Origin of the sequence: Ralstonia psammae, from assembly GCF_958405935.1 — a bacterium.
Lineage (GTDB): Bacteria > Pseudomonadota > Gammaproteobacteria > Burkholderiales > Burkholderiaceae > Ralstonia > Ralstonia psammae.
This window is the reverse complement of record NZ_CATZBU010000007.1, coordinates 170,988-222,274: the sequence shown is the minus strand read 5'-3', so window position 1 is coordinate 222,274 and position 51,287 is coordinate 170,988. Positions and strand designations below refer to the sequence as shown.

Here is a 51,287-nt window from a genome sequence, read left to right as displayed (position 1 = left end):
CAGCCAGCAGCACGATGGTGTAGACCGCCATGATCACGGCGGTGACGCGCTGCGCGAGGAAATCCTTCAGGCCGTAGTGCGCGCCGACAACCAGGCGCTTGGGACCGATATTGTTATTTGCCATCAGGGGCTCCTCAGAACAGGCCGAACAGCTTTGCGCCGAACACGACGGTCAGCAGCAGGCTGACGATCAGCACGCTCACAGCCGACTTGGAGGCCGAGGCCTTGTCGATGCCGATATGCAGATCGAGGATCAGGTAACGGACGCCGGCGCAGAAATGGTGCAGATACGCCCAGATGAGGGCGAGGACGACGACCTTGGCGAAGCCGTTGGACAGAAGCGCCGAGAACTTGGCGAAACTGATTTCCGATGTGAGACTTTGCTCAAACAAGTACAGCACGAACGGAAGAAGAAGGAACATCAGCGCACCGCTGGCACGGTGCAAGATGGACACCTTACCGGCCCAGGGCAAGCGGTAACGGGCGATATCGCCCAAACCGATGTTCCTGTATACCGGCCTGGCTTTCTTGATGGCTTCTGCCATGGTCAGACCCCAATTGGCTAATCAACAAACAAAACAGCTTTGCACAAATCCGCAAGATTCTAGCGCGCTTTTGTTGCGCAGCGCACCAATAATTCCATGCGACGCGCTCCACTTTTGTGCTTCCTGCCCTCGCCTGCCAGTGGCGTGATACGGGGGCCGATTGTCCTCTTTACACTGCATTCATGACGCGCAATACGCTGTTGCGCAACGCACAAACTAAGGCTCCGCCGAGGCCGGAGCCGCCCGCACGGATCAGCCCCGGCGATGCGTCATCAATTCAGTTCGTTCTGGTAGTAGTGCCGCGTCGTGACGTACAGGCCACGGCGTATCTCCACCGGTTTGTCGCCGAACGTGTGCGACACACGCTCCACCGAGAGCAAGGGCGATTCAGCCGCCACCGACAGTAACTCAGCCGTGGCCGCATCGGCCGCCACAGCACGGATGCGCTCGGTGGCACGCAGCATGCGCACGCCGAACTCCGTCTCGAAGAACGCGTACATCGGGCCTTTCCACTCGGTCAGCTTTTCAGCCGTCAGCCCTTTGAAGCTCGCGCCCGGTAGCCAGATCTCTTCCAGCACGGTTGGCTCACCCGAAAAGAACAGGATGCGGCGGATCTGCACAACGCTGTCGCCGGCCTTGAGTTCGAGCAGGCGGGCAATCTCGGCCGGGGCACGCATGCGCTTGCACTCCAACACTCGGCTGCTCGGGTAGTGCTGCTCGCCCTGCTCCGGCATCAGACGCAAGAAACGGAACTGCACACCCTCTTCATAGTGGGTGGTAACGAAGGTGCCCTTGCCCTGGCGTCGCGCGACCAGGTTTTCGGCCGCCAATTCGTCGATCGCCTTGCGCACGGTCCCCTGGCTGACCTTGTAGCGAGCCGCCAATTCCATCTCACTGGGGATCATCTCGCCGGGCTTCCATTCGCCGGCTTGCAGGCTTTGCAGGATCAGCGTCTTGATCTGCTGATACAGCGGGCTGAAGGTGGGAGAGCCGCCCGCGCCCCCCGCAGTTGCGGGCGATGCGCCGCCTTCGCCGCCCGGGGGCGGCATCGCAGCGGATTGAGGGCTTGGTGTGCTCGACATAACTGCCGATTTCACCACAAAAGCGACAAAGGCGTCCAGCCCGTTTATAGAATGTCTTATGTCTTATATAAGACAGAAGATTAATTGACTTTCCGGCAAGGCCCGACCTACACTCGCGCCTGTTCCGGGCGACGGCCCACACACACGCCACGACGGCCCCAAGGTCAATCGCACGTGTGTTTCCACATCGTCATGCGGACGCAGTAAACTGCGAGGCTCTTGCCGATTCTGAGCCGACCGCCCACGAGGCGCCGACCGTTGCCGGCAATGCCTGCGAGGCTGCACCGACATCCCGCCGGGATGCCCGCCGCGCGCAGTGCGATCCGCTTTCACTACCGTTTGGAGAGTTCTCATGGCAAAAGCACCCATGCGCGTCGCAGTGACCGGCGCTGCTGGACAGATCGGTTACGCCCTGCTGTTCCGCATCGCCGCCGGCGAAATGCTGGGCAAGGATCAGCCCGTCATCCTGCAACTGCTGGAAATCCCCGATGAGAAGGCCCAGAAGGCGCTCAAGGGCGTGATGATGGAGATCGAAGACTGCGCATTCCCGCTGCTGGCTGGCATGGAAGCGCATTCCGACCCGATGACCGCGTTCAAGGACGTCGACGTGGCCCTGCTGGTGGGCGCCCGCCCCCGCGGCCCGGGCATGGAACGTGCGGATCTGCTGTCGGCCAACGCTCAGATCTTCACGGCACAGGGCAAGGCACTGAACGCCGTTGCCTCGCGCAACGTCAAGGTGCTGGTGGTCGGCAACCCGGCCAACACGAACGCCTACATCGCCATGAAGTCGGCGCCGGACCTGCCGCGCGAAAACTTCACCGCCATGCTTCGCCTGGACCACAACCGCGCCCTGTCGCAGATCGCCGCCAAGACTGGCAAGCCGGTGTCGAGCATCGAAAAGCTGTTCGTGTGGGGCAACCACAGCCCGACGATGTACGCCGACTACCGCTACGCCACGATCGACGGCAAGAGCGTCAAGGACATGATCAACGACCCGGTCTGGAACAACGACGTGTTCCTGCCGACCGTTGGCAAGCGCGGCGCCGCCATCATCGAAGCGCGCGGCCTGTCGTCGGCTGCTTCGGCTGCCAACGCCGCAATCGACCACGTGCGTGACTGGGTGCTTGGCACCAACGGCAAGATCGTCACGATGGGCATCCCGTCCAATGGCGAATACGGCATTCCGAAGGACGTGATGTTCGGCTTCCCGGTCACCACGGAAAACGGCAAGTACAAGATCGTCGAAGGCCTGGAAATCGACGAGTACAGCCAAGGCAAGATCAAGATCACGCTCGACGAGCTGGAAGGCGAGCGTGCGGGCGTGCAGCATCTGCTGTAATCCGCATGATCTGACAAAGAACCGGAGCGGATCGGCAGCGACCCCTCCGGTTTTTTTTGCACCTGCATTCACGCGAAACCACAGGCGCTTGACCCACAGCAGTACCTGCGCCACCAAACCGGTACTACCCTGTGCACCCCACCGAGGTCTTGTTCCAGGACGATGCCCTGCCGGCCCAACTGCCGGTCTGCGACCACTATGCGGGCGCAGAGAAACTGATGCGCAAGTCGCTCGCCCTGCAACAAGCCCTTGGCCCCGTTTTCGACATCACGTTTGACTGCGAAGACGGCGCCGCCGTCGGCCAGGAACGCGCACATGCCGAACTGGCCGCCGCGCTCATCAACAGCGACGACAACCGCTTCAACCGCGTTGGCGTGCGCATCCACGACCCGAACCACAATGCGTGGACGCAAGACGTCGACATCCTGGTAGGCCTTGCCGGCAGCCGCCTCGCCTATGTGACCGTGCCCAAGGTACGTGACGTGGTGGAAGTCGCCCGCGTGACCGATTACATCAACCAGGCCGCCAAGGTGGCCGGCATTGCGCGGCACCTGCCGATCCACGTGCTGATCGAAACGCATGGCGCACTGGCGCAGGTGTTCGATATCGCCTCGCTGGTGCAGGTGGAATGCCTGAGCTTCGGCCTGATGGATTTTGTTTCGGCGCACAACGGTGCGATTCCGGGGGCCGCGATGGGCTCGCCCGAGCAATTCGAGCATCCGCTGATCCGCCGCGCGCTGACCGATATTTCTGCCGCGTGTCATGCGCACGGCAAGGTGCCGTCGCACAACGTCAGCACCGACATCAAGCACCCCGACCGCGCCGGCGCCGATGCCGCGCATGCCCGCAATGCGTTCGGCTACCTGCGCAAGTGGAGCATTCATCCGGACCAGATCGCGCCGATCGTTTCCGCGTTTCGCCCATCGCACGAAGAAGTGACACACGCGAGCGCCATTCTTGCGGCTGCGCAGGATGCCTCATGGGGACCGATCCAGCATGAAGGCCGGCTGCATGACCGTGCGAGCTATCGCTATTGGTGGGCCGTGCTGCAACGTGCGCATACCACCGGCGTGGAGATGCCGGCCGACGCGGTCGCGCGCTTCTTTGCGTGACACGCATAGAGAGGAGATTCGCCATGACGGCAAACACACAAGCCAGCGCAGGCGCCCGCTTCCGCCAGGCGCTCGTCGATGAGTCGCCGCTGCAGGTGGTCGGCACCATCAACGCCAACCACGCGCTGCTGGCCAAGCGCGCCGGCTATCGCGCGATCTACCTGTCGGGTGGCGGCGTGGCCGCTGGCTCGCTGGGCTTGCCGGACCTCGGCATATCGGGCCTGGACGACGTTTTGACCGACGTCCGCCGCATCACCGATGTGTGCGACGTACCGCTGCTGGTAGACGTCGACACGGGCTTCGGCGCTTCCGCGTTCAACGTGGCGCGTACGACCAAGTCGCTCATCAAGTTTGGCGCTGCGGCCATGCATATCGAAGATCAGGTCGGCGCGAAGCGCTGCGGCCATCGCCCGAACAAGGAGATCGTCTCGAAGGACGAGATGGTCGATCGCATCAAGGCTGCCGTCGATGCACGCACCGACGCCAACTTTGTCGTCATGGCCCGCACCGATGCGCTTGCCGTCGAAGGGTTCGACCGTGCCCTTGAACGCGCCGTCGCCTGCGTGGAAGCCGGCGCGGACGCGATCTTTCCCGAGGCGATGACGGACCTGTCGATGTACCGCAAGTTTGTCGACGCGGTGAAGGTACCGGTGCTGGCCAACATTACCGAATTTGGCCAGACGCCGCTTTTCACGCGCGATGAGCTGGCATCCGCAGGCGTGTCGATGATCCTGTATCCGCTGTCGGCATTCCGCGCGATGAACAAGGCCGCGGAGAACGTCTACGCCGCCATTCGTCGGGACGGCACGCAACAGAACGTCGTCGACACCATGCAGACGCGCATGGAACTGTACAACAGCATCGGTTATCACGATTACGAAGCCAAGCTGGACGCGCTGTTCGCACAGAATCGCGGTTGAGCCGGGCTACGATCCCCATCAACGCAAACAAGGAGAACGGAAGGCAAAACTGCGGGGTAAGTTGCCCGGAAACGACCCGAAAGACGGCGCTGGTGCTGGCACGACACCCCCATTTGGCGGAGCGGTCGGGCGAGCATGTAACAGAACGTTGGGCATGGCGTCCAAATCGGTCAAAATACCGGCCGGTGTGCGAAATGCCGTGGCATTCCGTGGCCTGGCAATCGCCTCCCCCACTCTGTCTTACCGAAGGAAACCCTATGAACAAATTCATCGTGGGCGCCTGTGCTGGCGTTCTTTCGCTGGCTGCATCGCAATATGCAACCGCCCAGGCACCTGCCAAGCCGGCTGCCAAGAAGGCTCCGGCCAAGAAGCACGCCGCCAAGAAGGCCGCCCCTGTTGCCGCCGTCAAGCCGGAAGGCGTCGAATGGAAGTGCGAGCTTGGCAACGAGCTGTACCTCAAGGGCGACATGGCGCGCGACCAGATCATCACGATGCACTGGAAAGGCAAGAACTACCAGCTGCCCCGCCAGATGACCCGCACCGGCGCCGACCGCTACTTCGACCAGAAGACCGGTATGGACCTGGTGGTGATCCCGAGCAAGGCCATGCTGTTCGACCGCAACGAAGGCCACCGCCTGGCCGATGAATGCCAGACTGCCGAAATGGCCGCCGGCGCACCGGCCCCGACGCAAGCCGGCGCCCTGCGCGCTCCGGCCGGCCTGCCGCTGATGACGCCGGACAGCCCGGCCCCGGCCCCGGCTCCGGCCCCCGCTCCGGGTGCAGCCCAACCGGCCCAGCAGTAACGCGATATCGCGCAAAAAGCCCACAGGAACCACCCATGTCCGCACCGGTTGCGAACATCTGCACGAATCCGGACAAGGTCATCGTCGACGATGTGACCTTGCGTGGATGCGCCGGGCTCCTTGGGCTCTTTGTGCCTGGGACCGTCCTGCCAGATGGCACGACGGGCACGACGGCCCCAGGCACACCCCTCTTCGGCCATCTGGCAATCGAAGATCACCAAGATGCCGTCGCCCGCGGTCCGCGCACGGATGTGCTGCGCATGAACATTGTCCGCGTGGCAGACAAGCCTTTCACCACGAATGACCACGACGCCAAGAAGCGTTCGATCGCCCATGGCATCACCGCCCGCATCAACGGCGGGAGGAAGACGCTCGGCGGTGTCGTGATGATGTACCCGACCGGTCAGAAGCCATGCCGGTCAACGCGTTTGTCGGTTTGCACGTGATTTGATTTTGTCGATTTGATGTATCCGCAAGGGGCGCTCCGGCACCCCGCGCAATCCTTAAGCCTTGGAGTCATGCCATGCCCCACAATCTGAAAAAAACACTCAAGGAATTTAAGATCAACGGCGGCCAGACCGGCAAGTTCCACTCCCTGCCGCAACTGGGCAAGGAACTGGGCGTGGCGATCGAGCGCCTGCCGGTGTCGATCCGCATCGTGCTGGAGTCCGTGCTGCGCAACTGCGACGGCAAGAAGGTGACCGAAGAGCACGTCGCGCAACTGGCCCACTGGAAGCCGAACGCCGAACGCGTTGACGAAATCCCGTTCGTGGTTGCTCGCGTGGTGCTGCAAGACTTTACCGGCGTGCCGCTGCTGGCCGACCTGGCCGCCATGCGCAACGTGGCCGAGCGCATGGGCAAGAACCCCAAGAAGATCGAACCGCTGGTGCCGGTCGACCTGGTAGTGGATCACTCGGTCCAGATCGACCACTTCCGCGAGAAGAAGGCGCTGGACCTCAATATGCAACTGGAATTCTCGCGCAACAACGAGCGCTACCAGTTCATGAAGTGGGGCATGCAGGCATTCGACACGTTTGGCGTGGTGCAGCCGGGCTTCGGCATCGTCCACCAGGTCAACCTGGAGTACCTGGCACGCGGCGTCCATAAGAAGGACGGCGTGTACTACCCGGATACGCTGGTCGGCACCGACAGCCACACCACCATGATCAACGGTATCGGCGTGGTGGGCTGGGGCGTGGGCGGCATCGAGGCGGAAGCCGGCATGCTGGGCCAGCCGGTGTACTTCCTGACGCCGGACGTGGTGGGCGTGGAACTCAAGGGCCGTCTGCGCGAAGGCGTGACCGCCACCGACCTGGTGCTCACCATCACCGAAATGCTGCGCAAGGAGAAGGTGGTCGGGAAGTTCGTCGAGTTCTTCGGCGAAGGCACGGCCAGCCTGTCGCTGCCGGACCGCGCGACCATCGGCAACATGGCGCCGGAATACGGCGCGACCATGGGCTTCTTCCCGGTGGACGACAAGACCATCGACTACTTCAAGGGTACTGGCCGCACGAAGGACGAAATTAACGCGTTCGAAGCTTACTTCCGCGCACAGAAGCTGTTTGGCGTGCCCAAGGCCGGCGAGATCGACTACACCAAGACGCTGACGCTGGACCTGGGCACGGTTGCCCCGTCGCTGGCAGGCCCGAAGCGCCCGCAGGACCGTATCGAAATCGGCCACGTGAAGTCGACGTTCTCGTCGCTGTTCTCGAAGCCGGTCGGGGAAAACGGTTTCAACAAGAAAGCGGAAGACCTCGACACGACCTTCACGACCACCAACGGCGTGGATGTGAAGAGCGGCGACGTGCTGATCGCGGCCATCACCTCGTGCACGAACACCTCGAACCCGAGCGTGCTGCTGGCTGCGGGCCTGCTGGCCAAAAAGGCTGTCGAAGCCGGCCTGACGGTGGCGCCGCACATCAAGACCTCGCTCGCCCCGGGAAGCCGCGTGGTGACGAAGTACCTGGAAGCCGCTGGCCTGCTGCCGTACCTGGAAAAGCTGGGCTTTGGCGTCACCGCGTACGGCTGCACGACCTGTATCGGCAACGCCGGCGATCTGACGCCGGAACTGAACGAAGCCATCGTGAAGAACGACATTGTTGCTGCCGCCGTGCTGTCGGGCAACCGCAACTTTGAAGCGCGTATCCACCCGAACATCCGCGCCAACTTCCTGGCCTCGCCGCCGCTGGTCGTCGCTTACGCCATCGCCGGCAACGTGACGCGCGACCTGATGACCGAGCCGGTCGGCAAGGGCAAGAAGGGCAAGGACATCTACCTGGGCGACATCTGGCCGAACTCGGACGAAATCGCCAAGCTGATGAAGTTCGCGATGAACGCCGACACGTTCCGCACGAACTACGAGCAGGTCAAGAAGCCGTCCAAGCTGTGGGCCAATGTCAAGGGCACGAAGGGTCAGGTCTACGACTGGCCGAAGTCGACGTACATTGCCGAGCCGCCGTTCTTCGAAGGCTTTGGCATGACGCCGGCTGCTGCCTCGGCATCGGTCAAGGGCGCGCGCGCCCTGGGCGTGTTCGGCGATTCCGTGACGACCGACCACATCTCTCCGGCCGGTTCGATCAAGGAAACGTCGCCGGCCGGCAAGTACCTGCTGGCCAACGGCGTGCTCAAGGCCGACTTCAACAGCTACGGTTCGCGCCGCGGCAACCACGAGGTGATGATGCGCGGCACGTTCGCCAACGTCCGCATCAAAAACCTGATGATCCCGGCCAAGGCCGACGGCTCGCGCGTGGAGGGCGGTGAAACGCTATTCCAGCCGAGCGGCGAGCAAATGTCGATCTATGACGCCGCCATGAAGTACATCGCCGACGGTACGCCGACGGTCGTGTTCGGTGGCGAAGAGTACGGCACGGGCAGCTCGCGCGACTGGGCCGCCAAGGGCACGCAACTGCTGGGCGTGAAGGCCGTGATCGCACGCAGCTTCGAGCGTATCCACCGCTCGAACCTGGTCGGCATGGGCGTTCTGCCGCTGCAGTTCAAGGGCAGCGACTCGGCCCAATCGCTGGGCATCGTGGGCGACGAGACCTTCGACATCGAGGGCCTGGACGGCGAAATCAAGCCGCAGCAGGACGTCACCCTGGTCATTCATCGTGCCAACGGCGAGACCACGCGTGCGCAAGTGCTGCTGCGCATCGACACCCCGATCGAAGTGGACTACTACAAGCACGGCGGCATCCTGCCGTTCGTGCTGCGTCAGCTCCTGGCGGCTTAAGCCTCAAGCCACCACGCTGCGCTGTGCAGGTCGGAAACCGGCTCTTCGGAGCCGGTTTTTTATTGCCTGCCGAATCAAACAAGGTGACGATGCTCCAATCGGCGAGCAGGCTTTGGTACAGTGTGCCGAATAGGCCGCGTGATGCGCTCGCCCTGTTGGCGGCGAGATTGCCGTCCACCATCGCCTGATCGTTTCATTGCTGGAGTCCCGCACCCATGGCTCAAGTGGTACTTGCCTTCATCGTCGTGGCGGCTGCCGTGTTCTACATCCTGGTCAAGGCACCGCAGACCGATGCCCCGACCCCAGCCTCCGCAACGCCCGCTGTCGCAGCTGCGCCTGTGCCCCCGCCTCCACCGTTGGCGGCTTCCGAGCCAGTTGCCGCGACGCAGGCGGCACCAGCCAGCACGCCGGCCGCATCAGCACCCGCAGCGGCTTCCGTACCTGCGGCCGCAAGCAGCGTGGCAGCGGGAGCATCAGTGCCCGCCGCCAAGCCTTAACGATTTCGCCCTATGGATTTCGTAATGGGCGTCGTGCAGCAGCGTACAAGGGTAAAATAATGCCCCTTCATCTTTCCAACGAACGGTACGGCACAGCATGGCAGGATTCCGCTCCAAGGCTCCCCAACGTCTTTCCCCCGATGCAGAACGGCTGGTGGCCGATGCGCTGGCGCTCGACGCGTCAGGCAGCCGCATCGAAGACGTCTATTGGGAACAAAGGCTGTCCGAACGTCTTTCCCGGTTGCTCAAGAACGGCAGCCAGACCGCGCTCGACGCCGCGCTCGACCATCTTTTCAAACACAACGAGGAAGCCTCCGACGTACTGGCCGAACAAGCCGAGACACTGGCCGAATCGGCCATCCTCAACTCAGGCGGTATCGAATATGACGCGCTGCTGATTGCGGCGCCCATCCTGGCACACACGCGCTATATGATCCCCTCGGGCACGATCAAGCCCGAGATGGCGCAAACGCTGCAGGTCCACCTGCAGGCGCATGTGATGGCTTCCAACGCCCGCGTGGCATTGGCCCCCTACCTGTACAGCATCGATCAACTGCCGCGCACGCATTCCGACACTTTCGCGCTTACACACAAGCTGGCGGCCTATGCGCTGTCCGGCCAGCCGGCCAAGGTTGAATTGCGCGACATGCCCGAAACGGCGCCTATCCTGGCCGATCCGCGCTACCTGGTCGCGATCGTCGTGGCGCAGCACGGCCAGGCGCTGTTCCGCTGGCAGGAAGACGCCAAGGAACACCACGCGGAGCGCTCCGCCTGCCTGGAGCAATGGCGCGAGCAGGTCTCGCCGACCATCTCAACGCTGATGCCCGGTTGCGAGTTCGACCTGCTCCTGCCGGACGCCTTCTTCCTGTCCTGCCGCGAGTCCGACAAGCAGATCCGCCCGCTGACCGTGCGTGCTGCGGTCAATTATCTGCAGGGTGCGCTCGATATGCCGGCCAACCGCTTCGGGGCCATCATCGGCGCCTTCGGTGAAGAACAGATCGAGGAATACCGCGTGGCCTTCACGGTGCGCGGCGAGAAAGACCTCATCTACGGCATCGTCTGGCCTGTCTACGGCCGCGACGGTGGGGCCACGGATGTCGCCGCAGAAGGCGAGCCGGGGAGCCCGCTGGAGCAGATCTGCGATGAGTTGCGCGCCTGCGGCATCGAAGACATCTTCCGCCACGGCCAGCTCTTCGAGCCGGAGTACTGCGAAGACTGCGGCGCCCCGCTCTATGCAGACCGCTCGGCCGAGATCGTCCACGCAGAAATGCCGGAGGACGCGCCGACACAGCAGCCGCTGTTCCACTGATCGGCAACGCACGTTATGAAAGCCACCTTCGGGTGGCTTTTTTATTGCTCCGCCATCGTTCATATTGATTGTCGGTTTGCGTCGCACGCGCCTAACCGGGCTGCGGCACAATGACGATCTTCCGCCACATGGCATCACCGCCCGAACCCCAGGAGCCTCCCGATGACAACCCGTCCCCTCTTGTGTGTTCCCATCCGCGCCCTGATCCGCAACCTCGCCATATGCGCGCTGGCTGCGGCTTGCGCGGTGCCGTTTGCCGCGAAAGCCGATGACCTGCGCATCGGCCTATCCGCCGACGTCACGTCGATGGACCCGCAATGGAACAACGCCGGCCCCAACAACGCCATGGCGCTGCACATCTTCGAGTCACTGGTCTTCCTCGACAAGAACGGCCGCTACACGCCCGGCCTGGCTACCTCCTGGAAGCCCGTCGACGCCAACACCTGGGAGATCAAGCTCCGCCCCAACGTGAAGTGGAGTGACGGCACGCCGTTTACCGGCGAAGACGTGAAGGCATCGATCGAGCGCCCGGCGCGCCTGACCAACAGCCCGGGCCCGTTCACGAGCTATACCAAGTCGATCACCGAAGTCCAGATCGTCGATCCGCTGACGGTGCGGCTGAAGTTGTCGACGCCGAATTACGCGAGCATCCCCAACGATCTGAACAGCCTGCCCATCATCCCGAAGAAGGTGGCTAACGCGGCGCAGGCGGACTTTGATGCGGGCCGCGCAATGATCGGTACGGGCCCATTCCTGTTCGACCACTTCACGCGTGGGCAGGAAATCGTCCTGAAGAAAAACCCGCATTACTGGGGCCGCGTGCCGCAGTGGGACAAGGTGACCTTCAAGATCATCACCGACAATGCCGCGCGCACAGCCGCACTGCTCTCGGGCGATGTGGATGTTGTCGAGGCCGTGCCTGCCGCGGATGTGCCCCGCATCAAGCAGAACCCGAAGTTCCACCTCGAACAGCAGGTATCGTGGCGCACGATTTTCTGGCAGATGGACCAGAGCCGCGATGTATCGCCGTTCGTGACCGACAAGGCTGGCAAGCCGCTCGCCAAGAACCCGCTCAAGGACCATCGCGTGCGTGAGGCCATCGCGCTGGCCATCAACCGCGAAGCCATCGTCAGCCGCGTGCTTGAGGGCCAGGGCGTGGTGGCATCGAGCATCGTGTCGCCGCAGATCTTCGGGCATCCGGGCGGCAAGCCGATTGCATATGACCCGGCCCGCGCGAAGAAACTGCTTGCCGAGGCTGGCTATCCGGACGGCTTTGAGCTCACGCTGCACGCCACCAACAACCGCTACCTCAATGACGCGCAGGTCGCGCAAACCACCGCACAGCTGCTCACGCGCATCGGCATTCAGACCAAGGTGGAAACGCTGCCGGTGGCGGCGTACTTCTCGCGTGCGCGCCAGGGCGAGTTCTCGTTCATGATGCTCGGCTGGGGCTCGGTGGCAGCGGATGTGGCGCTGCGCAGCATTCTCGGCACGCCCAACGCGCAAACTGGCTACGGCTCGTGGAACTGGGGCCGCTACAGCAACCCGGAACTGGACAAACTGGTGCAGGCATCGCTCTCGACGGTGTCGAGCGAACAGGCACACGAGCAGGCCGCCAAGACTGCGGCACGCTTTGCGCAGACCGACTACGCGATCATCCCGTCGCATCACCAACTCGCCACGTGGGCAATGCGCAAGGGCATCCGCTACGAGGCGCGCACCGACGAATGGTCGCTCGCGTGGTTGTTCACCAAGCAATGATGCTCCGTTGGTAACGAACACCACGCCGTAACGCCCTGTTACAGCAAATTCGCCCGATGTGCCGCATTGGGGAAAGCCGCAGGAACTTTCGTCCTCGGCTTTCCTCTATCATGGCGATTTCCACGCCGACACCCTGTAACACTCGTGATGTTGCGACCCAAACTACTCTGTCTCGGCGTCGTCGCTTTGCTGGCCGCCTGCTCCAACTTGCAGACTGAACCGACCGATGCGTCGGCCCAGGCCACCAACGCCACGCCGAGCACCCCCGCCGTGCAAGCCAAGCCGGCCCTCCAGCCCGCCCCGACCACGCCGCCCATCGTCTTCGGCTCGACCGATAGCAGCGGTACCACGACGGTCAACCTGCCGTCCAAGGACAAGATGAGCTTGTCCGAATACCGTGCGCAAACCCGTGACCGCCTGATTCAATCGGAAGGTGCCCGCCCCGACGTGGCCGACTGCGCCGCGCATGCGAGCTGGATCATCCCGCGTTCAACCAATTTTGATCAGTTCCGCCTGCCGACCGGTGCGCTTTCCAACGACCAGGCCAAGGTCGAGCCGTGGGACTCGCGCTTCTCGTCCAGCAAGCAAGGCGCGATCAAGGTGTCGAGCGTCGTCAGCTTCAATGCCGCTGTGCACAAGCGCGGCACGGGCAACGACCAATGGGAACCCGTGCGCGTGCGCTGCGGGTATGACGAAGGGATGATGCTCGCGTACGAGCTGCTCGACGCCAATGGCCAGCCGTTCGCTGCACCGGCCGCCGCACCCTCGTCGACGGCGCGCACGCACTGCCGCCGCGGCCATCGCTGCACGACCAGTGCGGCCGCACATGGCAAGAGCACTGCCAAGGGCAAGGGCTCGACGAAAGCGACGGCAAAGTCGGCCAAGAGCAGCGGCGCGGCCAAGACCAAGTCGACGACGGCAAGCAAATCCACCGCCAAGTCGACGGCCAAGAAGACGACGAAGAAGTCGTCCTCGAACTAAGCGCAACGCGCCGCCAACGCAGGCGGCGCGGCGCTTGTCTTCAACCGAGATACTCCAGGATCGCCTGCAGCATGGCCGCACCCAATGCGGCGCTGCGGGCGCCGTCCCAGCCCACGCGTGCGTCGGGCAGGTCGGCGTTGTCCTTGAATGGCATTTCCAGCGTCAACGACAAGCAGCCATATGTGTGGCCGATGTACTTGGAGGCGAGCTTGAGCGCGTCTTCGTTGTACTTGCTGGCCTCGTAGCCATATCGCGTCTGGAAATCCGGTGAGGCGCGCAGGAAGGCCGCGACAAAGCGGTCCTGATCAGCGCGCTGTGCATCCGTAAAGCCCGGCAGCATTTCACTGCCCGCCACAAACACATAAGGCAGCGCCTCATCGCCGTGGATGTCGAAGAACAGGTCGACGCCGGTCTGCTCGATGGCCTGACGCACGGCCAGCACTTCGGGACTGCGCTGCGCGTCGGGTTCCATCCACTCGCGGTTCAGGTTGGCGCCGGCGGCGTTGGTACGCAGGTTGCCCAGCGACGAGCCGTCGGGGTTCATGTTCGGCACGATATGGAAAACGGCGCGCTCGGCAAGCACACGACCGATGGGATCGCCGCTCCAGACACCTTGACGCGTCAGACGCGCGAGCAAGCCCTCAACGAACCACTCGGCCATCGTCTCACCCGGATGCTGGCGCGCGATGATCCAGACGTTCTTCTTGCCCGGGCCGGGTTCGCCGACGGTGATGCTCGTCATGTCGCGGCCCTGCACGGTTTGCCCCAAGCGCTGCGTACGCACGCCGGGCTTCGTTTGCGCGGCAGCCACCAGCGAAAGGTGGCGCTCATCCGAATACGGCTCGAAGTACGCAAACCAGATGCTGTCGTGTTCGGGCGTCAGCTCGATGGTCATCGTCTTGCCGTCATAACGGGTCGGCACACGGAACCAGTGCTCGCGGTCGTACGAGGCCACCGCGCGGTAATCCTTCCAGCCGTCGGCATAGGTGCATTCGCCGGCGTTTTCCAGCGAGAGTTTGCAGGCTTGCCCCTGCACACCCTGCAGACGGAAGTGGAACCACTGCATGAAGTCGGCGTGCGAATCGCGGCGAATGCGCAGGCGGATGGCATCGGCGCGTGCGGCTTCGACGATTTCGATGGCACCGCTGTCGAACGCGCTGGAGATGTACGGTTGAGTGGCAGTCATGTCTGTCCTGTCATCAGGTGAGCTTGCGGCGGAAGACCCAGCGCTCGTCGTCGGAATCGGCAGCGGCAAAGGCATAGCCGTCGACATCGAACGCCTTGAGCTTGCGCGGATCGGTGATGCGGTGCTCGATCGCGTAGCGCGCCATCAGACCGCGCGCACGCTTCGCGTAGAACGAGATGATCTTGTACTGCCCGTTCTTCCAGTCTTCAAAAACCGGGCTGACGATGCGTGCCTTGAGCACCTTGGGCCGTACCACCTTGAAATACTCTTCCGACGCGAGGTTGACGAGCACGGGATCGTCGTCCTGCTTGAAGAGCTTGTTGAGCGCGAGCGTCACCTCGTCGCCCCAGAACGCGTACAGATCCTTGCCGCGCGGATTGGCGAGGCGTGTGCCCATTTCCAAGCGATACGGCTGCATCCAGTCCAGCGGGCGCAACACGCCGTATAGCCCCGACAGGATCCGCAGATGCTTCTGCGCAAACTGCAGATCGTCGACTGCCAGCGAATTGGCGTCGAGCCCGCCGTAGACATCGCCGTCGAAGGCCAGCGCGGCCTGCTTGCTGTTTTCGGCAGTGAATTCAGGGGACCAATCGGCGTAGCGCGTGGCATTGAGCGCCGCCAACGGATCGGAAATGTGCATCAGCGTGCCGATCTGCGCCGGCGACAGCTTGCGAAGCACTGCAATGAGTTCAGCGGAGCGCGCGATGAAATCGGGCAGCGTGTGGGTCTTGGTGCGCGGCGGCGTGTCGTAGTCGAGCGACTTGGCCGGCGAGAGGACGATGATCATGTCAGAATCGCGGTTCACAAGTCTGGAATTGTATCGAATGGCAGACGCTGCCGCCCTCGCCCACTCCACCCAGGCTCCGGTCCCGCGCGTGGTGCTGGATTCCAACATCTGGGTCGACATCCTGATCTTCGACGATGCGGTTGCGCGTCCGATCCGCGCTGCGTTGGAAACCGGCCAGCTGGAGGCCATCATCAGCCCCGCCTGTCGCGAAGAACTGCGCCGCGTGCTGGACTATCCGCAATTCGCCCACTACGCCGTCGACGCGCAAGCCGCACTCGCGTGGGTCGATCGCGTGACCCGATCCGTCGCCGATCCTGATGACGCGACCCGCGTGCAAGGCGAAGCATTCGTCCCGCGCTGCAAGGATCGCGACGACCAGAAATTTCTCGCGCTGGCCGATGCCGCCGGCGTTGCCTATCTCGTCTCCAAGGACCGCGCCGTGCTCAAGCTCAAGCGCCGCATGGCGAAGTATTGCGACGTGGCAGTGTTGCCGCCCAAGCAGTTCGTCGCACTGGTCCAGCTGGAGACCGCTCCCCTCGCTGCAATCCCAAATCAAGCTTGAACCCGTCTTGTCATGACCTCTGTTGAATCGTTCGCGCCCATCTCACCGCCGCCATCGCGGCTACCGAATGTCGGTACCACCATCTTCACCGTGATGTCGGCATTGGCCGTGGAAAAGCAGGCCGTCAACCTTGGCCAGGGCTTCCCGGATTTCGATTGCGACCCACGCATCGTCGATGCGGTGTCCGATGCCATGCGCTCGGGACTGAACCAATACCCGCCGATGCCGGGCGTGCCCGCACTGCGCCAAGCCATCGCCGCGAAGGTCGCCAATCTGTACGGCCACACCTACGATGCCGACCGCGAAATCACCATCACCGCCGGCGCCACGCAGGCGCTGCTGACCACAGTGCTGTGCTGCGTGCACCCGGGCGATGAAGTCATCGTCTTCGAGCCGACGTACGACAGCTACATCCCGTCGATTGAACTGGCGGGAGGCAAGGTCGTGCCGATCACGCTAAACGCGCCGGACTTCCGCATCCCGTTCGACACGCTCGCTGCTGCCATCACGCCGCGCACGCGCCTGATCATGCTCAACACACCGCACAACCCGACCGGCACGGTCTGGCATGCGGACGACATGCAGAAGCTGGCCGAGATCCTGGCGCCCACCAACGTGCTGCTGCTCTCCGATGAGGTGTACGAGCACATGGTGTACGACGGCGTGCCGCACGCGTCGGTCGCGCGCATTCCGGAGCTGGCGCGGCGCGCCTTCGTGGTGTCGAGCTTCGGCAAGACGTATCACGTGACGGGCTGGAAGGTCGGCTACGTGGCCGCGCCCGCCGCGCTCACGGCGGAATTTCGTAAGGTGCACCAGTTCAACGTGTTCACCGTCAACACGCCGATGCAGCACGGCTTGGCGAACTACATGGCCGATCCCCGCCCGTACCTGGACCTGTCTGCGTTCTATCAGCACAAGCGCGACCTGTTCCGCACGGGGTTGGAGAAAACGCGCTTCAAGCCGCTGCCGTGCCAAGGCACGTACTTCCAGTGTGTCGACTACAGCGCCATCTCCGATCTGCCCGAGGCCGAGTTCGCCAAGTGGTTGACGAGCGAGATTGGCGTGGCGGCGATCCCCGTATCGGCCTTCTACTCGCAGCCGCACGAATCGGGCGTGGTGCGCTTTTGCTTCGCCAAGAAAGACGAAACGCTCCAAGTTGCCCTGGAGCGTTTGTCGAAGGTGTAAGGCCGTAAGAGCGGAGCCGGTCAGCGCTTGCTGGCGTAGTGCGCCAGCATCTGCTCCAGATTGGCCTTGCTGTCTGCCCGCACCTTCTGCACGTTGGGGTTCTCGGCCATCTTGGCCAGATAGGGCTTGACACCCTCGACCTGCGCCAGCAGGTCTTCGCCGTAGATGATCTTGGTGGCCTGGCTGACCAGCGGGAAATGCACGATGGCCGCGCAGTCCGCAATGGTGAACGTGTCGCCCGCGACGTAAGGCGAGAACTTGAACAGCTTGGCCGCCGCCGGGATGTTCTTCTGCAACTGCTCGCGTGTTTTCGCCTTCAGGTTATCGCTGATCTTGCCGCCGAAAAACGCTTCGGGAAACAGCTGGCGCGCCACCAACTCCAGGTGCAACTCGAGGAACGTCACGATCTCCCGCACCTTGGCTGCCTTGAACGGATCGGCCGGAATCAGCGGGTGTTGCGGGTAACGCGCTTCCAGATAGTCGACGATGACCTGCGATTCGCACATCCCGCCGTCCTCACCCACCAGATACGGCACCTTGTGCAGCGGCGAAACCTCACCGTCGGTCTGGTCGGGCCAGCGCAGCGATTCTTCAAACGCAATCCCCTTCTCCATCAGCGCGAGCTTGACCTTGTTGTAGTAGTTGCTCGCAGAAAAACCGTATAGCGTCAGCATGAACCCGTCTCCTTGGTAATTTGGCCGTCCGTTATGGTCGGTGCGGATGCCAGAAATCGCACGCTCGTGCTATTTTAGCCAGACTTCTTTCGATCGCAGCGGATTTCATATGCAGACTATCGGGATTGTCGGCACGGGTGCCATGGGGCGCGGCATTGCACAGATCGCGGCCCAGGCCGGTTTGCGCGTCAAACTGTTCGATGCCAACCCGCAAGCCGTGGAAGCGGCACGCACCGCGCTGGCCGACACGCTGGCCAAGCTGGCCGCCAAGGGCAAGCTCACCGCGGATGACGCCGACGCCACAATTGCCCGGCTGATTCCGGCCGGCGCCCTCACCGACCTGGCCGACTGCGATCTGGTGGTCGAGGCCATCGTCGAGAAGCTGGACATCAAGCGCGACCTCTTCCGTCAGCTCGAAGACATCGTCCGCGCGGATGCCATCCTGGCTTCGAATACATCGTCGTTGTCAATCACTGCCATTGCCGCGACATGCAAGCACCCCGAACGCGTCGCGGGCTTCCACTTCTTCAACCCGGTGCCGCTGATGAAGGTGGTCGAAGTGATCGACGGCCTGCGCAGTGCGCCCGCCACCGGTGACACCCTGGCCGCACTGGCCAAGCGCATGGGCCACACCGCCGTACGCTGCATCGACATGCCCGGCTTCATCGTCAACCACGCTGGGCGCGGCATGAATACCGAAGGCCTGCGCGTGGCCCAGGAAAGTGTGGCTGCGTATGCAGACATCGACGCCATCATGCGCGAGCAGGCTGGCTTCCGCATGGGGCCGTTCGAGCTGATGGACCTGACAGGGCTGGATGTCTCGCACCCGGTGATGGAATCGGTCTATCGCCAGTTCTACGAGGAGCCGCGCTATCGTCCGTCGCAGATCACGGCGGTGCGCTTTGCCGGCGGCATTCTGGGCCGCAAGACAGGCGAAGGTTTCTACCGCTATCCGGAAGGGCAGAAACAGGTACCCGCTGACGCGCCCGCCCCGTTTGCACGTCCGTCTTCGGTGTGGATCAGCCGCGTGCATGACGCCGGCCACGCCGCAGCGCAGCGCCTGTTGCTCGATCTGGGGATCACGCCCGAAGCAGGGTCCAAACCGTCCGCCGATGCGTTGATCATCGTCACGCCGCGCGGGCTGGATGCCACGGCCTGCGTGGCCGCCGAAGGGCTCGACGCACGCCGCACCGTGGCGCTCGACACGCTCTATCCGTTTGCCGCCACCAAGCGCCGCACGCTCATGACCACCCCCGCCACAGAGGCGGCCTACCGCGATGCCGCACACGGCTTGCTCGCCTCCGATGGCGTGCCGGTCACGGTGATCCGCGATTCGGGTGGTTTTGTCGCGCAGCGCATCGTCGCATGCATCGTCAACATCGCGTGCGACATCGCACAGCAGCGCATTGCCACGCCCACGGACATTGATCTGGCCGTCACGCTGGGCCTCGGCTATCCGCAAGGACCGCTGGCACTGGGCGATACGCTGGGCACCCACGCCGTCCTTGAGGTGCTGCAGAACCTGTACACGCTCTATGGTGACCCGCGTTATCGCCCGAGCCCGTGGCTGCTGCGCCGTGCCCGTCTGGGCATGTCGCTGCTCACGCCTGATGCCTGATTGCCGATTACTCCGACGAGGCTGCCATGACCGCCCAATTGCTCTCCAAACGCATCGGCTCGACGCTGGTGCTTACGCTGTCCAACCCTGACGCGCGCAACGCGCTGGACCCGGTGATGTACACCGCGTCGATGGAAGCCCTGGACCGCGCCGCCAACGACAACGAGATCCGCGCCGTCATCTTCACCGGGGCCGGCAATGCCTTCTGTGCAGGCGGCAACCTGAACCGCCTGCTGGAAAACCGAAGCAAACCGAGGAGCGTGCAGGAAGACGGCATCGACGCGCTCAACCATTGGATCGAGACGATCCGCACGTTTCCCAAGCCCGTGATTGCCGCTGTGGAAGGCCCCGCAGCGGGCGCGGGTTTCTCTCTGGTACTGGCGTGCGACTTTGCGATTGCCGCGTCGGATGCGAAGTTCGTGATGGCGTATGTGAACGTGGCGCTCACGCCGGACGGCGGTGGCTCGTGGCACATCGCGCGCTTCCTGCCGCGCCCGCTGGCGAGCGAAATCATCATGCTCGGCAAGCCTGTCGGCGCGGAGCGGCTTGCGCACTTCGGCCTCATCAATGAGGTGGTCAAACCCGGCGAGGCGCTGGACCAGGCATTGGCACTGGCAGAAAAACTTGCTGCGCAATCACCGCATGCGGTGGGCCGCATCAAGGGCCTGATCGCCCATGCCGAAGATGCCTCGCTGCACGATCACCTCAAGGCCGAACAGCACAGCTTTGTCGAAGCGCTGCACCACGCCGACGGCAACGAAGGCATCTCGGCCTTCCTGCAAAAGCGCAAACCCCAATACCGCTAGTTTCCAGCTCGCATGGTTCCCTTTCCGACACCCAAGCGCCGGCGCGTCTACCTGATGCGTCATGGCGCCGTTACGTATTTCGACGAAACCGGCCGCCCCGTCCCGTCGCCCGAGGCCGTACCGCTCAACGAACTCGGCCGCAGCCAAAGCACCGCTGCCGGCAAGATCTTCGCCGCCGAGAACATCGTCTTCGACCGCGTGATCGTCAGCGGCCTGCCGCGCACGGTGGAGACCGCGCAGCGTGTGCTGGCCGAGATGCCGGCGATGCAGGAACGCCGCATCGCGCTTGAACAATGGCCCGAGCTGCAGGAGATCCGTGGCGGCAAGCTGGCGGAAATTCCCGAGCATGAACTCGCGCAAGCCTTTATCGGCGCGTTTGAAGGCACGGTGTCGGAAGACCGGCGCTTCCTCAACGGCGAGCGCATCGGCGAATTTCTCGATCGCGTGATTCCGTCCATCGCCCGACTGCGCGCACAAGCCGACTGGGACACCGTGCTACTGGTGCTGCATGGCGGCACCAACCGCGCGATCCTCTCGCACGCCATCACCGGTGGTGAACGCGTGTTCTTCGGCAGCCTCGCCCAGACCGCCGGCTGCATCAACGTGCTCGATGTTGGCGATGCACCGACCGACTGGGTGCTGCGCATGAGCAATTTCTCGGCGCCCTCGCCTACGCATCTCGGCTCGCGGCTGACGACGATGGAGGTGCTGCTGCAGCAATACCTTCAACATCGGCAGCCGGCTGCCTGAATTTTCCAGACACACAACAAGATTCGGAGACACACCCATGGCACAGACGGACCAGCAGGATTTCTCGGCCTTCGAGGGCACACGCCCGGTGGCAGAACAGCAGAAGTTCGACATCGGCGCGCTGCAAGCATGGATGCGCGACAACGTGGAAGGCTTTGCAGGCCCGCTCACGGTTGAGCAGTTCAAGGGCGGCCAGTCAAACCCGACGTTCAAGCTGATCACGCCGTCGCGCACATACGTGATGCGCGCCAAGCCGGGACCGAAGGCGAAGCTGCTGCCGTCCGCGCATGCAATCGAACGCGAGTACCGCGTGATGGATGCACTGGCCAAGACCGACGTGCCCGTCGCCAAGATGTATGCACTGTGTGAAGACGAAGCCGTGATCGGGCGCGCCTTCTACATCATGGAATTCGTGCAGGGCCGCGTGCTGTGGGATCAGGCCCTGCCCGGCATGGAGCCCGCCGAGCGCACCGCCATCTATGACGAGATGAACCGCGTCATCTCTGCGCTGCACACGGTGGACTACGCCGCCATCGGCCTGGCCGATTACGGCAAACCCGGCAACTATTTCGCGCGCCAGATCGAGCGCTGGAGCAAGCAGTACAAGCTGTCGGAAACCGAGTCGATTCCCGCCATGGACAACCTGATCGAATGGCTGCCCAAGCACGTGCCGCAGGAAACCGAGGAGATCACCAGCATCGTTCACGGCGACTACCGGCTCGACAACCTGATCTTCCACCCCACCGAGCCACGCGTACTGGCCATCCTGGATTGGGAGTTGTCGACGCTGGGCCACCCGCTGGCCGATTTCAGCTACCACTGCATGAGCTGGCACATCGAGCCGGGGCAGTTCCGCGGCGTGGCGGGGCTGGACTTCGCCGCACTGGGCATCCCCACGGAAGCCGAGTACATCCGCCAGTACGAACAACGCACCGGCCGCCGCATCACAGGGGACTGGAACTTCTACCTCGCCTACAACATGTTCCGCATAGCCGGCATCCTGCAGGGAATCATGAAGCGCGTGGTGGATGGCACGGCGTCTTCGGCGCAGGCGCTGGAAGCGGGCAAACGCGCCCGCCCGATGGCTGAACTGGGTTGGAAGTACGCCCAGCGGGCCGGCGCATGATGTTGCGTCTTACTCAGTAGCGGGTTTCTCGTACTCGCGCGCGGCTTCCAGCTGACCGGACAGCGGCGCTTCCAGCTCCAGCACCACCCCGCCCGGCAACTGCACGAAGATCTGTGCGGCAGGCCGCGCGGGATGTTTTCGCACCTGATGCGGCGTACCGCTTTCACGTACCGCCGCCAGCACATCCGCCGCATCCTTCTTGGTGCGAAACGCGATGTGCGAGAACACCAGTTCGGGCGCATCGCCCTCCTGTGTCACCAGGTGCACCAGCGCGTCGTCGTTTTGGTAGAGCCACGTGCCGGGAAACGGAAACGCCGGGCGCGGCCCCGGTTTCCAGCCAAGCACGTCGGCAAAAAACTTCAGGATGGACGCGTCTGCTGCCACGTGAAAGTTCACGTGGTCGAATGTCCAATCGCTGTCGGGTGTCATAGCAAACCGCCTCCTTCGATATCGATGATGGCGCCGGTCATGAAGCCATTGGTCATGGCCAGCAGATAGCCCTGGGCGAGATCTTCCGGCGTGCCGACACGGCCGACCGGCAAGCCGCTGCCGATGCGCGCGAGCATGGCCTGCCGATCGGCCGGCGCGCCCCACACCTCCGTATCCACCACGCCGGGGCTGATCACATTGACACGGCGCGGTGCGAGTTCCTTCGCCAGGTTCTTGCCGGCGGCTTCCACCGCCGCGTTGATGGAGCCACGCAGCAAGCCGGTCGCCGTCGCCTTGCGTGAGAGCAGGCCAGAGGTGAGCGTAATCGATGCGCGTTCCGCCAGATACGGCAATGCGGCCTGCACCGCCATCAGCGCGGCAAACAGCTTGGTGCCGAAACTCTGTTCGAGGTCGGCACGTTGCAGCGTGGCAAGCGGCGGCGGGCTCGTACGCGAGCCGATGGTGATGACGAGATGATCGATTTTGCCGGTGACGGCTGCCTGCGCCACCGCACCCGCCAGCGATGCCGTGTCATTCGCATCAACGGCAATGCCGTCGATGCCATCCCCCGCCTTGGCCGAGCGGCCCAACACCGTTACGCGGGCGCCTTCGGCTGCAGCTGCGCGTGCCACCGCTTGCCCAATGCCGGCCGTACCGCCCAACACCACCACCGACTGGTCCTGCAAGGTCTTCGAAGTCATGCCAATGCTCCTTTGAGAAGAAGAAAGAAAAAACCGTCAATCGATTGGGGCCATTCTTTCATCAAACAAAAGCAAGATAATCGGGCTATGCTTTGATGATTCTCCAAATCTGCTTTGACAATGATCGCCCTCGATGACCTCCGCCTGCTGGTGCGCATTGCCGACGCCGGCAACCTGTCCGCCGCCGCGCGCCAGCTCGGCTGGCTGCCCGCCACTGCCAGCGCCGCACTCAAGCGCGTGGAGACCGAACTCGGCGCCCGCTTGTTCGAGCGCACCACGCGCAGCATGCGCCCGACCGAAGCCGGTCAGCGTTATCTAGGGTACGCAAGACAGGCTCTGGAGGCACTGGACGAAGGCGCGGAAAGCCTCGGGCAGGATCGCACCGAGCTGTCCGGACCCATCCGCATTGCGGCCACATCAGACCTGGGGCGGCACATCCTGCGCCCATGGCTCGACGCCTTTTGCGATGAGCACCCCGGCGTGCGGATCACGCTGGTACTGGGCGACCGGCTGGCCGACCTGATGCGCGAAGACCTCGACTTCGCGCTCCGCTATGGGCATCTGCAGGATTCGGCACTGGTGCGGCGACCGCTGGCATCGCATCCGCGCGTGATCGTGGGTGCGCCGTCGTACTTCAAGCAGCATGGCCGGCCCGCGCACCCGAGCGACCTGGCCGACCACCGCTGCCTGATCCTCCTGCGCAACGGCGAGCCCGTCACGCGCTGGCAACTCACGCACACCAGCGGCCCCGCCCCGATCGACGTGCGCGGTGATTTCCAATGCGACGACGGCGCCGTGGTGCGCGACTGGGCGGTCGCGGGGCGTGGCCTGGCGTTCAAATCGTGGTTGGATGTCGCGCAAGACGTGAGCGCGGGCCGGCTGGAGGTGGCATTGCCGGCGTGGAGTCATGCGCCCACGCCGCTGCAGCTTGTTGCCCTTGCGCGCCGCCATCGACCGGCGCGGCTGACAGCGTGTGCAGACTTCCTTGCCGCGCGCTTTGCGGAGTTCAGTGCGCGTTACCCGTTCCCGGCGGCAACGGCGACAACGGCGGCAACGGCATCGCCCAAGCCGACCAAAGCCAAGTCGGCGGTCACCGCCAAGACATAGGCCTGTGCTCTTACTGGTTGTTGCGGCGCCGAACCACCCACCAAGCGATGACCATGGTGAACGCCGCAACCAGCCCAACCATCAGCCAGAAACCGTGGTGGTTGTCGGCCAGCGGCACGCCACCCACGTTCATGCCGAAGAGCCCGGCCACGATGTTGATCGGCAGTGCGAGCACGGTCACCAGCGTGAGCGTGAACAGCGTCCGGTTGTTCTGCTCGTCAAGGCGCGCGATCACCTCTTCCTGCAGCAGCTTGATGCGCTCGATCAGTCCGCTCATGTCGCGTAGGACGACGGAGAACTCCTCGGTCGACTCGCGCAACTGCTGCACATCTTCCGGATGCAGCCATGCCGGCGGTCGGGCCAGCAAGCGAAAGACCGATCCGGGCTCGGGCGCCAGCATGCGCTGAAGGCGCACCAGCACGCGGCGGGTGCCCGCAAGCTCCTGTCGCCCTGACGTGATCTTCGACGCAAGAAACCGGTCTTCGATGCGGTCGATGTCGATACCGGTTGTGCGGACGATCTGCGTCATCAGGTCCGCCTGATCGCACATCAGATGGCCCAGCAGGTCGGCCGGCGAGCGAAACGTCTCGCCGCTGCGCACGCACTCGCGCAACCTGTCGACCGAATGCAATGGCTTGCGTCGCAAGGTGACCAGTAGGCGCCGGTGTGCATAGACCCACTGCGTGGCCACCTGCGTGGGCGTGCGCTCGAAATCGAAGATCACGTCGTTGAAGACGGCGACGAGCGCGCCGTCCTGCTGCTCGATGCGTGTGGAATGCGCCTCCTCGCCGAGCATGTCGAGAAACGGCTCAGGCAGATCGAGATGGCCTTGCAGCCAGCGCATGCACCCCGCGCGCGACAGGTTGAAATGCAGCCAGATGAACGCGTCGTCAGCACCTTCGCTTTCTGCATGCTCGAGCGCATCGGCAATCTCGGACGAATCCAGGGCGACGCCGGGCTTGCCGGGTTCGAAACGGAAACCGCAGATAAGGCCGGTGTTGTCGGATTGGAAACTGATCGCGGACGCTGTCGCAGTCATACATCGGGAGGGAAGACGGTTTGCCAGGTGGCGCAGGCGCTCGACAGATGAATGCCATCAATCTGTCATAAACCGGCGTGGTTACGCCATTTGCGCTGCGCAGCCCCGATGATTGCGTCCGCTTTCGCGTTCGTCAACGCCCGTCGACGAATGCCGCCGCGGCATCGTCCAGGGCCACCTCCGCCATCGCGGCGAATACGTGATCGCGCAGCCAGCAGCTGGCCGCGTCCTGATCGCTGTTGGTATGCCAGTACAGGTACAACTCCAGCGGCTGCACGTTGAACGGCAGCGGCAGCATCACGTTGCCATACGGCTCGTTGGCGATGCGCGCATAGCGGATCGGCAACGTGGCGAGCAGGTCCGTGCAGCTCACGACGCGACACGCGGCCGGGTAGTGCTGGCAACGCAGCCGCACGCGCCGCTCGTGGCCGAGGCGACGCAGTTCCACGTCTTCCAGCCCTGCCCCACGACGCCGCGACGACACATGCACGTGTTCGCACGCCAGATAGCGCTCCAGCGTCAGCGGTTCATGCGCGATGGGGTGGCCAGGGCGCGCCAGCACCACCATCGGATCAGTCAGCAGCGGCGCATGCCGGATTGCCGGAGATGCGGGCAGCAGAATGTCCGCCGCAGCGTCAATGGTGCCAGCCAGCAACTCGGTTTCGAGCTGGCGGCGATCACCGCGCACGGTCGTCACGTCGATGCGCGGCGCCTCCTTGGCGATGGCGGCCATGAGCGGCGGCAGCAGTGTCGCCTCCAGCGCGTCGCGCATCGACAGCGTGAAGCGGCGCTCACTCGTGGCCGGATCGAAGCGCGTGCCCTCACGCAGGGTGCGCTCGAAACCCTGCAGCGCAGTGCGCACCTCGGCGATGAGCGTGCGCGCCAGCGGCGTCGGCACCATACCCTGCCCGCGCCGCTCGAACAGCGGATCGTCAAACAGCTCCCGCAGGCGCCCGAGCGCGTGGCTCACCGCGGGTTGCGTCAGGTTGAGCGTGCGTGCGGCCGCCGTGATCCCGCCTTCCGTATAGATGGCATCAAAGACGACAAATAGGTTCAGATCGACCCGGGATATATGCATGACATTGATGGACTGCAATCCACGAAATTCATTTCTCTTATTGTAGGTGAAGGCTTATTCTGCGGACACCCCTTGTGAGTTGCGCCACGCGCCATGACCACAACCCCTGATCTTTCCGTACCAACGGGCTTTGTATTGCTGAACAAGCCGAGCCCTTTCCTGACGATGCTGGGGCCGGTGTATGCGCGGGGGATGGGGGCGTCGATGGTGATGGGGTTTCACGTGCAGCATCACCACCTGAATCGGCGCGGCATCCTGCACGGCGGCGTGGTGGCCTCGCTGGCCGATGCGGCGCTCGGCTATTGCCTGGCCGAGCCCGGCGAAGGCACCGGCGGCGCCCTCGCCATGTCCACCGCCAGCCTGACTGTGGATTTCATCGCCGCTGCCGGAGAAGGCGACTGGATCGAGATCACCCCGGAAGGATTGCGCACGGGCAGCAAGCTGGCCTTTGCGCAGGCGCTCTTCCATCGCGGCGACCGGCTGATTGCGCGCGCGAGTGCCGTGTTTGCCGTGCTCGGCGGACGTATTTGACGCATTGCCGGGCACGGCTGAACTGAGTTGATGGTTGCCCGTTCGAGGCGCTTGTTCGATGTATTGAGGAGACACCATGAATTTCGATTACACGCCCAAGGTCAAGGAAATGCAGGCACGCCTGCTCGAATTCTTCGACCAGCACATCTACCCGAACGAGCACCGCTTCCACGAAGAAATCGAAGCCAACCGCCGTGCGGGCAACGCATGGATTCCCACCAAGGTCATCGAAGAACTCAAGCCGCTGGCACGCAAGGCCGGCCTGTGGAACCTGTTCCTGCCGCGCTCGCCGCGCGCACCCGAAGGGCTGTCGAACCTCGAATACGCACCGCTGTGCGAGATCATGGGCCGCGTGCCCTGGGCGCCGGAAGTGTTCAACTGCTCCGCGCCGGACACCGGCAACATGGAAACGCTGGAGCGCTACGCGTCTGAAGAACTGAAAGACCGCTGGCTCGAACCGCTGCTGCGCGGCGAGATCCGCTCTGCCTTCCTGATGACCGAGCCGGCCGTGGCCTCGTCGGATGCCACCAACATCGAATGCCGCATCGAGCGCCAGGGCGACGAGTACGTCATCAACGGCCGCAAGTGGTGGTCGTCGGGCGCCGGGGACCCGCGCTGCGCTGTCTACATCGTCATGGGCAAGACCAACCCGGACGCAGGCCGCCACGAGCAGCAATCGATGATCGTGGTGCCGGCCAATGCCCCGGGCATCACCGTCATGCGCCCGCTGTCGGTATTCGGTTACGACGATGCGCCGCACGGCCACATGGAAGTCGACCTGAAAAACGTGCGCGTTCCGGTGGGCAACATCCTGCTGGGTGAAGGCCGCGGTTTCGAGATCGCGCAGGGCCGCCTGGGCCCGGGCCGTATCCACCACTGCATGCGCAGCATCGGCGTGGCCGAGCGCGCGCTCGAACTGATGTGCAAGCGCCTGTCATCGCGCGTTGCGTTCGGCAAGGCCATCGCGCAGCACAGCGTGTGGCACGAACGCATTGCCGAAGCCCGCTGCATGATCGAACAGGCCCGCCTGCTGACGCTCAAGGCCGCGTACATGATGGACACCGTCGGCAACAAGGTCGCCAAGGCCGAGATCGCGATGATCAAGGTCGTGGCCCCGAACATCGCTTGCCAGATTGTCGACTGGGCGATCCAGGCACACGGCGGCGGCGGCGTGTCGGGCGACTTCCCGCTGGCTTCGGCCTACGCGCACCAACGCACGCTGCGCCTGGCCGACGGCCCGGACGAAGTGCACCGCGCGGCCATCGCCAAGCTGGAACTGGCCAAGCATCTGCACCTGAAGGACGTCGTCGACATGCCGGTCACGCGCGGCGCCTGACCCGCGGCACGGCTGTACCGTTCACTCCTTAACCCCGCCTCGAGCGGGGATTTTTTTGCCTCCGCCCGCCGTCTGCGCGTTTTTCCGTTCTGTGCTGGAATGGAACACTTTGCAGGCTGCTGGTGGCCTGCACGTATTTTCTCTTGCAGGAGCCAATTCGATGATCGACGTCTATAGCTGGGCCACCCCCAACGGGCACAAAGTGCACATCATGCTGGAAGAATGCGGGCTGCCTTATCGCGTTCACGGCGTCAACATCGGCGCGGGCGACCAGTTCAAGCCCGACTTCCTCAAGATCAGCCCGAACAACAAGATCCCGGCGATCGTCGATCACGACGGCCCCGACGGCAAACCGATCTCGCTGTTCGAATCGGGCGCGATCCTGTTGTACCTCGCCGGCAAGACCGGCAAGTTCCTCCCCGAAGATGTGCGCGGCAAATACGAAGTGCTGCAATGGGTGATGTTCCAGATGGGCGGCGTCGGCCCGATGCTCGGCCAAGCGCACCACTTCCGCATCTACGCGCCCGAAAAGATCGCGTACGCGATCAACCGTTATACGAACGAAGCCAAGCGCCTGTACGGTGTGATCGACAAGCGCCTGGGCGAATCGAAATTCCTCGGCGGTGCGGATTACTCCATCGCCGATATGGCGACGTGGCCGTGGCTGCGCAGCTGGAAGAACCAAGGGATCGAGCTATCGGATTACCCGAAGCTGCAACGCTGGTTTGAAGCCATTGAAGAACGCCCCGCCGTGCAGCGCGCGGTGAAGGTGCTGGCCAAGGAACGGCCGGCTGTGCAAGACGACAAGGCGAAAGAAATCCTCTTCGGCGCCACGCAGTACGAGCGGCGCTGATTCCGCTTCTTTGCATCGGGAAACAGGCCGCGTGATGCGGCCTTTTTCTTTGGGAAGCCCTCCATGCGGTGCGCAGGCAGCCGACCTACACTGGCTTCACCCCACTCACGCGAGTTCTCGCCCAAACGATATGGCAGCGTCACTCAAGATGGGCCTGGCGGCCGTGGTTTCCATCGCGGTTTACCTCGGCCTTGCCGCGCTCGGCTGGGGTGGCGTGGGCGCGTTCCTTGCCAACCCGGCGCGACTCGCACTTGTGGTGATAACGGTGTTGCTGGCCATCGCAGCACTGGTTGCGGGTGGCAACCTCAGCCCTGGAGAACGCGAAGACCGATCCAACCGCTGGGTGCTGCCGGTGTTCGGCCTGATCGGCATCTTCAGCGCATGGCTGCCGGCGTATACAGACAGGCACGACTTATGGTGCATTGATGGAGAGGCCGTGCGTTGGCTGGGTGTCGTGCTTTACGCCGCAGGCGGCGCGTTGCGTGTATGGCCGGTGCACGTGCTGGGTCATCGCTTCAGCGGACTGGTGGCGATCCAGCCCGGCCATGCGCTGGTGACGGGCGGCATCTACCACTACGTGCGCAACCCAAGCTACCTCGGGTTGCTGGTGGCCACGCTGGGCTGGGGGCTGGGATTCCGGTCACTGGCGGGGGTGGTGCTGACGCTTCTGCTGATTCCCCCACTGGTGGCACGCATGCGCGCCGAAGAAGCGCTGCTGCAATCGCAGTTCGGCGCGGAGTACGACGCGTATCGCGCCCGGACGTGGCGCCTGATCCCAGGACTCTACTGACGGCCCGCCCTGAAGAGGGGCACTTCAGCAGCCGCCCGCCACCCCCAAACTTGACATCGTTGCCGCGCGACTGCGTGGGCGCCTGGTCGGCCTGGTCGGCCAAGTGGTGCGGTCGCCCTGGCGCTGTGTTGCAGAAGACGTCTGATCGCATCACCGAGGCAACGCGAAACACTGCACGTCCGGCGCGGTGTAGACGGTCGGATAAGGCGCCCGCGGCCCGGTCTGCAAGCGCAGCGGCTGTGTCGCCAGCACCTCGGCTTCGTTACGCTCCCGCACTGTCGACGGCTCCGGCGGCGGACTCGGCAGGCGCACCGGTTGATTCACCGCACACCGCACGGGCTTCCCGTCCGCCAGCCGTACATCCATTGTGTAATTCGGCCCGACAATGGTTGGCGCACACGCAGCTGCGCCCAAGACCACCGTCATCAGCACCACAGAATGCAGCGTCCTCATCACCCGCCTCCGCCACGCACGCCTCAGTGGTTTTGACTCAGCACCGCCCCGGCAAGTGCCGCTGCATCAGGCGGCCGCCGTCAGCATCCCCTGCTTCTCAATGAAGCGGATCACCTCGTCCAACCCACCCTGCGCCCGCAGATTGCACATCACGAACGGCCGGTCGCCGCGCATTTTGCGCGTGTCGCTCTCCATCACCTCCAGCGACGCCCCGACGTATGGCGCCAGGTCCGTCTTGTTGATGATGAGCAGGTCGGATTTGGTGATGCCCGGGCCGCCCTTGCGCGGGATCTTCTCCCCGCCCGCCACGTCGATCACGTAGATGGTCAGGTCCGACAGCTCGGGGCTGAACGTCGCCGCGAGGTTGTCACCGCCCGACTCAATGAAGACCACATCCGCATCCGGAAACTTGGAGAGCATGCGATCTACCGCTTCAAGGTTGATCGACGCATCTTCGCGGATGGCCGTGTGCGGGCAGCCGCCGGTTTCCACCCCCATGATGCGTTCCGCAGGCAGCGCGCCCGAGATGGTCAGCAAGCGCTGATCTTCCTTCGTGTAGATGTCGTTGGTGATCGCAACGAGGTCGTAGTGCTCGCGCATGGCCTTGCAGAGCATTTCGAGCAGCGTGGTCTTGCCGGAGCCCACCGGGCCGCCCACGCCAACGCGCAGGGCAGGAAGTTTCTTGGTTCGCATGATCAGATTCAGGATCGAAAGAGTCGTGAGTATTGCGTTTCATGCCGGGCGGACAGCACGCCCAGCCCCGGTGAAAACGTCGACAGTTCAGGCGGATGACATGCCGCCCGACGCGTGGCCTCGTCCACCGCACGCGCCACCGCGGTGTGCAGGCCAAAGAGAATGCGTTGCCCCGCAGCCTGCCCGAGCGGCACGGCCTTGACCGCCGCCGCCACCTGGTTTTCCACCCACGCAAAGCAGTATGCCGCGACGCCGTCGTGCGGGTCGACATTCAGCGCGGCAGCGGCGGCGGCAAAGGCGGTCGGAAAGGTCACCGAGGCACGTGCGGCCAAGGCGCTACGCAGTGCGTCATCGCCCCACTCCATCTGCTGGACGAGTCGATTGAGTGACCAGCCCATCTGAGACGTTTCCAGCCGCAGCTCGCGCGTCTCGCGCGTGGCAAGGAACCATGCATCGCGCTCGGCCACGGCGTCGAAGCGGCCCGCCTGCCAGTCGGCAAACTGCAGCAGCCACAGCGGCGCCTCGCATGCCGCCAGCACGTCGAGCCCTTCGGCAATCCACGCCGCAGCCGAGGCTTCATCCGCCACGTGCCGCACATCCACCGCCGCCTCCAGGCCCTGCGAATAGCTGAACGCGCCCACCGGCAGCGCCGGGGACGCGAGATGCAGCAAGGCAGTGAGCTGCGCCGAGTTAGTCATGGTGATGGTGGTGATGGCCGCAGCCGGGTCCGTGCACATGGCCGTGGTCGTGGTCATGGCCGTGCGCGTGATCGTGGTCATGCGAGTGGCCATGGTCATGCGCGTGACCGTGATCGTGCCCGTGGTGCTCGTGGTACAGCGCCTGCGCGGCCGCATAGTCCTCTTCGAACGTCGCATCGTGACCGTGACGATGGCCGCCGCCATAGGCGCCTGCCTCGGGCTCGAATGGCGCCTCCACGTGCGCAACGGTCACACCCAGGCGAACCAGCATGTCTTCGAGCACGGGGTCGGCTTCGAGCTGCAGCGCATCGGCGCTGACCTGCACGGGGGTGTGGCGATTGCCGAGGTGGTAGGCGGCGCGCATCAGCGCAAGGCGGTTGTCGCTGCTGACGCGCAGTACCCGCTCCGGCGCGGCCTGCACTTCCACCAGCGTGCCGTCTTCAGCGACGAGCACATCGCCGCCGCGCATGACGGTGCCACGCGGCAGCACCACAGCGACTTCACGGCCGTCATCAAGCGCGGCGCGCAGACGGCTGCGGCTGCGCTCCAGGAATGGCAGCACAAGCCTGGGCGCACGCTTGACCAGCACCGGAGCCAGACCGTGCGGTGCAGGGAGATGTTTATTGATCGAAAGCATCTGTAAGGCCTAATTCGTCATCCAACTGTGAAGCCCGAAGCTCTGAGCTTCAACCCTCGGGCTCTGAACTCCAAACGCCAGGTTCCGGGCTCGGGGCTCCGAGTTCCGAACTCCGAACATCGCGCTCTGAACTCCGAGCGCCGAGCCTTGAACTCCGAGCGCCGAGCCTTGAACTCCAAACGTCGAGTTCTGAACTCCAAGCATCGGGTTTTGCTCTCTGAGCGGCGTGGCATCCCATGTTTCATCCCCTGCCGGGGCTGACTCACTTTCTTTGTCTTGCCAAAGAAAAGTGAGTCGTGCCCGGCAGGGTACGAAACAGGGATGAACCACCAGAGCCCATCCCAAGCCAAAAACTCAAAACAAGAAATACCGCTGCGCCATCGGCAACACCTCAGCCGGCTCACACGTCAGCACCGTCCCATCCGCCACCACCTGATACGTCTCCGGATCAACCGTAATGTCAGGCTGCCAGTCGTTATGAATCATGTCTGCCTTGGTCACAGTACGCGTGCCCTTAACAACTGCGGTGATCTTGGCCAGCCCATACTGCTCCGCCACGCCAGCCGCAGCAGCCGATTGCGACAGGAACGTCAACGACGTCCGCCCCAACGCCCCACCCGCCGACCCAAACATCGGCCGATAGTGCACAGGCTGCGGCGTAGGAATCGACGCGTTCGCATCGCCCATCGCCGCAGAGGCAATCATCCCGCCTTTCAAGATCAGACTCGGCTTCACGCCAAAGAACGCAGGTTTCCACAGCACGAGGTCTGCCCACTTGCCGACCTCGACAGAGCCGACTTCGTGCGCAATGCCGTGCGTGAGTGCCGGGTTGATCGTGTACTTGGCCACGTAGCGCTTGACGCGGAAGTTGTCATGCCCGCCGCGCGCATCGTTCGGGTCACCGGCCAGCTTGCCGCGCTGCACCTTCATCTTGTGCGCGGTTTGCCACGTGCGCAGCACGACTTCGCCCACGCGGCCCATGGCCTGCGAGTCGCTGGAGATCATCGAGAACGCGCCGAGGTCGTGCAGGATGTCTTCAGCGGCAATCGTCTCGCGGCGGATGCGGCTCTCGGCAAAGGCGATGTCCTCGGCAATGGACGCGTCGAGGTGATGGCACACCATCAGCATGTCGAGGTGCTCGTCCAGCGTGTTGACGGTGAACGGCCGCGTCGGGTTCGTTGACGATGGCAGCACGTTCGACTCACCGCACACGCGGATGATGTCGGGTGCGTGCCCGCCGCCGGCGCCTTCCGTGTGGTACGTGTGGATCGTGCGGCCTTTGAACGCGGCGACGGTCGCTTCGACAAAGCCCGATTCGTTCAACGTATCGGTATGGATGGCGACCTGCGTGTCAGTGTCATCGGCCACACCCAGGCAGCAGTCGATGGCAGCGGGCGTGGAGCCCCAGTCCTCATGCAGCTTCAGGCCGATGGCGCCCGCGTCGATCTGCTCGCGCAGGGCGCCCGGCAGGCTGCCGTTGCCCTTGCCCAGAAAGCCGATGTTCATCGGGTACGCGTCGGCGGCCTGCAGCATGCGCTGCATGTACCACGGGCCCGGCGTGCAGGTGGTGGCGTAGGTGCCGGTGGCAGGGCCGGTGCCGCCGCCGATCATCGTCGTCACGCCACTGTTGAGCGCCTCGTCGATCTGCTGCGGGCAGATGAAGTGGATGTGCGTGTCGACTCCGCCGGCGGTGACGATCATGCCCTCGCCCGCGATGATCTCGGTACCGGGGCCGATGACAATCGTCACGCCGGGCTGGATGTCCGGGTTGCCCGCCTTGCCGATCGCCGAGATGCGGCCGTTCTTCAGGCCGATGTCGGCCTTGACGATGCCCCAGTGGTCGATGATCAGCGCGTTGGTGATGACGGTGTCGGCGCAGTCCTTCGACTCGCGCTGGCTCTGGCCCATGCCGTCGCGGATGACCTTGCCGCCGCCGAATTTCACTTCCTCGCCGTAGATGGTGAAGTCGCGTTCGACTTCGACGATGAGTTCGGTGTCGGCCAGGCGGACGCGGTCGCCAGTCGTGGGGCCGAACATTTCCGCATAGGCGCGCCGGGTGATGTTGAGTGTCATGTCCGTGCCTCGTTCAAAGCTTGCCCATCACACGGCCAGCGAAGCCGTAGACCACGCGATCGCCCGCTAGCGCCACAAGTTCGACCGTACGCTCCTGCCCCGGCTCAAAACGCACGGCGGTGCCGGCGGCAATGTTCAGCCGATAGCCGCGCGCCGCTTCGCGGTCAAAGCGCAGCGCGTCGTTGACTTCATAGAAGTGGTAGTGCGAGCCGATCTGCACGGGGCGGTCGCCAGTGTTGGCCACCGTGACCGTCAACGTGGGACGGCCTGCGTTGAGTTCGAGATCGCCGTCTTGCGGCAGGAGTTCACCGGGGATCATGTCGCGCCCCTTAGACAGCCGCCACAAGCAGGCCGGCACCGTACAGCGCCACGCCCACACCGGACAGACGCGCCAGCCATGCCAGGCGCGGCTTCAGCGCAAATCCCGCGCCGATACCGGCGGTATGCAGCAGCGCCGTCGCCACGGCAAAGCCGCCGACGAAATACGGGAACATGGCCTGCGCACCTGCGGGGAATTCTGTGCCGTGCGCATAGCCGTGGAACAGCGCGAACGCGCCGCACAGCAGCGCCCCGCCCCACGTCGGCAGTTGTGCGCGTGCGGCAATCAGCAAGCCAAACACCAGCAGCGATGCGGCGATCATCGGCTCGGCCATCGGCAGCGCCACGCCGCCCGCGCCGACCAGGGCGCCTAGGATCATCAATGCGACAAAGGCGACCGGCGCCCACAGCGCGTCACGCACCGAACGCGAGGCGAGCGCACTCCAAACGCCCACAGCGACCATCGCCAGCAGGTGGTCTGCGCCGGTCAGCGGATGCAGGAACCCGGCGAGCAAGCTGCCCTCGGAGGTATGGCCCGGATGCCCCGGGTGGGCAAACGCAATGGACGCGCCAAACGTAAGCGCAATGGCCGCAGCGGGCCGGACATAGCGGAACAGGGTATGCGTCATGGCTGGACTCGAAGTGGTGAGTGGCGTGCAGACTTCAAACGATGGGATGGTGGACGGTGACGAGCTTCGTGCCGTCCGGAAACGTCGCTTCGACCTGGATGTCGGGAATCATCTCGGGCACGCCGTCCATCACGTCATTGCGCGTGAGGAGTGTGGTGCCGTAGTGCATCAGGTCGGCGACGGTCTTGCCGTCGCGCGCGCCCTCCATGATGGCGGCGCTGATGAATGCGACGGCTTCCGGGTAGTTGAGCTTGAGGCCACGGCCCTTGCGGCGCTCGGCCAGCAAGGCGGCAGTGAAGATCAGCAGCTTGTCTTTTTCGCGCGGGGTCAGTTCCACGAGGGGCTCTCTTCGGTGAAGGTCAATCCAGATAGATCGGGCGATGCAAGGTCACGTCGCCATCATGTGGCCCACAAGCGCAGCGGACGGCCCGCCACGCCATGCATCGGTTCGCGCAGCGCCAGCCACGTCTGTGACAACAAGGCGCGCGCATCTTCGGGCCGGCGTGCCAGCACGCGCAGCAGCAAAACGTTTGGCATACCAGGCGCATCTTGCGTGAGGCACGTAACGCCCGCGCGCAGGTCTTCGTTGTACGGCAGGTGCTCGGCCATCGATTCAGCCAGGGCGTCGGTGGCGCCCTCGCCCACGGCCCACAGCGTGCCGACGACGTGAAAGCCAGCTATGCCCGTCGTCGCGTTCAGCACGGGCGATTGCGCGTCGAATGCGGCCGATTCAATCCACAGCGGCTGGCCGTTGCAACGCAAAGCGGTGCGCATGGCGATGCGGCCTTCGGCCCACGATTCACCGGCGGCGTGGCGGCCCAGCATGGTGGTGTCCCAGCCGATGGCGGTGGCGCCGGGGGCCAGGTCCAGCGTGAGGTCGATGATCGGGCAGGCCTGGTTGAAGACGATGTTCTCTTGCGGCAGCCAGTCGAGCCGCGCCCCTGCGTCGACGCGGATGGCGACACGCTGCGTGGCCGTGCGGCCGAGCGACTTGTACCACTTGGTCGCGCCGGGCGTCGTCAGTACGGCATGCGCATCGGCACCGAGTTCGACGTCGATATCGAGCACATCGCCGCCGGCAATGCCTGCGGGCGGATGCAGCACGACGGCATGGCAGACGCCCTCGCCTTCCGGGTACAGCGCCTTCTGCACCCGCAGCGGCCCCTGATGCCGGCAGGTGGCCAGCACGGTACGCTCACCCCGCCGTGCAAACGCCAGGCGCAGTGAAGCCTCCCAGGATGCAAATGCGGTGGCCTGTGGCGGAACAGGGAAATCGGGATGGCGCATCGGTCATGCAATCGGGAGGGTTCCCCCATGAAACGCAGCTGCGCGCTTCATGTCAGGCCCCACCCTAAGCAAACGGAAAGGTTTTCCATCATAGCCAGATGCCGCCCATTTGGCACCCGACTTTTTCAAACGACACCTGCGCGTCAAACCGCCACCAGATCGCGCACGCCATCGGCCTCCATGTTGGCGCCGTCGCCCTGGGCGATGACCTCGCCGCGGCTCATGACGACGTAGCGGTCGGCAATGCTGCGCGCAAAGTCGTAGTACTGCTCGACCAGCAGCACCGACATGCCGAACTCATCCACCAGCCGGCGCAGCGTGCGGCCGATCTCCTGGATGATCGACGGCTGGATGCCCTCGGTCGGCTCGTCCAGGATCAGCAGGCGCGGCTCGCTCATCAGCGCGCGGCCGATGGCAAGTTGCTGCTGCTGACCGCCCGACAGATCGCCACCGCGCCGCCCCTTCATGTCCTTGAGCACCGGAAACAACGCATAGATGGAATCGGGCACCTTGGAGGGCGCGCGCTTGGCGGCTGCCCCAATCAGCAGGTTCTCTTCCACCGTCAGGCGCGGGAAGATCTCGCGGCCCTGCGGCACATAGGCCAGCCCTTGCGAGACGCGCTCGTAGGCAGGCAGTTTCTGGATGGCGTGACCTTCCCAATCGATGGCGCCGCTGGCAGCCGGCACCACACCCATCAGGCACTTGAGCAAGGTCGTCTTGCCGACGCCGTTGCGGCCAAGCAGCGTAGTCAGCTTGGCCGACGGCACCTCGAAGCTGACGTTGCGCAGGATGTGGCTGCCGCCGTAGAACTGGTTCAGTTGCTGGACCTGCAGCATATCAACGCCCCAAATACGATTCGATCACGCGCTCATCGCGCTTGACGGTGTCGAGCGTGCCTTCGGCCAGAACACTGCCTTCGGCCAGCACGGTCACGCGCCCTTCAGCCCCCGCCAGCGCGGCGACGAACTCCATGTCGTGCTCCACGACCATGATCGAGCACGTGCCGCGCAGGCCGTTGAGCAACGCAGCGAGCTGCATCGTCTCTTCATCCGTCATGCCGGCGACTGGCTCGTCGAGCAGCAGCAGTTGCGGCTGCTGCATCAGCAGCATGCCGATCTCCAGCCGCTGCTTCTGGCCGTGCGAGAGCAGCCCGGCCGGCCGATAGGCCTCCGCTTCCAGGTGGATGCGGCCGAGGGTCTCTTCGATGCGCTGGCGGCCATCATTCAGCAGACGCGCACGCAGCGACACCCACCAGCGCTTGTCGGCCTTCATCGCGAGTTCCAGGTTCTCCCAGACGGTGTGCTGTTCGAACACGGTCGGCTTCTGGAACTTGCGGCCGATGCCGATCTGCGCGATGCGTGGTTCGGTCAGGCGCAGCAGGTCGATGGTCTGCCCGAGGAAGACGCGGCCTGTCACGTCTGCATTGCGCGGGCCGGTCTTGCCGGTAATCACGTCCATCATCGTGGTCTTGCCCGCGCCGTTAGGGCCGATGATGCAGCGCAGCTCGCCATGGTCAATCGACAGCGTGAGCGCATTCAGCGCGCGAAAACCGCCAAAGCGAACCGTCACATCTTCGAGATACAGAATGGCGCCGTGCGAGACGTCAATCGTGTCCGGCTCGACCAGGTGGCCCATGCCGGTGGCGGTGCCGGTCTCCGCACGGTCGGGAAGATCGGTGAAGGTGCTCATGCGTGGTCTCCGGTCACGGTCGCGGCTTCAGGTGCCTTGGTTTGCGTGGGCGCGCGCTTCTTCATGCGCAGCTTGCCCACGAGTCCCAGCACACCGTTCGGCAGATACAGCGTCACCAGTACGAAGATCGCGCCGAGCACAAACAGCCAGTACTCCGGCACCCACGCCGTCAGCAACGTCTTGGCCCCGTTGACGAGGAACGCACCGATGATCGGGCCGATCAATGTGCCACGGCCGCCCACTGCCACCCACACGGCCATCTCGATGGAATTGCCCGGCGACATCTCGCCCGGGTTGATGATGCCGACCTGCGGCACATACAGCGCACCCGCAATGCCGCACAGCACCGCCGAAAACGTCCACACAAACAGCTTGTAGCCGAGCGGGTTGTAACCGGAGAACATCACGCGTGCCTCGGCATCGCGGATGGCCGTGACCACGCGCCCGAACTTGGAGGTGACGATTGCACGGCAGGCGATGAACGCCAGCACCAGCGCCACGAACGTTGCGACGAACAGCACGGTGCGCGTTGGCAATGCCGAGATCTGGAAGCCGAGGATGCGTTTGAAATCCGTAAAACCGTTATTGCCGCCAAAGCCCGTCTCGTTGCGGAAGAACAGCAGCATGGCCGCATACGTCATCGCTTGCGTGATGATCGACAGGTACACGCCTTTCACGCGGGAGCGGAAGGCAAAGAAGCCGAACAGCCATGCCAGCACACCGGGCACCAGCACCACCAACAGCATCGCCCACGCAAAGTGCTCGGTGCCGTGCCAGAACCACGGCAACTCCTTCCAATCGAGGAAGACCATGAAGTCCGGCAGATCGCTCTTGTACACGCCCTCGCGGCCGATGGAGCGCATCAGGTACATGCCCATTGCGTAGCCGCCCAGCGCGAAGAACACGCCGTGACCGAGGCTGAGGATGCCGCAATAGCCCCAGACCAGATCGAGCGCCAGCGCCGCCAGCGCGTAGCACATGATCTTGCCGACCAACGTGAGCGCATACGCCGACAGATGCAGCGGGCTGCCCTCCGGCACGAGCAGCGCACACACGGGTGCGCCAATGCACACGACGAGCGACACCAGCACCAGCGCAGACCACCCGCGTCGCGACAGCAGCGGCATGCGCGCCGGAATATCCAGTTTGAATTGGGTTGTCATATCAGGCCTCCGCGCTGCGGCCCTTCAGGGCAAACAGCCCCTGCGGACGCTTCTGGATGAACAGCACGATCAGCACCAGCACGATGATCTTCGCCAGCACCGCGCCGTAGAACGGCTCGATGAACTTGTTGATGAGGCCCAGCCCGAACGCGCCAATGATCGTGCCCGCCAGTTGGCCCACCCCGCCCAGCACCACGGCCATGAACGAATCGATGATGTAGCTCTGGCCCAGGTCTGGACCAACGTTGCCGATCTGCGAAAGCGCGCAGCCGCCCAGCCCCGCAATGCCCGCACCAAAGGCAAACGCGTAGCTATCGACCTTCCACGTGCGCACGCCAACGCAGGCGGCCATCGTGCGGTTCTGCGTCGTGGCGCGCACGAACAGGCCCAGGCGCGTACGGTTGAGCACCGCCCACGCGATTGCCACCACGGCCAGCGCGAACAGCAGAATCACGAGCCGGTTGTACGGCAGGATCAGCCCCGGATAGAGCGCAATGCCACCACTCATCCAGCTCGGGTTGGCGACTTCCACGTTCTGCGCACCGAAGATCGAGCGCACCGCCTGCATCAGCAGCAGGCTGATCCCGAAGGTGGCGAGCAGCGTTTCAAGCGGACGGCCATACAGATGGCGCAGCACAAGGCGCTCCAGCGCAAAACCGACAACGGCCGCCGCCAGGAACGCGGCCGGCAGCGCCGCCGGCAGATACCAGTCGAACGCGTTCGGAAAGTAGTTGCGGAAGATCGTCTGCACCACGTAGGTGGCATAGGCGCCGATCATCAGGAACTCGCCGTGCGCCATGTTGATGACGCCGATCAGGCCATAGGTGATCGCCAGCCCGAGCGCGGCCAGCAACAGCACCGAACCGAGGCTCAGCCCGGCGAACAGGTTGCCGACCAGCTCGGCCTTGCGTTGCTGCCCGGCAAGGCTGTCGAGCGCCCGTTGCGCGGCGGCGCGCAGTTCATCGTCGGCGCCGCTGTCCTTGGCGAGCAACGGGGCGATGCGCTGGCGCGTCTGGGGGTTCGTATCGGCGGCGAGCAACTTGAGCGCTTCGAGCTTCTCGGCATGCGTGCCGTCGTCGAGCGCGAGATTGGCCCACAGCAGGTGCAGCTTGCTGCGCAGCTCCGGATCGGTTTCATGCTTGCGTGCGGCGTCGACAATGGGACGCGACGCCGTCTCGGGATGCGCGAGCAGCGTATCGACGGCCTGCGCACGCACGGCACGATCGGGCGATTGCAGCACGAAGCCGCTCGCTGCGCTGTCCACTTGCGCACGCAGGGCATTGTTCAGGGTGAGGGACTGCAGATCGTCGGATTTGACGGTAACGGGCTGACCCGAAATCGCATCGAGGTAGCGCTCGCCGTCCTGGCGCACCATGCCAGCGGCGGGCGCGTAGAACAGCGCATCGTTCTGCAACGCCTGCAGGATCGGTCCGGCTTGCTCCGCAGGCGCGGCGGTCAGTGCGTTGAGTGTCTTCACCTTGGCATCGAAGTCATCTTCGGCCAGGGGCTTGAGATCGGCCTGGGTGAGCGGGCTAGCGCTCTGCCCAGCGGCCCATGAGGCGGTGGCGGGCACGGCGGCCAGGCACAAGGCGCAAAGCAGCGAGGCAAAAAAGCGGGACAAGCGGGTCATGGCATTCCGATGCGTGGCGCCACATGCGATCCATGGGCGCCACCTCGTACAGCGTGGTTCAAAAGGCCGGCCACAAGATGCGCTGCCGCCGGCCCGCCTGATCACATCACTTGGTCAGGCTTGCCCTCGTTGCCCGGGATGTAGGGGCTCCACGGCTTGGCGCGGATCACCGTCGGCGTCTTCCATACGACATTGAACTGGCCGTCGCCGCGCACCTCGCCGATCATGACCGGCTTGCTGAGGTGATGGTTGTTGTTCATCACCAGCGTGAAGCCCGACGGTGCCTTGAACTGCTGGCCGTACATCGCCTTGCGGACCTTGTCCACGTCGGTGGAACCGGCCTTCTCCACGGCCTGCTTCCACATCATGATGCCGACGTAGGTGGCTTCCATCGGGTCGTTGGTGACGCGCTTGTCGCCGCCCGGCAGGTTGTTCGCCTTCACCCAGGCAGCCCACTTCTTCTTGAAGTCGTCGTTGACCGGGTTCTTGACCGACATGAAGTAGTTCCATGCGGCCAGATGGCCCACCAGCGGCTTGGTGTCGATGCCGCGCAGCTCTTCTTCACCCACCGAGAACGCCACCACCGGCACGTCCTTGGCCTTCAGGCCGGCGTTGCCGAGTTCCTTGTAGAACGGCACGTTGGAGTCGCCGTTGATGGTCGACACCACGGCCGTCTTCCCACCCTGCGCAAACTTCTTGATGTTGGCGACGATGGTCTGATAGTCGGAGTGGCCGAACGGGGTGTAGACCTCTTCGATGTCGCTGTCCTTCACACCCTTGCTGTGCAGGAACGCGCGCAGGATCTTGTTCGTCGTGCGCGGGTAGACGTAATCGGTGCCGAGCAGGAAGAAGCGCTTGGCGCCACCGCCTTCCTTGCTCATCAGGTATTCCACGGCCGGAATCGCTTGCTGGTTGGGCGCCGCGCCGGTGTAGAAGACGTTCTTCGACATTTCTTCGCCTTCGTACTGCACCGGGTAGAACAGCAGGCCGTTCAGCTCTTCATAGACCGGCAGCACCGACTTGCGCGACACCGACGTCCAGCAGCCGAACGTCACGGCCACCTTGTCCTGCGTCAGCAGCCCGCGCGCCTTCTCCGCAAACAGCGGCCAGTTCGAAGCCGGATCCACCACCACCGGCTGCAGCTTGTGGCCCAACACGCCGCCACTCTTGTTGATCTCGTCGATCGTCATCAACGCCACGTCTTTCAGCGACGTTTCGGAGATGGCCATGGTGCCCGACAGTGAATGCAGGATGCCGACCTTGATCGGCTCCTTTGCCTGAGCAAACGCGAAGTTCGACACGGACAACAGCGTTGCGGCGGCGACGGCAGACAGCTTCAACAGCTCACGACGTTTCATTGCGGCTCCTTGGGTTTATTGGTGGCGAGAACGACTCCCCGGGACCCAAAATTGCAACTACCGTGCCATCGCATTTGGCTCATTCGAAGGGAAATCCGCGCCAAAACGGTGCCAAAGCCGCGCCAAGTCAGCGCATTTGTTCGTTGGGATGCGCCCGCTTGGGGCGCGTGAAGACAAGCACAAAACAAGCGGAGTGCAAGGGCAATCCAATGCAAAAAGAAAGGCCGGCGTTGCGCCGGCCTGGGGAACTTGCGAAAAGCGGGACTCAGGAATAGCGGCGCGAGATCGATTCGGCCACGCAGACCGGGCGCTCCTGCCCTTCGCGCTCGATGGTCACCGCCCAGGTCATCTGCGCGCCGGTCAACGCGGGTGCGTTGGGCAGTGGCGGCAGCGCTTCCATTTCCAACAGCTTCACGCGTGCGCGCACACGGCTGCCAACCGGCACCGGCGCGGTGAACCGAACCTTGTTCAGGCCGTAGTTCACGCCCATCTTCACGTCAGCCATCTCGATCGCATTCGCCATCAGCATCGGCAGCAGCGACAGCGTCAGGAAGCCGTGCGCTACCGGCGCACCAAACGGCGACTCCCGCTTGGCGCGCTCTGCATCCACGTGGATCCACTGGTGATCGCCCGTGGCCTCGGCAAAGAGATTCACCTGTTGTTGCGTGATCTCGGTCCAGTCGCTCACGGCAACTTCCTGGCCGATCAAGCCTTTCAGCTCGTCGAGCGATTCGATGATGCGCATCTGGGTTGTCTCCTTGTTGTGATGCGATGACGTGTCATCAAGCTTTCGGGCGCCGGCCAAACAAGCCTATGCCCGTTACCGTGCAGACCAGCTCGCCGCGCTGGTTGTGCGCCTCCCAGCGGTTGATCGCCACGCCGCGGTCCGGCTTCGACTGCGACGGCTTGATCTCCATGCATGTGCTCGACACCGACAGCGTATCGCCCGGATACACCGGCTTCATCCAGCGGATTTCATCCACCCCGGGCGAACCCATGCTGGCTGCCTTGCCCAGAAAACCGGTCACCATCAGCCGCATCATGATCGAGCAGGTCATCCAGCCGCTGGAGATGATGCCGCCGTAGATGCTGTGCTTGGCCGCCTCCGCGTCAATGTGGAATGGCTGCGGATCGTATTGCCGCGCAAACGTCAGGATTTCCTCCTCGGTGACCGTGTAGGTGCCCATCTGCAGCGTACGGCCGACCTCGAAATCGTCGAAGTAGAACTCGTACGATCGTGTTGCTTCTGCCCTTTCGTTCTCCGCCATATCGTCTCCTCCAAATGACAACGCCCCGCACGAATGCGGGGCGTTCAGGTTTGCCGTTACGCAGCTTGCTGGAAGCCGGGCAGCGATGCGAAGCGCGCCAGGTGATGATCCACGTCGCCCAGCGTCGTGTTGATCATTGTCAGCCGCTTGAACATGTGCGCGGCCGGCAGTTCGTTCGTCACGCCCATGCCGCCGTGCAACTGCACCGCTTCCTGGCCAACGTCACGCGCGGCCTGGCCAACACGCGCCTTAGCCGCAGACACGTAGCGGCGGCGCGCCTCGACATCGCCATCCTCAAAATGCGCAGCAGCCAGATACGTGATCGAACGCGCCTGCTCGCCATGGATGAACATGTCGACCATGCGATGCTGCAACGCCTGGAAGCGCGCGATGGGCACGCCAAACTGCTGGCGGGTCTTGGTGTACTCCAGCGTTGCGGCGTTCAGCGCGTCGATCAGGCCGACCGCTTCTGCGCACAGCAGCACGCAGCCCAGATCAGCCACAGCGTCGATGGTCTCCCACGCTTCACCAGCCTTGCCCAACAGCGTCGCAGACGCGTTGTCGAGGCGGATGTCAGCCGCGTGCAGGTTATCGATCGTGCGGTAGTCCTTGACCGTCACGCCGGCGGCATTGCGGTCGACGACGAAGAGCGAAAGGCCCGACGTATCACGCGCCTCACCGCCGGTGCGCGCCGAGACGATCAGCTTGTCGGCCTGGGCGCCATGCACCACAACCGCCTTCTCGCCGGTGAGCGTCCAACCGCCGGCCTGCTGCGCCGCACGCGTGGTTACGTTGAAAAGCTCGTAGCGCGATTGGGGCTCGCCGAATGCAACGGCCAGCTTCAAGGTGCCGCCAGCGACTTCTTCCAGCAACGCATCCTGGCCGCCTGTGAGCTTCAGCGCCTGCGCGCCAAGCACGGTGGCCTGATATGGCTCCACCACCAGGCCGCGACCCAGTTCCTGCATCACCACCAGCAGGTCCATCGCGCGGCCGTCAAAGCCGCCTTGTGCTTCCGGCACCGGCAATGCTGTCAGACCCAGTTCGGCCAGCGCATCCCAATGGGCCTGCGACACACCTTCGGGCGAGTACACCACCTTGTTGCGTGCCTCGAAGCCGTAGTCCTTGTCGATGAAGCGGCGCACTGCATCGGCCAGTTGCTTCTGTTCGTCGGTGAACGAGAAATCCATGTTTGTCTCCGCTATGTGTTCTGTCGCCGTTCTGCTCAGACGCCAAGGATCATCTGCGAGATGATGTTGCGCTGGATCTCGTTCGACCCGCCGTAGATCGAGGTCTTGCGATAGTTGAAGTAGTACGGCGCGAGCGGCGCGGCATCGTTGTCGCCCGTCACGGCCTGCAAGGTGTCGCCTTCCAGGTAGCTCGGATCGAACGGCTGGGCGTACGGTCCCACAGCCTCGACCATCAGCTCGGTCAGCATCTGCTGGATCTGCGTACCCTTGATCTTGAGCAACGACGCCTCAGGCCCAGGGCCCTTGCCAGCGTTCTCGCTCGACACCACACGCAGCACCGTCATCTCCAGTGCCAGCAGTTCGATTTCCAGCGAGGCCACCTTGGCACCGAATACCGGGTCCTGCAGCAGCGGCTTGCCGTTCTTCTGGTGTTGCAGAGCGACGCGTTTTAGGAACGCCAGTTCGCGCTTGGAATTGCCCACACGCGCTATGCCCGTACGCTCGTGGCCGAGCAGATACTTGGCGTACGTCCAGCCGCGGTTCTCATCACCGATCAGGTTTTGAACCGGCACCTTCACGTTGTCGAAGAACACCTCGTTCACTTCGTGCTCTTCGTCCAACATGATGATCGGGCGCACGGTGATGCCCGGCGTCTTCATGTCGATCAGCAGGAACGAAATGCCCTCTTGCTTCTTCGCGTCGGGATCCGTGCGGACCAGGCAGAAAATCATGTCGGCGTGTTGGCCGAGCGTGGTCCAGGTCTTCTGGCCGTTGACGATGTAGTAATCGCCTTCGCGCACGGCCCGTGTCTTCACCGAGGCCAGATCGGAACCTGAACCTGGCTCCGAATAGCCCTGACACCACCAGTCGGTGCAATCAACGATGCGCGGCAGGTAGTAGCGCTTCTGCGCTTCGTTGCCGTACTTCATGATGACGGGCGCGACCATGCTGACACCGAACGGCAGCACGCCGGGTGCGCCGATTTGCGCGCACTCTTCGTCCCAGATGTGTTTTTGGATGGGGGACCATCCGGTACCGCCCCACTCGACCGGCCAGTGCGGCACCGACCAGCCCTTGCCCGCGAGCGCCTTGTGCCAGCGAACGAAATCTTCGCGGTTCAGACGGCGGTGGTTCAACACCTTGTCTTGGATATCCTTGGGCAGATTGGCTTCCAGCCAGCCGCGGACTTCCTGGCGGAACGCATCATCGGCCGCCGAGTAGTTCAGATCCATGCCTGTCTCCTGTGGTTGGCTCCCCACCGTGGCAAATCGGTGGAGAACGTTCTGTCGGACCGGCGCGGACCTGAATCGGGGCAGCTAGTGCACGGGCTGCTTGAGCGCGTCGGGCACCAACAGAGGCATCACGTCGATGCCTTCCTCCGCCAGTTCCTGCGCTTCCTCCCGAGACGTCGTCCCGCGAATGCCCCGCTCCGGCGCCTCGTTGTAGTGCATACGGCGCGCCTCTTCTGCAAACCGGTCGCCGACGTCCTCGGTATTGGCCAGGACATGGCGCACGGCTTTCAGATAGAGCTGTTGCAGGGCTACGGGCGCACCGCCCTCGCCTTCGGCCGCCTTGGCGGCACCGCCCTTCTGGACGGTCTCCGCACGAGACGACGATAGATTCAGGCGCGGCGCACTCGGCAAGCGCTCAACCTCGTTGTGACCGCAAACTGGGCACGTCAACAGCCCGCGCTCTTGCTGCGATTGCAGGTCGGCATCGGAGCCGAACCAGCCTTCGAAGCGGTGGTCATTGGCACAGCGGAGGTCCAGCACTTTCATGATCGGTCCAGCGCATGGGGATGAGTGTATCCCCGATTCGAAAATTTGTGAACGGTCGTGCTAATTTTTTCGCACGACCGTTCGCTATGATAACGACGATAGGAAAATGGGGTGATCCAGCGCGGATTGCAAGCGGCTCAGACCGCACCTGGAGTCCATGCTCCGGACAGGATCTTCTCGAGCCAGAACGTGCCGATGATGGTCTTCACGTCGGAAATCTTGCCTTCGCGCACCCAATCGATCAGTTGGCCGGCCGGCGTGACGAAGGTCTCAAGAAATTCACCCTCATCCAGCATCGCCTCACCCTGCTTGAGATCGCGCGCGAGATAGATGTCGATGAACTCGGTGGAATACGAAATGACCGGATGAATTCGCGTGAGGTAATCCCAGCGCTCGGCCGTGTAGCCGGTTTCTTCGCGCAGTTCGCGCTTGCCGCACGTGAGCGCACCTTCCTGCGGATCGAGCTTGCCGGCCGGGAATTCAATCATCACCTTGCCGACCGGGTAGCGGAACTGACGCTCCATCAGCACGGTGCCGTCATCAAACAGCGGAATCATCATCACCGCGCCCGGGTGGATGAGGTACTCGCGGCTGGCGTTGCGGCCGTCCGGCAGGCGGACGATGTCCTGCTTGAGCGTGAGAAACTTGCCCTGATGCATCAACGCAGAGGCGACCTGCGTCTCGCGCAGACCGGCATCCGGGTCCTGCGTCGTATCAGGGGTGGCGTTCAGCGGGGTGTGATCGGACATGGCGCTCTCTCATGCCGAGACAGCGAGAGCCTGCCCGGCGGGAATTAACGGGAATCGCGAGGATGGCGAACCAGGTATTGCCACGTAAAGCCGGGAAACGCGAACACCAGCATCAGGCAAGCGGTGATCGCGTAAAACTGCCAGCCTTGCGGAAACGCATTGCCCTGGCTCGATTCGATACCAAAGCCGATCAGCCCTACCACAACGTACATGGCAATCAGCTCGGTGCCGCGCAGCCAGAACGGCTTGCGCGGCCAGCGTGCCGGCACCAGCGCCAGCACACGTTGGTTGACGAACGGCAGGTTGGCACAGATCAGTGCCAACACGATGACAAACAAACCGCCCGTCGACGTGCTCATGGCGCTCGGTGTGTTACGAAGCCAGCGTCAGGCGGATTGCCTGATAGCACACGGCCATGAGGCCTGCCGGAAAGATCCCCAGCAACAGCACCAGCAAGCCATTGACCGACAGCAGCGAGCGCAGGCCGAAGGTGGCCTCCACGGGGCCTTCGTCAGCCGGCGCATCGAAGTACATGACCTTGATGACACGCAGGTAGTAGAACGCACCCACCAGCGAAAACAGCACCGCCACGACGGCCAGCCACGGCATGCCGGCATCGACCACCGCGCCCAGGACCGACAGCTTGGCGTAGAAGCCAACGGTCGGCGGCAGGCCGGCCAGCGACATCATGATGAACAGCATCAGCAACGCAAACCACGGGCTCTTCTTCGACAAGCCCTTCAGGTCGGCAATCTCTTCCGCCTCGTAGCCCTTACGCGCCAGCAGCAGGATGATGCCGAAAGCGCCCAGTGCGGTCAGCACGTAGGTGATGGCATAAAACATCGAAGCGCTGTAGGCCTGCGCCGTCAAATCGGGCTTGCCGGAGCTGACGCCTGACACCAGGCCCAGCAGCAAGAACCCCATATGCGAAACGGTCGAGTAGCCCAGCAGACGCTTGAAGTTGGTCTGCACAACGCCGGTGATATTGCCGATGGCCAGCGACACGACGGCCAGCACGATCAGCATGTTCTGCCAGTCAAACGCCAGCGGCAGCAGGCCTTCAACCAGAATGCGCAGCGTCATCGCGAACGCAGCGACCTTCGGTGCGCCGGCAATCAGCAGCGTCACCGCCGTCGGCGAGCCTTGGTACACGTCCGGCACCCACATGTGGAACGGCGCTACACCCAGCTTGAAGCCCAGACCGGCAACGATGAACACCACACCAAACACGAGGATCGTCTTGTTGATCTCGCCGTTCTTGATGGCGTCAAACACCTTGCCCAGCTCCAGCGAGCCGGTCGCGCCGTACAGCATCGACATGCCGTACAGCAACAAGCCCGATGCCAGTGCGCCCAGGATGAAATACTTCATGGCCGATTCGGACGACACGTTCGAACGGCGACGCAGCGCAACCAGCGTGTACGACGCCAGCGACAGCAATTCCAGGCCCAGATAGAGCACGAGGAAGTTGTTGCCGGTGATCATCACAACCTGACCGCCCAGAGTGAACAGCGCGAACATGTAGAACTCGCCTGCATACATGTCGCGGTCGGCCAGATAGCGGCGCGTGTAGACCAGCGTGGCAAACAGGGTGAGCGAACAGAACGACGCCAACACGTTGGCCATCGGGTCGATCACAGCCATGTTGCCAAAGACGTAGTGGGTCTCACCGTTCGCAGCATTCAGCCCGAACCACACGGTCAGCACCAGCGTAATCACCAACGAAACCGGATACGCCACGCTGCTTCGTTTCTGGCCGCGGGCCAAGTCAATCCAGTTGACGGCACCAATGCCCAGCGCGAGAAAAACGATTGGGGCAAAAGCCGCAATAGAGGAGGACGATTGCATAGTTTCTTCTCGCTGCTTACAGCTTCGACTGAGCCACGTGGGTCAGCAGGTTGACCACGGACGCATGCATGACATCGGTGAAGGGCTTCGGATACAGGCCCATGTACAGGGTGGCGATCGCCAGCACACCCAGCATGAAGAACTCACGGCAATTCAGGTCCTTCAACTCGGCCACGTGCTTGTGGGTCACATCACCGAAGATCACGCGCTTGACCATCCACAGCGAATACGCTGCACCAAAAATGAGCGCCGTGGCGGCCAACAGACCAATCCAGAAATTGAACTTGACCGAACCCAGGATCACCATGAATTCGCCAACGAACCCCGAGGTTGCCGGCAGGCCGCAGTTGGCCATCGCAAAGAACACGGACAGCGCCGCGAACTTCGGCATCGTGTTCACCACACCGCCGTAATCGGCAATCTGGCGCGAGTGCACACGGTCATACAGCACCCCGATACACAGGAACATCGCGCCGGAAATGAAGCCGTGCGAGATCATTTGAACGATACCGCCTTCGACACCGATCTCGTTGAAGATGAAGAAGCCCAGCGTGACGAAGCCCATGTGGGCGATCGACGAATACGCGACCAGCTTCTTCATGTCGGCCTGCACCAGCGCGACCAGGCCGATGTAGATCACAGCGACAAGCGAGATCGCGATGATGAATGCCGACAGGCTATGGCTGGCATCCGGCGCGATCGGCAGCGAGAACCGCAGGAAACCGTAGGCGCCCAGCTTCAGCATGATGGCAGCCAGCACCACGGAACCGCCGGTCGGCGCTTCCACGTGGGCGTCCGGCAGCCAGGTGTGCACCGGCCACATCGGCACCTTCACGGCAAAGGCCATGAAGAACGCGAGGAAGATCAGGATCTGCTCGTTCATCGACAGCTTGACCTGATGCCACTGCAGGATCTCGAACGTGCCGCTATGGAAGTACAGATACAGCAGCGCAACCAGCGTCAGCAACGAGCCCAGCAGCGTGTACAGGAAGAACTTGAACGCTGCGTACACACGGTTCGGGCCGCCCCACACGCCGATGATGATGTACATCGGAATCAGCGTGGCTTCGAAGAACACGTAGAACAGCAAACCGTCGAGCGACGCAAATACGCCGATCATCAGTCCCGACAGGATCAGGAACGCGGCCATGTACTGCGCCACGCGCTCGGTAATCACTTCCCAGGCGGCAATGACCACGATGACGGTGATGAACGCGGTCAGCACCACGAACCACATCGAGATACCGTCGACACCCAGGTAGTAGCTGATGTTAAAGCGCTCGATCCACGACGATTTCTCGACGAACTGCATCGCAGCCGTCGTCTTGTCGAAACGCGTGATCAGCGGAAGCGTCATCACGAAGCTGATCAGCGAGCCGATCAACGACATCCAGCGGACATAACCGGGATTGCGGTCTGAGCCCGAGGCCAGCACCAGCACGCCGAAGAAGATCGGCAGCCAGATCGCAAAAGACAGAACCATTTTTGTAATCCCTTATTTGCCTGCCAGGAACACGAAATACGTCAGCAGCCCAACCGTGCCGATGATCATCGCGAACGCATAGTCATAGATGAAGCCGGACTGGAGCAGGCGCACGACAGTCGCGAACCAGCCCACCAGACGCGCACTGCCGTTGACGACAACGCCGTCGATCACGCCCTGATCGCCGCCCTTCCACAGGCCACGGCCAAA

54 protein-coding genes and 1 pseudogene (1 of these 55 only partly in view) are annotated in these 51,287 nt (G+C 63.5%); 21 read left to right on the top strand and 34 right to left on the bottom strand.

Going from position 1 to position 51,287, the window contains the following annotated elements; translation table 11 throughout:
- The 3 genes and pseudogenes from R2N16_RS16350 to R2N16_RS16340 all read right to left on the bottom strand — a co-directional run.
- Window positions 1-124 (bottom strand): annotated as a pseudogene (locus tag R2N16_RS16350) (succinate dehydrogenase, hydrophobic membrane anchor protein); the annotation flags it as partial.
- 10 nt (window positions 125-134) lie between these two features.
- A complete protein-coding gene (gene sdhC, locus R2N16_RS16345) occupies window positions 135-545 on the bottom strand; it encodes a succinate dehydrogenase, cytochrome b556 subunit (protein WP_012436028.1) in 411 nt (136 codons plus the stop codon).
- Window positions 546-817: 272 nt separating this feature from the next.
- Window positions 818-1,627 (bottom strand): GntR family transcriptional regulator, encoded by an 810-nt coding sequence (locus R2N16_RS16340; protein WP_316666773.1) that lies wholly within the window; start codon window positions 1,625-1,627, stop codon window positions 818-820.
- Window positions 1,628-1,979: 352 nt separating this feature from the next.
- Between R2N16_RS16340 and R2N16_RS16335 the strand changes: the two genes are divergently transcribed.
- From R2N16_RS16335 to R2N16_RS16290, 10 genes are all read left to right on the top strand, one after another.
- Window positions 1,980-2,966 (top strand): malate dehydrogenase, encoded by a 987-nt coding sequence (locus R2N16_RS16335; protein WP_045206237.1) that lies wholly within the window; start codon window positions 1,980-1,982, stop codon window positions 2,964-2,966.
- A gap of 131 nt (window positions 2,967-3,097) precedes the next feature.
- Window positions 3,098-4,078, top strand: coding sequence for an HpcH/HpaI aldolase/citrate lyase family protein (locus R2N16_RS16330; protein ID WP_316666772.1), 981 nt, complete (start codon window positions 3,098-3,100; stop codon window positions 4,076-4,078).
- 23 nt (window positions 4,079-4,101) lie between these two features.
- Window positions 4,102-4,998, top strand: a complete 897-nt coding sequence (gene prpB / locus R2N16_RS16325; protein WP_316666771.1) for a methylisocitrate lyase — start codon at window positions 4,102-4,104, stop codon at window positions 4,996-4,998.
- A gap of 257 nt (window positions 4,999-5,255) precedes the next feature.
- Complete coding sequence (locus R2N16_RS16320; RefSeq protein WP_316666770.1) at window positions 5,256-5,801, top strand: hypothetical protein; 546 nt, start codon at window positions 5,256-5,258, stop codon at window positions 5,799-5,801.
- Between the two features lie 35 nt (window positions 5,802-5,836).
- A complete protein-coding gene (locus R2N16_RS16315; RefSeq protein ID WP_316666769.1) occupies window positions 5,837-6,247 on the top strand; it encodes a 2-methylcitrate dehydratase in 411 nt (136 codons plus the stop codon).
- Between the two features lie 77 nt (window positions 6,248-6,324).
- Window positions 6,325-9,030 (top strand): aconitate hydratase AcnA, encoded by a 2,706-nt coding sequence (gene acnA, locus R2N16_RS16310; protein WP_316666768.1) that lies wholly within the window; start codon window positions 6,325-6,327, stop codon window positions 9,028-9,030.
- A 215-nt stretch (window positions 9,031-9,245) separates the two neighbouring features.
- Entirely contained in the window at window positions 9,246-9,527 is a 282-nt protein-coding gene (locus R2N16_RS16305) for a hypothetical protein (protein WP_316666767.1), read from the top strand.
- 97 nt (window positions 9,528-9,624) lie between these two features.
- Window positions 9,625-10,836, top strand: coding sequence for a DUF2863 family protein (locus R2N16_RS16300; RefSeq protein WP_316666766.1), 1,212 nt, complete (start codon window positions 9,625-9,627; stop codon window positions 10,834-10,836).
- A gap of 162 nt (window positions 10,837-10,998) precedes the next feature.
- Complete coding sequence (locus R2N16_RS16295) at window positions 10,999-12,597, top strand: ABC transporter substrate-binding protein (protein WP_316666765.1); 1,599 nt, start codon at window positions 10,999-11,001, stop codon at window positions 12,595-12,597.
- Window positions 12,598-12,744: 147 nt separating this feature from the next.
- Window positions 12,745-13,578 carry a BspC domain-containing protein gene (locus tag R2N16_RS16290; RefSeq protein WP_316666764.1) on the top strand — a complete coding sequence of 278 codons (834 nt, stop codon included), beginning with the start codon at window positions 12,745-12,747 and terminating at the stop codon, window positions 13,576-13,578.
- Window positions 13,579-13,618: 40 nt separating this feature from the next.
- On the opposite strand, the gene R2N16_RS16285 is transcribed toward R2N16_RS16290, so the two are convergent.
- On the bottom strand, window positions 13,619-14,764 hold the full coding sequence (locus R2N16_RS16285; RefSeq protein WP_316666763.1) for a M14 family metallopeptidase: 1,146 nt from the start codon (window positions 14,762-14,764) through the stop codon (window positions 13,619-13,621).
- A 13-nt stretch (window positions 14,765-14,777) separates the two neighbouring features.
- Window positions 14,778-15,551 carry a peroxide stress protein YaaA gene (gene yaaA, locus R2N16_RS16280; protein ID WP_316666762.1) on the bottom strand — a complete coding sequence of 258 codons (774 nt, stop codon included), beginning with the start codon at window positions 15,549-15,551 and terminating at the stop codon, window positions 14,778-14,780.
- 37 nt (window positions 15,552-15,588) lie between these two features.
- Between yaaA and R2N16_RS16275 the strand changes: the two genes are divergently transcribed.
- Both R2N16_RS16275 and R2N16_RS16270 read left to right on the top strand, forming a co-directional pair.
- Window positions 15,589-16,113, top strand: coding sequence for a putative toxin-antitoxin system toxin component, PIN family (locus tag R2N16_RS16275; protein ID WP_316666761.1), 525 nt, complete (start codon window positions 15,589-15,591; stop codon window positions 16,111-16,113).
- Between the two features lie 12 nt (window positions 16,114-16,125).
- Window positions 16,126-17,298: a pyridoxal phosphate-dependent aminotransferase gene (locus R2N16_RS16270; protein ID WP_316666760.1), complete on the top strand. Its 1,173-nt coding sequence runs from the start codon at window positions 16,126-16,128 to the stop codon at window positions 17,296-17,298.
- Window positions 17,299-17,318: 20 nt separating this feature from the next.
- Here R2N16_RS16270 and R2N16_RS16265 read toward each other — a convergent pair whose 3' ends face one another.
- Window positions 17,319-17,972, bottom strand: a complete 654-nt coding sequence (locus R2N16_RS16265; RefSeq protein WP_316666759.1) for a glutathione S-transferase — start codon at window positions 17,970-17,972, stop codon at window positions 17,319-17,321.
- Between the two features lie 46 nt (window positions 17,973-18,018).
- Here R2N16_RS16265 and R2N16_RS16260 point away from each other — a divergent pair, with 46 nt between their 5' ends.
- Genes R2N16_RS16260 through R2N16_RS16245 form a run of 4 tightly spaced genes read left to right on the top strand, consistent with a single transcriptional unit; the run spans window position 18,019 to window position 22,272 of the window.
- Complete coding sequence (locus R2N16_RS16260; RefSeq protein ID WP_316666758.1) at window positions 18,019-19,590, top strand: 3-hydroxyacyl-CoA dehydrogenase; 1,572 nt, start codon at window positions 18,019-18,021, stop codon at window positions 19,588-19,590.
- A 26-nt stretch (window positions 19,591-19,616) separates the two neighbouring features.
- The gene (locus R2N16_RS16255; RefSeq protein WP_232040428.1) at window positions 19,617-20,396 is read left to right on the top strand and encodes an oxepin-CoA hydrolase, alternative type; all 780 of its coding nucleotides are present in this window, start codon (window positions 19,617-19,619) and stop codon (window positions 20,394-20,396) included.
- 12 nt (window positions 20,397-20,408) lie between these two features.
- Entirely contained in the window at window positions 20,409-21,146 is a 738-nt protein-coding gene (locus tag R2N16_RS16250; protein ID WP_316666757.1) for a histidine phosphatase family protein, read from the top strand.
- A 37-nt stretch (window positions 21,147-21,183) separates the two neighbouring features.
- Window positions 21,184-22,272, top strand: a complete 1,089-nt coding sequence (locus R2N16_RS16245) for a phosphotransferase (RefSeq protein ID WP_316666756.1) — start codon at window positions 21,184-21,186, stop codon at window positions 22,270-22,272.
- Window positions 22,273-22,281: 9 nt separating this feature from the next.
- Here R2N16_RS16245 and R2N16_RS16240 read toward each other — a convergent pair whose 3' ends face one another.
- The gene (locus R2N16_RS16240) at window positions 22,282-22,701 is read right to left on the bottom strand and encodes a VOC family protein (RefSeq protein ID WP_316666755.1); all 420 of its coding nucleotides are present in this window, start codon (window positions 22,699-22,701) and stop codon (window positions 22,282-22,284) included.
- Window positions 22,698-23,402, bottom strand: a complete 705-nt coding sequence (locus tag R2N16_RS16235; RefSeq protein ID WP_316666754.1) for an SDR family oxidoreductase — start codon at window positions 23,400-23,402, stop codon at window positions 22,698-22,700. The genes R2N16_RS16240 and R2N16_RS16235 overlap by 4 nt, the downstream gene beginning before the upstream one ends.
- A 120-nt stretch (window positions 23,403-23,522) precedes the next feature.
- Between R2N16_RS16235 and R2N16_RS16230 the strand changes: the two genes are divergently transcribed.
- Entirely contained in the window at window positions 23,523-24,509 is a 987-nt protein-coding gene (locus R2N16_RS16230; RefSeq protein WP_316666753.1) for a LysR family transcriptional regulator, read from the top strand.
- A gap of 10 nt (window positions 24,510-24,519) precedes the next feature.
- Here the strand turns inward: R2N16_RS16230 and R2N16_RS16225 are convergent, their stop codons facing one another.
- Entirely contained in the window at window positions 24,520-25,548 is a 1,029-nt protein-coding gene (locus R2N16_RS16225; RefSeq protein WP_316666752.1) for a transporter, read from the bottom strand.
- Window positions 25,549-25,681: 133 nt separating this feature from the next.
- Entirely contained in the window at window positions 25,682-26,626 is a 945-nt protein-coding gene (locus tag R2N16_RS16220; protein WP_316666751.1) for a LysR family transcriptional regulator, read from the bottom strand.
- A 93-nt stretch (window positions 26,627-26,719) separates the two neighbouring features.
- Here R2N16_RS16220 and R2N16_RS16215 point away from each other — a divergent pair, with 93 nt between their 5' ends.
- From R2N16_RS16215 to R2N16_RS16200, 4 genes are all read left to right on the top strand, one after another.
- A complete protein-coding gene (locus R2N16_RS16215; protein WP_316666750.1) occupies window positions 26,720-27,157 on the top strand; it encodes a PaaI family thioesterase in 438 nt (145 codons plus the stop codon).
- Between the two features lie 76 nt (window positions 27,158-27,233).
- The gene (locus R2N16_RS16210) at window positions 27,234-28,493 is read left to right on the top strand and encodes an acyl-CoA dehydrogenase family protein (protein WP_316666749.1); all 1,260 of its coding nucleotides are present in this window, start codon (window positions 27,234-27,236) and stop codon (window positions 28,491-28,493) included.
- Between the two features lie 160 nt (window positions 28,494-28,653).
- Window positions 28,654-29,346 carry a glutathione S-transferase N-terminal domain-containing protein gene (locus R2N16_RS16205; protein WP_316666748.1) on the top strand — a complete coding sequence of 231 codons (693 nt, stop codon included), beginning with the start codon at window positions 28,654-28,656 and terminating at the stop codon, window positions 29,344-29,346.
- A gap of 130 nt (window positions 29,347-29,476) precedes the next feature.
- On the top strand, window positions 29,477-30,136 hold the full coding sequence (locus R2N16_RS16200) for a methyltransferase family protein (RefSeq protein ID WP_316666747.1): 660 nt from the start codon (window positions 29,477-29,479) through the stop codon (window positions 30,134-30,136).
- Window positions 30,137-30,286: 150 nt separating this feature from the next.
- Here the strand turns inward: R2N16_RS16200 and R2N16_RS16195 are convergent, their stop codons facing one another.
- The 24 genes from R2N16_RS16195 to nuoL all read right to left on the bottom strand — a co-directional run.
- Window positions 30,287-30,589 (bottom strand): hypothetical protein, encoded by a 303-nt coding sequence (locus R2N16_RS16195; protein WP_316666746.1) that lies wholly within the window; start codon window positions 30,587-30,589, stop codon window positions 30,287-30,289.
- 66 nt (window positions 30,590-30,655) lie between these two features.
- A complete protein-coding gene (gene ureG / locus R2N16_RS16190) occupies window positions 30,656-31,282 on the bottom strand; it encodes an urease accessory protein UreG (RefSeq protein ID WP_316666745.1) in 627 nt (208 codons plus the stop codon).
- Between the two features lie 8 nt (window positions 31,283-31,290).
- On the bottom strand, window positions 31,291-31,980 hold the full coding sequence (locus R2N16_RS16185) for an urease accessory protein UreF (RefSeq protein WP_316666781.1): 690 nt from the start codon (window positions 31,978-31,980) through the stop codon (window positions 31,291-31,293).
- Complete coding sequence (gene ureE, locus R2N16_RS16180) at window positions 31,973-32,617, bottom strand: urease accessory protein UreE (protein WP_316666744.1); 645 nt, start codon at window positions 32,615-32,617, stop codon at window positions 31,973-31,975. The genes R2N16_RS16185 and ureE overlap by 8 nt, the downstream gene beginning before the upstream one ends.
- Window positions 32,618-32,971: 354 nt before the next feature.
- On the bottom strand, window positions 32,972-34,690 hold the full coding sequence (gene ureC, locus R2N16_RS16175) for an urease subunit alpha (protein ID WP_316666743.1): 1,719 nt from the start codon (window positions 34,688-34,690) through the stop codon (window positions 32,972-32,974).
- Between the two features lie 13 nt (window positions 34,691-34,703).
- Window positions 34,704-35,009: an urease subunit beta gene (locus R2N16_RS16170; RefSeq protein ID WP_316666742.1), complete on the bottom strand. Its 306-nt coding sequence runs from the start codon at window positions 35,007-35,009 to the stop codon at window positions 34,704-34,706.
- Between the two features lie 10 nt (window positions 35,010-35,019).
- Window positions 35,020-35,637, bottom strand: coding sequence for a HupE/UreJ family protein (locus tag R2N16_RS16165; RefSeq protein WP_316666741.1), 618 nt, complete (start codon window positions 35,635-35,637; stop codon window positions 35,020-35,022).
- Between the two features lie 34 nt (window positions 35,638-35,671).
- Entirely contained in the window at window positions 35,672-35,974 is a 303-nt protein-coding gene (locus tag R2N16_RS16160; protein WP_316666740.1) for an urease subunit gamma, read from the bottom strand.
- A gap of 62 nt (window positions 35,975-36,036) precedes the next feature.
- Window positions 36,037-36,924, bottom strand: coding sequence for an urease accessory protein UreD (locus tag R2N16_RS16155; protein ID WP_316666739.1), 888 nt, complete (start codon window positions 36,922-36,924; stop codon window positions 36,037-36,039).
- Between the two features lie 143 nt (window positions 36,925-37,067).
- Window positions 37,068-37,760, bottom strand: a complete 693-nt coding sequence (urtE, locus tag R2N16_RS16150) for an urea ABC transporter ATP-binding subunit UrtE (RefSeq protein ID WP_316666738.1) — start codon at window positions 37,758-37,760, stop codon at window positions 37,068-37,070.
- Window position 37,761: 1 nt separating this feature from the next.
- Entirely contained in the window at window positions 37,762-38,613 is an 852-nt protein-coding gene (urtD, locus tag R2N16_RS16145; RefSeq protein WP_316666737.1) for an urea ABC transporter ATP-binding protein UrtD, read from the bottom strand.
- A complete protein-coding gene (gene urtC, locus R2N16_RS16140) occupies window positions 38,610-39,776 on the bottom strand; it encodes an urea ABC transporter permease subunit UrtC (RefSeq protein ID WP_316666736.1) in 1,167 nt (388 codons plus the stop codon). Before urtC ends, urtD begins: the two co-directional genes overlap by 4 nt.
- A 1-nt stretch (window position 39,777) precedes the next feature.
- Window positions 39,778-41,406, bottom strand: coding sequence for an urea ABC transporter permease subunit UrtB (urtB, locus tag R2N16_RS16135; protein ID WP_316666735.1), 1,629 nt, complete (start codon window positions 41,404-41,406; stop codon window positions 39,778-39,780).
- 101 nt (window positions 41,407-41,507) lie between these two features.
- Window positions 41,508-42,764 (bottom strand): urea ABC transporter substrate-binding protein, encoded by a 1,257-nt coding sequence (urtA, locus tag R2N16_RS16130; protein ID WP_316666734.1) that lies wholly within the window; start codon window positions 42,762-42,764, stop codon window positions 41,508-41,510.
- Between the two features lie 265 nt (window positions 42,765-43,029).
- Entirely contained in the window at window positions 43,030-43,509 is a 480-nt protein-coding gene (locus tag R2N16_RS16125) for a MaoC family dehydratase (protein ID WP_316666733.1), read from the bottom strand.
- 37 nt (window positions 43,510-43,546) lie between these two features.
- Window positions 43,547-44,032 carry a MaoC family dehydratase gene (locus R2N16_RS16120; protein WP_316666732.1) on the bottom strand — a complete coding sequence of 162 codons (486 nt, stop codon included), beginning with the start codon at window positions 44,030-44,032 and terminating at the stop codon, window positions 43,547-43,549.
- Between the two features lie 56 nt (window positions 44,033-44,088).
- Complete coding sequence (locus R2N16_RS16115; protein WP_316666731.1) at window positions 44,089-45,219, bottom strand: acyl-CoA dehydrogenase family protein; 1,131 nt, start codon at window positions 45,217-45,219, stop codon at window positions 44,089-44,091.
- 35 nt (window positions 45,220-45,254) lie between these two features.
- Window positions 45,255-46,451 (bottom strand): acyl-CoA dehydrogenase family protein, encoded by a 1,197-nt coding sequence (locus R2N16_RS16110; protein WP_316666730.1) that lies wholly within the window; start codon window positions 46,449-46,451, stop codon window positions 45,255-45,257.
- Between the two features lie 84 nt (window positions 46,452-46,535).
- Window positions 46,536-46,997: a DUF1178 family protein gene (locus R2N16_RS16105; protein ID WP_316666729.1), complete on the bottom strand. Its 462-nt coding sequence runs from the start codon at window positions 46,995-46,997 to the stop codon at window positions 46,536-46,538.
- Window positions 46,998-47,134: 137 nt separating this feature from the next.
- Window positions 47,135-47,746, bottom strand: coding sequence for an NUDIX hydrolase (locus tag R2N16_RS16100; protein ID WP_316666728.1), 612 nt, complete (start codon window positions 47,744-47,746; stop codon window positions 47,135-47,137).
- Between the two features lie 44 nt (window positions 47,747-47,790).
- Window positions 47,791-48,105 (bottom strand): DUF2818 family protein, encoded by a 315-nt coding sequence (locus R2N16_RS16095; protein ID WP_092969578.1) that lies wholly within the window; start codon window positions 48,103-48,105, stop codon window positions 47,791-47,793.
- A gap of 13 nt (window positions 48,106-48,118) precedes the next feature.
- A complete protein-coding gene (gene nuoN, locus R2N16_RS16090; RefSeq protein WP_316666727.1) occupies window positions 48,119-49,594 on the bottom strand; it encodes an NADH-quinone oxidoreductase subunit NuoN in 1,476 nt (491 codons plus the stop codon).
- 16 nt (window positions 49,595-49,610) lie between these two features.
- A complete protein-coding gene (locus R2N16_RS16085) occupies window positions 49,611-51,077 on the bottom strand; it encodes an NADH-quinone oxidoreductase subunit M (RefSeq protein ID WP_316666726.1) in 1,467 nt (488 codons plus the stop codon).
- 12 nt (window positions 51,078-51,089) lie between these two features.
- Window positions 51,090-51,287, bottom strand: the final stretch of a protein-coding gene (nuoL, locus tag R2N16_RS16080) for an NADH-quinone oxidoreductase subunit L (protein ID WP_316666725.1). Its footprint extends 1,863 nt past the window's final position; the window shows 198 of its 2,061 coding nt (coding positions 1,864-2,061); its start codon lies beyond the right edge, outside the window; it ends in the stop codon at window positions 51,090-51,092.

Bases quoted from the DNA above. Each gene is read 5' to 3' on its own strand.
- sdhC (WP_012436028.1), bottom strand. From the start codon at position 545: ATGGCAGAAGCCATCAAGAAAGCCAGGCCGGTATACAGGAACATCGGT.
- R2N16_RS16340 (WP_316666773.1), bottom strand. From the start codon at position 1,627: ATGTCGAGCACACCAAGCCCTCAATCCGCTGCGATGCCGCCCCCGGGC.
- R2N16_RS16335 (WP_045206237.1), top strand. From the start codon at position 1,980: ATGGCAAAAGCACCCATGCGCGTCGCAGTGACCGGCGCTGCTGGACAG.
- prpB (WP_316666771.1), top strand. From the start codon at position 4,102: ATGACGGCAAACACACAAGCCAGCGCAGGCGCCCGCTTCCGCCAGGCG.
- R2N16_RS16320 (WP_316666770.1), top strand. From the start codon at position 5,256: ATGAACAAATTCATCGTGGGCGCCTGTGCTGGCGTTCTTTCGCTGGCT.
- R2N16_RS16315 (WP_316666769.1), top strand. From the start codon at position 5,837: ATGTCCGCACCGGTTGCGAACATCTGCACGAATCCGGACAAGGTCATC.
- acnA (WP_316666768.1), top strand. From the start codon at position 6,325: ATGCCCCACAATCTGAAAAAAACACTCAAGGAATTTAAGATCAACGGC.
- R2N16_RS16305 (WP_316666767.1), top strand. From the start codon at position 9,246: ATGGCTCAAGTGGTACTTGCCTTCATCGTCGTGGCGGCTGCCGTGTTC.
- R2N16_RS16300 (WP_316666766.1), top strand. From the start codon at position 9,625: ATGGCAGGATTCCGCTCCAAGGCTCCCCAACGTCTTTCCCCCGATGCA.
- R2N16_RS16295 (WP_316666765.1), top strand. From the start codon at position 10,999: ATGACAACCCGTCCCCTCTTGTGTGTTCCCATCCGCGCCCTGATCCGC.
- R2N16_RS16290 (WP_316666764.1), top strand. From the start codon at position 12,745: ATGTTGCGACCCAAACTACTCTGTCTCGGCGTCGTCGCTTTGCTGGCC.
- R2N16_RS16285 (WP_316666763.1), bottom strand. From the start codon at position 14,764: ATGACTGCCACTCAACCGTACATCTCCAGCGCGTTCGACAGCGGTGCC.
- yaaA (WP_316666762.1), bottom strand. From the start codon at position 15,551: ATGATCATCGTCCTCTCGCCGGCCAAGTCGCTCGACTACGACACGCCG.
- R2N16_RS16275 (WP_316666761.1), top strand. From the start codon at position 15,589: ATGGCAGACGCTGCCGCCCTCGCCCACTCCACCCAGGCTCCGGTCCCG.
- R2N16_RS16270 (WP_316666760.1), top strand. From the start codon at position 16,126: ATGACCTCTGTTGAATCGTTCGCGCCCATCTCACCGCCGCCATCGCGG.
- R2N16_RS16265 (WP_316666759.1), bottom strand. From the start codon at position 17,972: ATGCTGACGCTATACGGTTTTTCTGCGAGCAACTACTACAACAAGGTC.
- R2N16_RS16260 (WP_316666758.1), top strand. From the start codon at position 18,019: ATGCCAGAAATCGCACGCTCGTGCTATTTTAGCCAGACTTCTTTCGAT.
- R2N16_RS16255 (WP_232040428.1), top strand. From the start codon at position 19,617: ATGACCGCCCAATTGCTCTCCAAACGCATCGGCTCGACGCTGGTGCTT.
- R2N16_RS16250 (WP_316666757.1), top strand. From the start codon at position 20,409: ATGGTTCCCTTTCCGACACCCAAGCGCCGGCGCGTCTACCTGATGCGT.
- R2N16_RS16245 (WP_316666756.1), top strand. From the start codon at position 21,184: ATGGCACAGACGGACCAGCAGGATTTCTCGGCCTTCGAGGGCACACGC.
- R2N16_RS16240 (WP_316666755.1), bottom strand. From the start codon at position 22,701: ATGACACCCGACAGCGATTGGACATTCGACCACGTGAACTTTCACGTG.
- R2N16_RS16235 (WP_316666754.1), bottom strand. From the start codon at position 23,402: ATGACTTCGAAGACCTTGCAGGACCAGTCGGTGGTGGTGTTGGGCGGT.
- R2N16_RS16230 (WP_316666753.1), top strand. From the start codon at position 23,523: ATGATCGCCCTCGATGACCTCCGCCTGCTGGTGCGCATTGCCGACGCC.
- R2N16_RS16225 (WP_316666752.1), bottom strand. From the start codon at position 25,548: ATGACTGCGACAGCGTCCGCGATCAGTTTCCAATCCGACAACACCGGC.
- R2N16_RS16220 (WP_316666751.1), bottom strand. From the start codon at position 26,626: ATGCATATATCCCGGGTCGATCTGAACCTATTTGTCGTCTTTGATGCC.
- R2N16_RS16215 (WP_316666750.1), top strand. From the start codon at position 26,720: ATGACCACAACCCCTGATCTTTCCGTACCAACGGGCTTTGTATTGCTG.
- R2N16_RS16210 (WP_316666749.1), top strand. From the start codon at position 27,234: ATGAATTTCGATTACACGCCCAAGGTCAAGGAAATGCAGGCACGCCTG.
- R2N16_RS16205 (WP_316666748.1), top strand. From the start codon at position 28,654: ATGATCGACGTCTATAGCTGGGCCACCCCCAACGGGCACAAAGTGCAC.
- R2N16_RS16200 (WP_316666747.1), top strand. From the start codon at position 29,477: ATGGCAGCGTCACTCAAGATGGGCCTGGCGGCCGTGGTTTCCATCGCG.
- R2N16_RS16195 (WP_316666746.1), bottom strand. From the start codon at position 30,589: ATGAGGACGCTGCATTCTGTGGTGCTGATGACGGTGGTCTTGGGCGCA.
- ureG (WP_316666745.1), bottom strand. From the start codon at position 31,282: ATGCGAACCAAGAAACTTCCTGCCCTGCGCGTTGGCGTGGGCGGCCCG.
- R2N16_RS16185 (WP_316666781.1), bottom strand. From the start codon at position 31,980: ATGACTAACTCGGCGCAGCTCACTGCCTTGCTGCATCTCGCGTCCCCG.
- ureE (WP_316666744.1), bottom strand. From the start codon at position 32,617: ATGCTTTCGATCAATAAACATCTCCCTGCACCGCACGGTCTGGCTCCG.
- ureC (WP_316666743.1), bottom strand. From the start codon at position 34,690: ATGACACTCAACATCACCCGGCGCGCCTATGCGGAAATGTTCGGCCCC.
- R2N16_RS16170 (WP_316666742.1), bottom strand. From the start codon at position 35,009: ATGATCCCCGGTGAACTCCTGCCGCAAGACGGCGATCTCGAACTCAAC.
- R2N16_RS16165 (WP_316666741.1), bottom strand. From the start codon at position 35,637: ATGACGCATACCCTGTTCCGCTATGTCCGGCCCGCTGCGGCCATTGCG.
- R2N16_RS16155 (WP_316666739.1), bottom strand. From the start codon at position 36,924: ATGCGCCATCCCGATTTCCCTGTTCCGCCACAGGCCACCGCATTTGCA.
- urtE (WP_316666738.1), bottom strand. From the start codon at position 37,760: ATGCTGCAGGTCCAGCAACTGAACCAGTTCTACGGCGGCAGCCACATC.
- urtD (WP_316666737.1), bottom strand. From the start codon at position 38,613: ATGAGCACCTTCACCGATCTTCCCGACCGTGCGGAGACCGGCACCGCC.
- urtC (WP_316666736.1), bottom strand. From the start codon at position 39,776: ATGACAACCCAATTCAAACTGGATATTCCGGCGCGCATGCCGCTGCTG.
- urtB (WP_316666735.1), bottom strand. From the start codon at position 41,406: ATGACCCGCTTGTCCCGCTTTTTTGCCTCGCTGCTTTGCGCCTTGTGC.
- urtA (WP_316666734.1), bottom strand. From the start codon at position 42,764: ATGAAACGTCGTGAGCTGTTGAAGCTGTCTGCCGTCGCCGCCGCAACG.
- R2N16_RS16125 (WP_316666733.1), bottom strand. From the start codon at position 43,509: ATGCGCATCATCGAATCGCTCGACGAGCTGAAAGGCTTGATCGGCCAG.
- R2N16_RS16120 (WP_316666732.1), bottom strand. From the start codon at position 44,032: ATGGCGGAGAACGAAAGGGCAGAAGCAACACGATCGTACGAGTTCTAC.
- R2N16_RS16115 (WP_316666731.1), bottom strand. From the start codon at position 45,219: ATGGATTTCTCGTTCACCGACGAACAGAAGCAACTGGCCGATGCAGTG.
- R2N16_RS16110 (WP_316666730.1), bottom strand. From the start codon at position 46,451: ATGGATCTGAACTACTCGGCGGCCGATGATGCGTTCCGCCAGGAAGTC.
- R2N16_RS16105 (WP_316666729.1), bottom strand. From the start codon at position 46,997: ATGAAAGTGCTGGACCTCCGCTGTGCCAATGACCACCGCTTCGAAGGC.
- R2N16_RS16100 (WP_316666728.1), bottom strand. From the start codon at position 47,746: ATGTCCGATCACACCCCGCTGAACGCCACCCCTGATACGACGCAGGAC.
- R2N16_RS16095 (WP_092969578.1), bottom strand. From the start codon at position 48,105: ATGAGCACGTCGACGGGCGGTTTGTTTGTCATCGTGTTGGCACTGATC.
- nuoN (WP_316666727.1), bottom strand. From the start codon at position 49,594: ATGCAATCGTCCTCCTCTATTGCGGCTTTTGCCCCAATCGTTTTTCTC.
- R2N16_RS16085 (WP_316666726.1), bottom strand. From the start codon at position 51,077: ATGGTTCTGTCTTTTGCGATCTGGCTGCCGATCTTCTTCGGCGTGCTG.